The 57,671-nt window shown below is 51.7% G+C and carries 42 protein-coding genes (2 of these 42 running past the window's edge); 33 read left to right on the top strand and 9 right to left on the bottom strand.

The annotated features are described in order from the left end of the window. Together KDC22_RS08305 and KDC22_RS33750 are read left to right on the top strand one after the other, a co-directional pair. Positions 1-336 carry the 3' end of an FIST signal transduction protein gene (locus KDC22_RS08305; protein WP_211722695.1) on the top strand. Its footprint begins 672 nt before the window's first position, so 336 of the gene's 1,008 nt are visible here — the last part of the coding sequence; the start codon falls outside the window, past its left edge; the stop codon is at positions 334-336. 128 nt (positions 337-464) lie between these two features. Beyond that, positions 465-1,526 (top strand): methyl-accepting chemotaxis protein, encoded by a 1,062-nt coding sequence (locus KDC22_RS33750; protein ID WP_211722696.1) that lies wholly within the window; start codon positions 465-467, stop codon positions 1,524-1,526. A 1,039-nt stretch (positions 1,527-2,565) separates the two neighbouring features. On the opposite strand, the gene KDC22_RS08315 is transcribed toward KDC22_RS33750, so the two are convergent. Then, a complete protein-coding gene (locus KDC22_RS08315; RefSeq protein WP_211722697.1) occupies positions 2,566-3,468 on the bottom strand; it encodes a LysR family transcriptional regulator in 903 nt (300 codons plus the stop codon). Between the two features lie 170 nt (positions 3,469-3,638). Between KDC22_RS08315 and KDC22_RS08320 the strand changes: the two genes are divergently transcribed. The 4 genes from KDC22_RS08320 to KDC22_RS08335 are packed head-to-tail and all read left to right on the top strand — an operon-like array spanning position 3,639 to position 8,269. Beyond that, positions 3,639-4,763, top strand: coding sequence for an extracellular solute-binding protein (locus tag KDC22_RS08320; protein WP_246553394.1), 1,125 nt, complete (start codon positions 3,639-3,641; stop codon positions 4,761-4,763). A gap of 6 nt (positions 4,764-4,769) precedes the next feature. Continuing rightward, a complete protein-coding gene (locus KDC22_RS08325; RefSeq protein ID WP_211722698.1) occupies positions 4,770-6,455 on the top strand; it encodes an ABC transporter permease in 1,686 nt (561 codons plus the stop codon). Further along, positions 6,452-7,585, top strand: coding sequence for an ABC transporter ATP-binding protein (locus KDC22_RS08330; protein ID WP_211722699.1), 1,134 nt, complete (start codon positions 6,452-6,454; stop codon positions 7,583-7,585). Before KDC22_RS08325 ends, KDC22_RS08330 begins: the two co-directional genes overlap by 4 nt. A gap of 36 nt (positions 7,586-7,621) precedes the next feature. Further along, entirely contained in the window at positions 7,622-8,269 is a 648-nt protein-coding gene (locus KDC22_RS08335) for a metallophosphoesterase (protein ID WP_211722700.1), read from the top strand. A gap of 126 nt (positions 8,270-8,395) precedes the next feature. On the opposite strand, the gene KDC22_RS08340 is transcribed toward KDC22_RS08335, so the two are convergent. Together KDC22_RS08340 and KDC22_RS08345 are read right to left on the bottom strand one after the other, a co-directional pair. Continuing rightward, complete coding sequence (locus KDC22_RS08340) at positions 8,396-8,950, bottom strand: hypothetical protein (protein WP_211722701.1); 555 nt, start codon at positions 8,948-8,950, stop codon at positions 8,396-8,398. Between the two features lie 304 nt (positions 8,951-9,254). Then, positions 9,255-9,434 carry a hypothetical protein gene (locus KDC22_RS08345; RefSeq protein ID WP_173138194.1) on the bottom strand — a complete coding sequence of 60 codons (180 nt, stop codon included), beginning with the start codon at positions 9,432-9,434 and terminating at the stop codon, positions 9,255-9,257. A 230-nt stretch (positions 9,435-9,664) separates the two neighbouring features. Between KDC22_RS08345 and KDC22_RS08350 the strand changes: the two genes are divergently transcribed. Then, positions 9,665-11,050: an MATE family efflux transporter gene (locus KDC22_RS08350; protein ID WP_425517051.1), complete on the top strand. Its 1,386-nt coding sequence runs from the start codon at positions 9,665-9,667 to the stop codon at positions 11,048-11,050. A 651-nt stretch (positions 11,051-11,701) separates the two neighbouring features. Next, a complete protein-coding gene (locus KDC22_RS08355; protein WP_211722702.1) occupies positions 11,702-15,706 on the top strand; it encodes a glycoside hydrolase family 10 protein in 4,005 nt (1,334 codons plus the stop codon). Positions 15,707-15,892: 186 nt separating this feature from the next. Here the strand turns inward: KDC22_RS08355 and KDC22_RS08360 are convergent, their stop codons facing one another. Then, positions 15,893-16,870, bottom strand: coding sequence for a Gfo/Idh/MocA family protein (locus KDC22_RS08360; RefSeq protein ID WP_246553396.1), 978 nt, complete (start codon positions 16,868-16,870; stop codon positions 15,893-15,895). A 558-nt stretch (positions 16,871-17,428) separates the two neighbouring features. On the opposite strand from KDC22_RS08360, the gene KDC22_RS08365 reads away from it, so the two are divergent. After that, positions 17,429-19,876, top strand: a complete 2,448-nt coding sequence (locus KDC22_RS08365) for a hypothetical protein (RefSeq protein ID WP_211722704.1) — start codon at positions 17,429-17,431, stop codon at positions 19,874-19,876. 7 nt (positions 19,877-19,883) lie between these two features. Here the strand turns inward: KDC22_RS08365 and KDC22_RS08370 are convergent, their stop codons facing one another. Continuing rightward, positions 19,884-20,942: an ATP-grasp domain-containing protein gene (locus tag KDC22_RS08370; protein ID WP_211722705.1), complete on the bottom strand. Its 1,059-nt coding sequence runs from the start codon at positions 20,940-20,942 to the stop codon at positions 19,884-19,886. Between the two features lie 45 nt (positions 20,943-20,987). Further along, a complete protein-coding gene (locus KDC22_RS08375) occupies positions 20,988-21,926 on the bottom strand; it encodes a tyrosine-type recombinase/integrase (RefSeq protein WP_211722706.1) in 939 nt (312 codons plus the stop codon). Positions 21,927-22,401: 475 nt separating this feature from the next. Here KDC22_RS08375 and alaS point away from each other — a divergent pair, with 475 nt between their 5' ends. The 11 genes from alaS (at position 22,402) to KDC22_RS08430 (ending at position 36,522) form a co-directional block, all read left to right on the top strand. Next, positions 22,402-25,035 carry an alanine--tRNA ligase gene (gene alaS, locus KDC22_RS08380; RefSeq protein WP_211723949.1) on the top strand — a complete coding sequence of 878 codons (2,634 nt, stop codon included), beginning with the start codon at positions 22,402-22,404 and terminating at the stop codon, positions 25,033-25,035. Between the two features lie 335 nt (positions 25,036-25,370). Beyond that, a complete protein-coding gene (locus KDC22_RS08385) occupies positions 25,371-25,646 on the top strand; it encodes an IreB family regulatory phosphoprotein (protein WP_173138182.1) in 276 nt (91 codons plus the stop codon). Next, positions 25,646-26,062: a Holliday junction resolvase RuvX gene (gene ruvX / locus KDC22_RS08390; protein WP_173138237.1), complete on the top strand. Its 417-nt coding sequence runs from the start codon at positions 25,646-25,648 to the stop codon at positions 26,060-26,062. Before KDC22_RS08385 ends, ruvX begins: the two co-directional genes overlap by 1 nt. Positions 26,063-26,075: 13 nt before the next feature. After that, positions 26,076-26,384: a DUF1292 domain-containing protein gene (locus KDC22_RS08395; protein ID WP_036696606.1), complete on the top strand. Its 309-nt coding sequence runs from the start codon at positions 26,076-26,078 to the stop codon at positions 26,382-26,384. Continuing rightward, on the top strand, positions 26,377-26,685 hold the full coding sequence (locus KDC22_RS08400; RefSeq protein ID WP_211722707.1) for a DUF1292 domain-containing protein: 309 nt from the start codon (positions 26,377-26,379) through the stop codon (positions 26,683-26,685). The genes KDC22_RS08395 and KDC22_RS08400 overlap by 8 nt, the downstream gene beginning before the upstream one ends. A 182-nt stretch (positions 26,686-26,867) precedes the next feature. Beyond that, positions 26,868-27,893, top strand: coding sequence for an endolytic transglycosylase MltG (gene mltG / locus KDC22_RS08405; protein WP_246553398.1), 1,026 nt, complete (start codon positions 26,868-26,870; stop codon positions 27,891-27,893). Positions 27,894-27,940: 47 nt separating this feature from the next. Next, positions 27,941-28,873: a peptidase U32 family protein gene (locus KDC22_RS08410; RefSeq protein WP_211722709.1), complete on the top strand. Its 933-nt coding sequence runs from the start codon at positions 27,941-27,943 to the stop codon at positions 28,871-28,873. A 259-nt stretch (positions 28,874-29,132) separates the two neighbouring features. Further along, positions 29,133-30,455: a peptidase U32 family protein gene (locus tag KDC22_RS08415; RefSeq protein WP_211722710.1), complete on the top strand. Its 1,323-nt coding sequence runs from the start codon at positions 29,133-29,135 to the stop codon at positions 30,453-30,455. Positions 30,456-30,811: 356 nt separating this feature from the next. After that, positions 30,812-33,007: a methyl-accepting chemotaxis protein gene (locus KDC22_RS08420; protein ID WP_246553400.1), complete on the top strand. Its 2,196-nt coding sequence runs from the start codon at positions 30,812-30,814 to the stop codon at positions 33,005-33,007. Positions 33,008-33,483: 476 nt separating this feature from the next. After that, a complete protein-coding gene (locus KDC22_RS08425; protein ID WP_211722711.1) occupies positions 33,484-34,566 on the top strand; it encodes a LacI family DNA-binding transcriptional regulator in 1,083 nt (360 codons plus the stop codon). Between the two features lie 192 nt (positions 34,567-34,758). Further along, the gene (locus KDC22_RS08430) at positions 34,759-36,522 is read left to right on the top strand and encodes a peptidoglycan D,D-transpeptidase FtsI family protein (protein ID WP_246553402.1); all 1,764 of its coding nucleotides are present in this window, start codon (positions 34,759-34,761) and stop codon (positions 36,520-36,522) included. Here the strand turns inward: KDC22_RS08430 and KDC22_RS08435 are convergent. Further along, positions 36,471-37,694 (bottom strand): AI-2E family transporter, encoded by a 1,224-nt coding sequence (locus tag KDC22_RS08435; RefSeq protein ID WP_211722713.1) that lies wholly within the window; start codon positions 37,692-37,694, stop codon positions 36,471-36,473. The two genes, KDC22_RS08430 and KDC22_RS08435, sit on opposite strands and share 52 nt — an antisense overlap. Positions 37,695-37,941: 247 nt before the next feature. Here KDC22_RS08435 and KDC22_RS08440 point away from each other — a divergent pair, with 247 nt between their 5' ends. The 12 genes from KDC22_RS08440 (at position 37,942) to KDC22_RS08495 (ending at position 54,191) form a co-directional block, all read left to right on the top strand. Then, positions 37,942-39,327 carry a polysaccharide deacetylase family protein gene (locus tag KDC22_RS08440; RefSeq protein ID WP_211722714.1) on the top strand — a complete coding sequence of 462 codons (1,386 nt, stop codon included), beginning with the start codon at positions 37,942-37,944 and terminating at the stop codon, positions 39,325-39,327. Positions 39,328-39,537: 210 nt separating this feature from the next. Further along, complete coding sequence (locus KDC22_RS08445; protein WP_211723950.1) at positions 39,538-40,668, top strand: amidohydrolase/deacetylase family metallohydrolase; 1,131 nt, start codon at positions 39,538-39,540, stop codon at positions 40,666-40,668. Beyond that, positions 40,622-41,734, top strand: a complete 1,113-nt coding sequence (locus KDC22_RS08450) for a DgaE family pyridoxal phosphate-dependent ammonia lyase (protein WP_211722715.1) — start codon at positions 40,622-40,624, stop codon at positions 41,732-41,734. Before KDC22_RS08445 ends, KDC22_RS08450 begins: the two co-directional genes overlap by 47 nt. Continuing rightward, complete coding sequence (dagF, locus tag KDC22_RS08455) at positions 41,727-42,482, top strand: 2-dehydro-3-deoxy-phosphogluconate aldolase (RefSeq protein ID WP_211722716.1); 756 nt, start codon at positions 41,727-41,729, stop codon at positions 42,480-42,482. The genes KDC22_RS08450 and dagF overlap by 8 nt, the downstream gene beginning before the upstream one ends. After that, entirely contained in the window at positions 42,475-43,491 is a 1,017-nt protein-coding gene (locus KDC22_RS08460; protein ID WP_211722717.1) for a sugar kinase, read from the top strand. The genes dagF and KDC22_RS08460 overlap by 8 nt, the downstream gene beginning before the upstream one ends. 137 nt (positions 43,492-43,628) lie before the next feature. Then, positions 43,629-44,645: a glycoside hydrolase family 130 protein gene (locus KDC22_RS08465; RefSeq protein WP_211722718.1), complete on the top strand. Its 1,017-nt coding sequence runs from the start codon at positions 43,629-43,631 to the stop codon at positions 44,643-44,645. Positions 44,646-44,978: 333 nt separating this feature from the next. Further along, positions 44,979-46,283 (top strand): extracellular solute-binding protein, encoded by a 1,305-nt coding sequence (locus tag KDC22_RS08470; RefSeq protein WP_173138235.1) that lies wholly within the window; start codon positions 44,979-44,981, stop codon positions 46,281-46,283. A gap of 100 nt (positions 46,284-46,383) precedes the next feature. After that, positions 46,384-47,259, top strand: a complete 876-nt coding sequence (locus tag KDC22_RS08475; protein ID WP_173138158.1) for a carbohydrate ABC transporter permease — start codon at positions 46,384-46,386, stop codon at positions 47,257-47,259. Between the two features lie 30 nt (positions 47,260-47,289). After that, on the top strand, positions 47,290-48,120 hold the full coding sequence (locus KDC22_RS08480; RefSeq protein ID WP_173138156.1) for a carbohydrate ABC transporter permease: 831 nt from the start codon (positions 47,290-47,292) through the stop codon (positions 48,118-48,120). A 58-nt stretch (positions 48,121-48,178) separates the two neighbouring features. After that, entirely contained in the window at positions 48,179-49,987 is a 1,809-nt protein-coding gene (locus tag KDC22_RS08485; RefSeq protein ID WP_211722719.1) for a cache domain-containing sensor histidine kinase, read from the top strand. Then, positions 49,977-51,557 (top strand): response regulator transcription factor, encoded by a 1,581-nt coding sequence (locus KDC22_RS08490; RefSeq protein ID WP_173138152.1) that lies wholly within the window; start codon positions 49,977-49,979, stop codon positions 51,555-51,557. Before KDC22_RS08485 ends, KDC22_RS08490 begins: the two co-directional genes overlap by 11 nt. A gap of 306 nt (positions 51,558-51,863) precedes the next feature. Further along, a complete protein-coding gene (locus KDC22_RS08495) occupies positions 51,864-54,191 on the top strand; it encodes a glycoside hydrolase family 3 N-terminal domain-containing protein (RefSeq protein WP_211722720.1) in 2,328 nt (775 codons plus the stop codon). An 86-nt stretch (positions 54,192-54,277) separates the two neighbouring features. Here the strand turns inward: KDC22_RS08495 and ilvD are convergent, their stop codons facing one another. Next, on the bottom strand, positions 54,278-55,963 hold the full coding sequence (gene ilvD / locus KDC22_RS08500) for a dihydroxy-acid dehydratase (RefSeq protein ID WP_173138148.1): 1,686 nt from the start codon (positions 55,961-55,963) through the stop codon (positions 54,278-54,280). A gap of 275 nt (positions 55,964-56,238) precedes the next feature. Further along, positions 56,239-57,279: an acyltransferase family protein gene (locus KDC22_RS08505; protein ID WP_211722721.1), complete on the bottom strand. Its 1,041-nt coding sequence runs from the start codon at positions 57,277-57,279 to the stop codon at positions 56,239-56,241. 221 nt (positions 57,280-57,500) lie between these two features. Between KDC22_RS08505 and KDC22_RS08510 the strand changes: the two genes are divergently transcribed. Then, positions 57,501-57,671: the 5' end (the start) of an alpha/beta hydrolase gene (locus KDC22_RS08510; RefSeq protein WP_173138144.1), read on the top strand. Its footprint extends 579 nt past the window's final position; 171 of the gene's 750 nt are visible here — the first part of the coding sequence; its start codon is at positions 57,501-57,503; its stop codon lies beyond the right edge, outside the window.

Here is a 57,671-nt window from a genome sequence, read left to right on the forward strand (position 1 = left end):
GATCTGATCATAGCCTCTCCGATGGCGGTCCGTCCGGACGGTGCGGTCACCTTTTACAGCCAGGTTATGTCTAGTACTTATGTGGAGGTGCTGAGTTCAGCCGACCCGCTTGCCGTGCTGGAGGAGACGCTTGGCGGCAGTCCGTATAAGCCTTCCTTTGTGCTTAACATTAACTGTACGCTGCGGGATCAGCTGTTTACACGGGATGGTCTTTGGGGGGCTTTTGACATGGCGATGCTCGAATTCTGCGGCAATACTACAGGCTTCATCAGCTACGGAGAACAATATTATAACAGACATGCCAATCAGACGATGATTCTGCTGCTGGTTGAATAAGGGAGAGCTTACATATGATGCAGTGGATAAGTAAATTGCGCACTTCTTGGGGGAAAAACACCTCTGCCGGAGATATTCATAGTTACAGTAACGGTCAGAGCAATGAAAGCGGGTCAAGAGAGAGGGGCATGGCAGAGCGCGAGATCGCGGCTAAGGATATGGCTGCAGCTACGGGGACGGTTATGGCAAATGGAAAGATCACAGCAGGAGGAGCAGGCGCTTACGCATCTGTCCCTCAAGCTGGCATGGATGGCAGCAGGTCGCCTGCATCTGCTTCCGGCGCTGTGTCCTACGGGGAACATGCCTATGCCTTGGCAGAGCAGCTCCGCCATGAAACCGGAGAAATCCTGAAAGAAGAAGCCCGGATGGTTGAGGAGTTCGAAGCGTTGCGGGCAGGCGGCGGCGAGCTGATCGGTCAAATTGGCGGGACCCAGAAGCTGCTGGAGCATTTGAAGGACAACAGCGGACAGACCGAGAATCTGATTAATGAAATGTACGGCAGCCTGTCCTATTCCTCCAACAAAATCGAATTTGCCAAGGAAGCCAATATTCAGATCTCTGCGGAAATGCAGAAGGCTTCGGCGGTCTTCACTGAATTCGTAGCCTTGAATGAGGATCTGCGGCAGCATTTCCATAGCATTGAACAGCTGGCGAAGATCATCACGGATATCGCTGAGCAGACGAATCTGTTATCGCTGAACGCAGCGATTGAGGCGGCGCGGGCCGGAGAGCATGGACGCGGCTTCGCCGTCGTCTCCACTGAAATCCGCAAGCTGGCGGACAGCACCCGCAGCCATGTGAAGGAGATCATGGGCTCGCTCTCTGGAATGACCAGCGTGATGGAGCAGCTGCACAACAAGTCCGGGGACGGGATGCTCGCCATGAATGAGACCACTGCCAAGATCGGCGAGTCCACGGTCTATATGAATGAGATTGTTGTCGCTGAAGAGCAGGTATTCGAGCATCTGGAGAAAATCCAGGAGTCCCAGGAGAGCAGCATGGAGGATGTCGAGCAGATCAACGGCGATCTGCTGCGGATTCTGGAGAAGTCGGGCCAGGATACCGACCAGTTCCGCCTGCTGGTCCTCACCGTCCAAAAGAAAGCCGACCATTACCAGCAGCTGCTGAATCATCTGCATCAGATCGGGCTGCTGCAGCAGCTTGAGGAGGCAGAGAAGATCAGCGTGTAAGGAGAAGCGGCTAACTAGAATGCAATTAACGGCTCTTTAGCGGGCCATAAGCGGGCAGATGATAAGAGAGATAGCGGGCATAAGAAAGAGACAATGCGGGCGTAAGATATGAGACTGCATCCTTCAGCGGAGCTGGCGGGTGTGGTTTTTTTGTTGTGAGTAGTGATAATATCTCTGAATCTAACTAGTTAGTGCGCCTGAATTCACTGGACGCGCGGAAATGAGCGAATAAGGAGCAGTAGTGCACCTGAATTGACTGGACGCTGGGGAAATGAGGAAATGAAGAGCAGTAGTGCACCTGAATTCAGCGGCCACGGGCTAAGTGAGTAAATGAGGAGTAGTAGTGCACCTGAATTCAGCGGACACAGGCTAAATGAGCCAATGAGGAGCAATAGTGCACCTCAATTTAGCAGCCACGGGCTAAGTGAGTAAATGAAGAGTAGTAGTGCACCTGAATTCAGCGGACACAGGCTAAATGAGCAAATGAAGAGCACTAGTACACCTGAATTCAGCGGACACGGGCTAAATGAGCAAATGAAGAGCACTAGTGCACCTGAATTCAGCGGACACGGGCTAAGTGAGTAAATGAAGAGCAGTAGTGCACCTTAATATGCCGGATGCCTCCCTCCCGTGAGTGGTAGTCGGAGGGAGTCGGAGGTATAAATCCCTTTGAATCCGCCAGAAGTTGGCAGTAGGCGGGAATGAGAGGTATAAATCCCTCAGAATCAGCCAGAAGTGGGCGGTAGGCGGGAATGAGAGGTATAAATCCATTTGAATCCGCCAGAAGCGGACGGTAGGCAGGAATGAGAGGTGTAAATCCCTCAGGAATCAGCCAGAAGTGGGCGGTAGGCAGGTATGAGAGGTATAAACCCCCCAGAATCGGCCTGAAGTAGGTGGTAGGCAAAAATATTTGAATAAAAGAGTAGAGTAGCCACCCCTCCAACCTATCATAGCATCGCTGAACTATCCCTGCCCCCAATCCAAACCAATCCAATCTATCCCCACTTTCCAACTAATCCCCCATCCCCATTCCCATCCCCTAATCGCCCCTCCCGCCAGTGGTACGGATGAAGTCCACGAAGCTGCGGATGTGTGCGGCATAGATTGGCTCATCCCGGTAAGCCAGGCAGATATGCCTCCGGTTGGTATAGCCTGCTCCGGGCAGAGGGCGCCGGATTAACTCCCCGGCAGCGGTCTCTTTGAGCACACTGCGCAGCGGGAGTACACCGATGCCCGAATTGAATTTCAGCGTCTCCTTAATCGTCTCAATGGCTCCAAGCTCCATCACGGAATGGAACTGCAGTCCGATGTAGGCTGCCCATTCCTCAGCGAGCTGCCGCGAGGTAGAGCCTTGTTCATGCAGCAGGAAAATTTCATGCTCAAGCTGATCCACGCTGAGCGTTTCTGCGGATGCCAGAGGATGCCCCGGATTCAGGACAAGCTGCAGCTCGTCTTCGATGAGCGGCACGATCTGCAGTCCCTTTTCCGGCTCATTCGGCAGGGAGACGATTGCGGCATCAATTTCATGCTGCCGCAGAAGGTAGAGAATGGTCTCCGCTTTTTTTACGGTCAGCAGCAATGCAGTCTCCGGGTGCGCCTGCTTGTACTCCGCGAGGAACGGGGGCATGAAATAAGTGGCCGGGGTATAGCTGGCGCCCAGCTTCAATTTGTTGTGACCCTGCGCTGCCCTTGCCTGCATCCGGTCAGCGGCCTCTTCCATCAGTGAAACTACACGGCGTGCATAAGGCAGCAGCTCGTCTGCCGCTTCGGTACGGATCAGCTTGCGGGACTGCTTCCGGAACAACTGTGTTCCGAGACTCTCCTCAAGCTTCCGCAGATGAAAACTGACGGTAGGCTGCGTCAGCCCGAGCTGATCAGCTGCTTCCTGCAGAGTCCCCCTGCGCATGACCTCGACAAACACCTTTAACTGCTGCACATTCATAGCATTTCGCTCCCCTCTTTTTTGAATATAGAGTTTATCTATCAAACATTCAATACACATAGATATATTTAATAAAACTACCTACCGGGCTTAACGCTGCTCTTACACTATCTTGTTAAAGTTTGAAGTAACGCGAAGGCGAAAAACGATTCTCAAGGGGGATTCTTCAAGTGAAAAGAGAGTGGCGGAAGACAGCGGGTGTTGCAGCAGGGTTGTTATCATTATTGGCCGTGACGGCCTGCGGGGGACAGAATCAGAACGCAGCGGGTGCTGCCGCAAACGGAAACAACCAGGGTGCCGAAGCGACAGCAACAGCCTCATCTACAGCAGTACCAACAGATACAGCCACAAGTACAAATGCCGGCGGTGAGACCCTAACGGTGTATTTGAATGATTTTGACGCGGTAATCGGGGAGATGTTCGAGAAGAAAAGTGGAATCAAGCTCAATATCGTATCCGGGAACGGCGCGGAAATCATGTCCCGGATCGAAGCTGAGAAGGGGAATCCGCAATGGGATGTCGTATGGATCGATGCGATGCCATCCATCTACGGACTGGATGCCAAGGACCAGCTTATGACCGGCTGGACACCGGAGAATGTGGCCGGACTGAAGGACAATTATGAATCGCTGATCCCGGAAGACGGCTCCTACTATCCTACCGGAGCCCATGCCTCTGGAATTATCGTCTACAATAAGACAACCGTTAAAGGTGCAGATATCCCGGCTTCCTGGGAAGATCTGAAAAAAGCGGCTTACAAAGGAAAGCTGGGGATGGCTGATCCTGCAATCGCAGCACCGGCATACCCGTTTGTAGCGAGCTTTTTTGAGGATAAAGGAATGGATGGCGGCAAGGAATATTTCAACCATCTGATGGAGCAGGGGCTCCGTGTCTACCCGAAGAATCCTCAGGTGGTACAAGCCCTTACTTCCGGTGAAATTGATATTGCGGCGCTGCAGGAATCCAATGCCTACTCCATGCTGAGTGCCGGAGAACCGGTGGAGCTGGTATGGCCGGAGGAAGGCGCACCAGCCTCTGTCCGTGTTGCAGCCATTCAGAAGAATACAGACAAAGCCGATGCGGCCAAGCAGTTCGTGAGTTTCCTGCTTGAACCTGAGGTGCAGCAGGAGCTGATTGACAGCGGCGACGAAAGTTATTTTGAACCCTCCGCAGAAGGCGCAACTCCCAAGGCTGACCGGGCTAAGGGTGCCAAGCTGAACTTTACGGATGCCGCCTATGCAAGTGAGCATGAAGCCGAGATCAAGCAGTGGTTCGCTGATCAGGCGGTACAATAGACGGTCATGCTCAGAGTTCTGAATGTAAACCGGCTGGGCTGGATAGTCAGCATTCTGCTGGGTGTTCTAGTCCTGTGCCCGTTAGCGGCGGTAATCATTCAGGTGCTGCTGCCGGGAGTATTCTTTGGAGAGCTGAACTTCGGGGATTTGTCCCTGTTGCTGGATGTATTCAACCGTCCGCTATGGAGAAAATCCCTGGAGAATTCTCTCCTGCTGGGGCTGGGGACGACGCTGTTAGGAACCCTTCTGGGGACAGTGCTGGCGGTGATCCGTTCCCGCTGGAGGTTCGCAGGCGCCGCTGCCCTGGATGCGGCAGCCTGGATCTTGTTCATCATGCCCTCCTTCATCCTTGCCCAGGGCTGGATTATGTTCTCGGCAGGCAATGGTCTGGCGGCTTCGCTGCTGGGCTGGAAGTGGGTCAGCGGTGCGGTGTTTTCTCCCGGAGGACTGATCGTGGTGATGACCTTCAGCAAGTTTCCTCTGGCATATCTTACGGTAAGAGCGGCCATGGAATGGAAAATGGATATGCTGTCACAGGCAGCACGGTTATGCGGTGCCCGTCCATGGCGGGTCTGGCTGAGCATTGAGGCGCCGCTGCTTCTGCCTTCGATCTGCTCAGGAGCTCTGCTGGTCTTTATGGATACCATAGGTGATTTCGGATTGCCTTCGGCGATAGCCGTGGTGTACCGTTTCCCGACACTGCCTTATTCTATCTACTCGGCCATTTATACTTCACCGATCCGTTTTGACATGGCCGGGGTGCTGTCATTATATCTGGTGCTGCTGATTACACTGGCAATCGCTGTCCAGTTCTACATTCTGTGCAGGTCCCGTTACGATATTTTGTCAGGACGGGCCGAGCGCCTGATTCCCGGGTCTTCCGGCCAATATCACTGGCTTCTTAGCGGCGCGGTCATTCTGCTGCTCATTGTTGTCATTGGTATTCCGATTGGCTCGAGTCTAGTGATGTCTGTTCTGCAAGTGCAGTCAGACGGCCTGGTCCGCAGCAACCTGACGCTTCAGCATTATGCCGAGCTGTTCCGGCAAGGAGCAGATTTGTTCCCGGGAATCGGCAGATCCCTGGCGATTGCCGCCATTGCTTCGCTGGCCGGGCTTCTCATCGGTCTGGGCGCTGCGTTCGTCCTTTCGTATTCCCGGTTCAGGTTCAAAAAAGCCATCGAGACCGCGACACTAATCTCATTTGCAGTGCCGGGAGTGGTGCTGGGGATCGGGTATATCTTTGTCTGGAATCAAAAATGGCTCGAGGTGCTGGGACTGAGGCTCTACGGCACGCCAACGATTCTCGTATTGGCGGCTATTGCCGGAGCTATTCCGGTGATTACCCGGATGATTACCGGCTCGATGGCTAAAGTCCCCGAGCATCTGCTCGATGCCGCCCAGCTACAGGGAGCTTCGCTGGTCAGCCGGGTGAGAAGGATACTGATCCCGCTGATCCGCGGAGCACTGGTATCGGGTGCACTTGCTGCGTTCGGCTCCTGTGTGTTCGATCTGGCAGTCAATTCGATTCTGTTCCCGCCGAATTTCGTGACTCTGCCGATTGTAATAGATGATGCGTTCGAGGATATGCGGTTTGGCTACGCCTCTGCGGCAACGGTTACCGGAGGAGGCATTATTGTACTGATTCTGATCGTGATTGAAGCGGTCTTCAAGAGAAAAGGGGCTACAGCATGAGAGAGGCACAAGCACAGACGGTTCCGGTGACAGGCAAGCCGCTGCTTGAGGTTAGAAATCTGCAGAAAAGCTACGGCGATTATAAAGCATTAACCGGCCTCAGCCTCGAGCTTCAGGAAGGTGAAATCATCAGCGTGCTGGGCCCGTCCGGCTGCGGTAAATCGACGCTGCTGCAGCTTGTGGCTGGCTTAAGCCGTCCAGACGGTGGCGAGATTCTGCTGCACGGCCAGACCATTGCTACAGCGGCTAAGATGCTGCCGCCCGAAAAACGCGGCATCAACATGGTCTTCCAGGATTATGCGTTATGGCCGCATTTGAATGTGTTTGAGAATGTGGCGTATGGACTGAAGGAGAAACGGATGCCCGCCCAGCAGATGAAAGACAAGGTGGCCGGTGCTCTTGCCCTGCTGCAGCTTGAAGGCTTTGAGCGGCGTCTGCCGCCGCAGCTGTCCGGCGGGCAGCAGCAGCGGGTAGCGATTGCCAGGGCGCTCGTAACCGAACCGAGGCTGATGCTGCTCGATGAACCGCTCTCCAATCTGGATATGCGCCTGCGCGTCGAGATGCGGACGGAAATGTCAGTCCTCTTCCGCAGGCTGAGGATGAGTGTGTTCCATGTCACGCATGACCCGGAGGAAGCCTTTGCTATGGCGGACAGGCTTCTGCTGATGCGCAGCGGTGCGATCGACCAGTTCGATACGCCCTTTGCCTGTTATCATAAACCGGCAAGCCGACAAGCAGCCTCATTGCTCGGAGCCATCAACGTGCTTAAGGGACAATTTGCCGGCACAGCTGAAGAACCGGCTATCGCTTGTTCCGCCGGACGTGTCTCCGGAATCCTGTGTGAGCCGGGAGGGATACTTCAGGTGAACGGCCCCGCTGAGCTGCGTTTCCGTCCGGAAGCACTTGCACTCCTGAGGGAGAATTCAGATATAGCCGGTGAGAGGGACAGGAAGACGAATATTCTGGAGGCCAGGGTCGTCCATTGCACCTTTGAAGGGACGAGATGGCGGACGCTGGCAGAAACGGAAAGAGGCGAAAGACTGTATCTGTTCAGTGAAGACTATGTGGAGACAGACAAGGATATCCGTATGGAACTCCCCAGCCACGCCGCTTATTTGTACGGGCTGTGAGAGAAAAGCGATTTTACCGGAAAGGCCGTTGATAAAATGCCGCACACCCTACAGAAAGCTTACCGGCTGCTTGCAGTATCGGACATCCATGGACATGCCGCAGGACTGCAGCAGCTGCTCGATGCCGCCGCCTATAATCCCAGGACAGACCAGCTGATTCTGGTGGGGGATTACATAGATGAGGACCCGCAGAGCCGCTCAACGCTTGAGTTGATACGAAGCTTAACCCGGGAGGGAGCACTCGCCGTTCCGGGTAATATGGAGACGAAGCTGCTGAGCCAGCCTGAAGGACACTCGGCAGTGGAGTTAACCTTCCGTAACTGGCTGTGTCAGTTACCTCCGTATGTGGAGGCGGACGGATATCTGTTTGTACATGCCGGGTTCCGTCCCGGAGTGCCGCTGGAGCAGCAGACGCTGCTGGATATGACCGAGATCCGCCAGGATTTCTGGGAAGCTCCGCTGCCCGCCTTCGCCGGACAGGGCATTGTGTTCGGACACACCCCGACCTTCAAACTGGGAGCGGCGGCGGGGAAGATCTGGAGAAGCGGCGGAAAGATTGGCATTGACACAGGGGCTAAGCATGGCTGCCGGCTGACGCTGCTTGATGTCCATAATGGTATAGCGTACTCGTGTTCTACAGAGTCCAGACAACGGTATGGAGACTTCCGTGCCGATCTTCTGTGAAAATGTTTTAGATTGATCCATTAAATGAAACAGCGGCAGAACAAGACTAGATAAATAAAGTCTTAAACTGCCGCTGTTGTTGTTCAATTAACGTGTCCCGTTTGATGAATGAGAACCATGAGAACCCTACTTTAAATCACTAAAATAATCTACGTAATATCCTTCAGAATCCCAGTAATCATCGTATTCTTTATAAATATCAATAATTTTCTCTTTAGGTGTTCCGCAACGTTCAAGAAGCCAATTCCTTATAAAATGGATATCCTTATTTTCATCTTCCCAAATAAAATCTAGAACTCCTGACTCTCTTGATCCACTGTCCGGTACATAAACTGCATATTCTGATGAAAAATAACGGGCTAAATCGAAGGTGACTTTCTTTAAATAAAGTTGAAGCTCGTCCTCTAAGAGAAAGCTTCTCCATCTTATATAATGATGAAAATAACAAACCTTTTCCGAGAATGTTAAATTCATTCCGCAAGGTCCGCTGATTTCCACAGTGCCACCAATCTCCTCATGAACTGTAAAAAGTTTATCCTCATCCTTAGGGTTATGTGGGAGCAGGAAGTTAATGAATTCACCGACGTGCTTTAAAGATCTAGAATTTAGTGCATGACATAATATTTGAATTTCATCCCTATTTAAATTATGTCCTAAGAAAGCTGTGAAATCTGCCCCCATTTTCTTCCGCTCCCTTAAATCAATTTAAAAAAACTCTTGGCAATAAGGCACAGGTACTGCTCCTGACAACCTCAATTTAACACATATTGGAACTAAACTGCCTTCTACACTGCCCCTGGCAGTCCCTTAGCATCAATATTAAAGTTCACTGAGTCATCCAACTAAATAGTTGAGAAGGGAAGTTGTGTCACCCACAAAAATCTTGCCCAAGTAATCATAACCCGCAGGTAGAGGTCCTCTACCCTGCGGGTTATTTACGTAGAATACATCACAGGTATGTAGCACAGACCAACTGTGCGGAAGCTTAATCCTTATCAATCAGCTCCAGCTTTTCAAGGATTTTCAGGGTGGTAACGGCGGACAGCTGCACGGCTAATTGAATACTGGCCTGGCTGTTTCCAGCCTGCTCCAAGGCGGCTTTGTTCTCGGACATGACTTCTTCCGTAACCTGCCCGATCAGACTTTTGACGATTTCATTATTCATCAGAGACTCCTCCTCCCGCAATAAATAGTCACAAGCTATATTTCGGACAGATCCAGGATTTTACTTAGAGCGAAAGGGATGGCAATGGAGTACGTGTTTCTATTTTGTCATCGTCGTCTAAAAAGTAATACAGACTTAACACAGACTTGGAATGGAATCTGTAGTAAACTGGAAGGAATGTATGTATTGTATGCCTGCAAATATTCTACAGAAAAGAATGTGATATGTTTATGCAGCTTCAAGCCCGTCTGCCGGCCAAGAAATGGCTGGAGAAATATCTGTCCGGGGAAGGAATGGATTACCGGCAAATTATCGCCCTGTTTCTTCCGATTCTGATTGACCAGGCCTTCATTATCGGGCTGAATCTGGTCAACACTGCGATGATCAGCTCGTCGGGGATGGCGGCGGTTAGTGCAGTGAATATGGTAGATTCTCTGAATATTTTCTTGATTAACGTATTTGTTGCTATTGCGACGGGAGGAACGGTGGTAGTTGCCCAGTATAAAGGCAGCGGAAATGACCGGATGGTCTCCCAGGCCACGGCCGGTTCGGTCGCCTCCGTATCGCTGATCTCGGTGGGGATTGGTCTCTTGCTTATGTCCTTTCATACGCCAATATTGAATTTACTGTTCGGGAACGCCTCCGCCGATGTGCTGGACAACGCCCGGGTCTATATGATCGGCAGCAGTATTTCTTACTTAGGAATCGCCGTGGTTCAGGCCGTATGCGGTGCGCTGCGGGGCGTGGGGCGGACGCGGGCTTCGCTGTTGCTGTCGCTGATTATGAATCTGCTGTATGTACTCCTGAACATTGTCTTCATTAACCTGCTGCACATGGGTGTGCTGGGGATGACGCTGGCGGTCAACATCGCGCGGTATGCGGGCATGATCTTTGCCCTGGTGTACCTGTTCAAGATTGATACAGTGCTGCGTGTGCAGGTCCGCGACCTGTTCCATGTTCCGCTCTCCATGCTGCGCAGAATCATGTTCATCGGTGTGCCGTTCGCTGCGGAGCAGATGTTCTTCAACGGCGGCAAGCTGCTGACCCAGATATTCATCGTCAGTCTGGGCACCTATGCGATTGCCACCAATGCGATCGCCGGGTCGCTGGCGATGGTGTTTCAAATTCCGGCCAGTGCGTTGTCACTGACGATCGTAACGGTGGTCGGCCAGTGTATCGGGCGGGGGGATGTGGCAGATGCCCGAAAGTTTATCAAGTCCTTCCTCTGGATCGGTTCCGCCTCTTATGCTTTGGTGGCCTTGATCCTGATGCCGCTGTTCCATCCGCTGGTGTCGATCTTCTCCCCGCCGCCGGAGATTATTGATGATCTGTTCGTGGTGCTGCTGGTGAATGCGATCGCCCAGATTCCGCTGTGGGCCTTCAGCTTCATTCTGCCGTCTGCGCTGCGGGCAGCGGGCGATTCCCGCTTCACCTCAATAGCTTCGATGCTGACCATGTGGCTGTTCCGGGTCATATTCGGCTACATTCTGGGGATTGTGCTGGGTTACGGGGTTCTGGGCGTGTGGCTGGCGATGAACTGCGAGTGGGCCGTCCGCGGAGCTGTGTTCCTGTGGCGCTTCCGGGGGAAGAAGTGGTATGCGCATAAGCTGATCTGATAGCTGCTGGTGATAAGGCTGTCCTCTGTTGGCGGATCACCCATATATGAAATAGTCCTGTTTAAGAGAAAAGGATAACAGAACAGCATTTCTCGCGTTACTGAGAAGTGCTGTTTTGCGTTTTTTTGCATCTTCGTGCAGACTCCCTGCACGTGGTGTAATGAAGGCTGGCACGATACGATGCCGAGCTACGTCAGGCGGTCCAAGTGTTCTCAGGTAGGAGTGGCTTGTCCCGGCCAGCAATTGGATAAACGTATCTTAATTCGTCAACTTCCCAGCAATCTGCTGAAGCAAGTGGAAAAACAGCATCTAACACGGATGGTTTTCACTACTTTGGAGGAAATGGGATGATGTAAGTGCTGTTTGTCCAACTGCTGATTAAGTACGGGGCATTCGCTCACCAGCAAGTGTTGAAAATCCAACTATTTCCGTCCTCTGTAGCATCCGGCTTGTAGAGTAGGGGATAGGTGCTGCTTAAATTGTGACACTCCAGTGAAATGAACTATAAAAAGCACGGTACAACCTTTAGTTTCGGGTAAGACGCATTTTTGTCCTTGTGCTACGATTTGGGTGGTGAAAGGAAAGGCTTTCGATTGCCTTGGAAGCGCTTAACTTATTGAAACCTAAATTTCATACAGAGGAGTGCAATGCATGAAGAGAATGATCAAGCAAGTCTCTCTGGTACTGCTGGCAGCCCTTCTGCTTCTTCCGGCAGGCGGATATGTTCCGGCGGCTCAAGCGGCGGAGGCCACGACCACGGTCTATCACGAAACGTTTGCGGGTGGCATAGGCAAGGCAGTCCCATCCGGGGGCGCTAGCCTTAGTGCAGTCAAGGATGTTCCTTTCGACGGGAATACCGATGAAGCGGCGTTGTACGTAAGCAACCGGGTGAATAACTGGGATGCGGTTGATTTCAAGTTCACGGACATAGGTCTCAAGAACGGAAAAACGTACACCGTCACTGCGGTTGTCTACGTTGACGCAAATGTGGCGGTCCCAAGCGATGCTAATGCAGCCCTACAGACAGTGGACGATTACACCAACGATGCATCAGTACCTTATAAAGCAGGGCAATCTGTAACCCTGACTAAGAAATTTACGGTGGATACCAGTAAGAAGGATCATTCCCTGCGTATCAACTCCAACGAGGCCGGGGCCGCAGTACCCTTTTACCTTGGAGATATTCTGTTCACTGAGGAGGGCACACCAGGCGGCGGGGAAGATCCTGTAAGAGAACCGGCCTTGCCGTTCAGCACGGTTGATTTTGAAGACCAGACGGCGGGCGGATTCACCGGCAGGGCGGGAACCGAGCTGCTCACGGTGACCAATGAAGCGAATCATACGGCGGATGGTTCCTATGCGCTGAAGGTGGAAGGCAGAACGGCTACCTGGCACGGGCCTTCCCTGCGTGTCGAGAAATACGTGGATAAGGGCAGCGAATATAACATCTCCGCCTGGGTCAAGCTGATCGATCCGGCAAGCGCGCAGCTCCAGTTGTCCACGCAGGTGGGCAATGACAGTGGTGCGAGTTATGTGGCCCTGTCCCCCAAGACCATCAGCAACGCTGACGGCTGGGTCAAATTTGAGGGCAGCTACCGCTATAACAGTGTGGGCGGCGAATATCTGACCCTTTATATTGAGAGCTCCAATAACTCAGCAGCCTCCTTTTATATCGACGATATCACTTTTGAGCATACAGGCACCGGCCCGGTTGATATTCAAAGGGATCTGGTTCCTCTAAAAGCGGCTTATCAGAATGACTTCCTGATCGGCAACGCCTTATCCGCCGAGGATCTGGAAGGGGTCCGGCTGGATCTGCTGAAAATGCATCATAACGTGGCTACCGCAGGCAATGCCATGAAGCCGGATGCGCTGCAGCCGACTAAGGGTAATTTCACGTTTACAGCGGCAGATGCGATGGTGAACAAAGTGCTGGCTGAAGGGATGAAAATGCATGGGCATGTGCTGGTATGGTATCAGCAGTCGCCTGACTGGATGAACCTGAGCACGGATGCAGCAGGCAAAACCGTTCCTTTGGGGCGTGCCGAAGCACTCACCAATCTTAGAACGCATATCCGGGAGGTTATGGAGCATTTTGAGGGCAGGGTGATCTCCTGGGATGTAGTCAATGAAGCAATGAATGATAACCCGTCTAACCCGTCCAACTGGCAAGACGCTCTGCGTCAGTCTAACTGGTATAATGCCATCGGTGCGGACTATGTAGAGCAGGCTTTCCTGGCGGCCAGAGAGGTGCTGGACGATCATCCGGAGTGGGATATCAAGCTGTATTACAATGATTATAACGATGATAACCAGAACAAAGCCCAGGCTATCTACAGTATGGTCAAGGAAATCAACGACAGGTACGCGCTTGCGAACCCCGGGAAGCTGCTGGTTGATGGTGTGGGGATGCAGGCACATTACAACATCAACACAAATCCCGATAACGTCAAGCTGTCGCTGGAGAAATTCATCTCGCTTGGCGTAGAGGTCAGCATTACCGAGCTGGATATCCAAGCCGGAAGCGACAATAAGCAAACGGAGAAGGAATTGGTGGACCAAGGCTATCTGTATGCGAAATTGATGGATCTCTACAAGACATATGCCGCCAATATTGCTCGTGTTACCTTCTGGGGAATGGATGACCGTACGAGCTGGAGAGCTGTCTCCAGTCCGCTGCTGTTTGACCGGAATTTGCAGGCCAAACCGGCCTATTACGGCGTCATTGATCCGGCAAAATATATGGCTGAGCATGAACCGAACAGGGCAGAGGCTAATGTGTCTGAGGCTGTTTACGGCACACCGGTTATTGACGGAACTGCGGATGCAATCTGGTCCTCGGCGCCTGAGATGGCAGTGAACCGGTATCAATTGGCCTGGCAGGGTGCAAGCGGAACCGCACGTACGCTGTGGGATGACCAGAATTTGTATGTACTGATTAAGGTCAGCGACGCCCAGCTCGATAAGAGTAACCCGAATGTATGGGAGCAGGACTCTGTCGAGGTCTTCCTGGATGAGAATCTGGGCCGCACCACCTTCTATCAGGACGATGACGGACAGTTCCGGGTCAATTATGACAATGAAGCCTCCTTCAGTCCGGTAGCCATCGGTGCAGGCTTCGAGTCGGCCACCAAGGTAGCCGGAACAAGCTATACCCTTGAAATGAAGATTCCGTTCAAAAAAATCACCCCGGCCGGAGGCACTAAGGTCGGCTTCGACACTCAGATTAACGACGCCAAGAGCGGCGTCCGGCAAAGTGTTGCCGCCTGGAATGATACCACCGGGAACGGTTATCAGGACACCTCCGTCTACGGAGTGTTGACGCTTAAGGCCAAAGACGGCGCTGAACCGCCGACGAAGCCGACCCCAACGCCAACACCGACACCGGCAGCAACGCCGGAACCGGAAGCCACACCATCGCCGACACCGGAACCTGTGTACGGCGGTACGAACTACAGCAGTAGCACACCGGCGCCGAAGCCTGTGAATCTGGAGAGTAAGGATGGCGTAATTACGCTCAGACCAGAGGTGAAGACCGAGGGCGGAGAGGCGAAGGCCATTGTTACAAGCGAACTGTGGCAGCAGGCCTTGAAGCAAGCCGTCCCGGCTGCGGACGGCCGCAAACAGATCGTCATTGATCTGCCTAAGCAGACAGGTGCGGTCTCCTATGAAGCTCAGCTGCCGCTGTCAAGCATGAAGGGGCAGGAGAAGTATCTGCTTGTTATCAAGAATGGTGTTGCCACGCTGTCAATCCCAAGTGAGCAGTTGGCTGGTATTACAGCGAGCACGGATTCCATCTCTATTCGTATACAAGAAGTCCCGGCATCGGGCCTGGACGCAGCAGTTACTAAGCAGACCGGCACCCGTCCGGTAATGGAGCTGAGTCTATGGGCCGCGGGGCAGCGGATAGCCTGGAGCAATCCGGGTACGCCGATTACCGTAACCATTCCGTATCAGCCTTCAGTGGAAGAGCAGGGGAACTTGGATTCGTTAGTCATCCGCTCTCTGACGGGCAATGCCTCCCTGACTGCTGTTGTGAACAGCCGTTATGACGCGGCTAAAGGAGGATTTGTATTCCAGACCTTCGGGTCCGGCACGTTTGTGGCAGCCTATGCTCCGCTATCGTTCACGGATCTGGGGAACCTGTCATGGGCGAAGCAAGCTGTCGCTGCCATGGATGCGCGCGATATCATTCCGGGCGGCAACAGCTTCCTGCCTGCGGCTCCTATGAACAGAGCAGACTTTACCGCCTCGCTGGTGAAGGTGCTGGAGCTTAAGGCTGCTGCTGAAGCAGTTGCAGGCTTCAGCGATGTCCAGAGCAACGCGGTATACAGCAAGGAGCTTGCCGCCGCGAAGCAGCTCGGTATCGTCACAGGCTATGCGGACAATACCTTCAAGCCAGCGGGCGTCATTACCCGCCAGGAGATGATGGTGATTGCAGCGCGTGCCCTGAAGGCGGCTGGAATCACGGGTGAAGGCAACGGAGCAATTGCATCTTACAGCGATGCCGGTCAAATCTCCGCCTATGCCAAGGACAGCGTGTCCGCCCTGCTGAAATACGGCGTAGTGAACGGTAAGAACAACAAGCTTGCTCCGGGGGACACCCTCTCCCGCGCGGAAGCAGTAGTGATCTTGTACCGGATCTGGAAGCTGTAAAGGATACTCGCCAGTCTTAATTGATAGAATGAATGGATAAGATACAGACGCAGTTAAACAACCAGCCGCCGGGAATCTGCCCGGCGGCTGGTTGTTTGGGTTGCGGTTTATTTTCAAGGGGAGCTATTAGATTGCGGGATAAGCATTGGTAATAGAAACCGGAGCTGTTCTTAAGTATGCCGCCTGTCAGCGTCCATTGTAATTCCGTACCAGTTCATCCATCACACGGCTGGTACGGATAGCGGTATCGCCAGTGCTGAGAGCGGTGCCGTATCCCAGAAGCTCATCTACAATGGACTGGATCAGCGGCTGCTGGATATGGGGCGGATGGGCAATGAATTCAGGCTGCTCCCCGTCTTCGGTCCGGAGAATAACCGGCTGCTCCGCAAAGGTGGAGAAGGTGATACTGCCGCGGCTGCCGACGATTTCAGTAAGGTCTTCGTTAGAAAAAGCATTAAAGCACCAGATGCCCGTCCCATGGACACCTGTCTCAAAGCGGTATCTTCCTGAGACGGTATCCTCAGGTGTGTAAGGACTTCCAAAGTTGGACGCATGTCCATTGACATCCTGAATCGGGCCAAGCAGGAAATCAAGCAGATCGAGTGTATGACTGCCCACATCGAGCAATAAACCGCCGCCGGAAATTGCCGGGTCCACCCGCCAGTTCTCCTCACTTACTGCCGTAAGCGGCTTAGTCATATGCAGAGTACGAACGAACCTGGGTTCGCCGATCGCTCCCGTATCCAGCCACTCCTTAACCTTGCGGAAGCGCGGAAGGCCTCTCCGGTAATAAGCAACGTAGAGTGGGACCCCTGCCTGCCCGCAGGCAGCAATCATGGCTTCGCATTCTGCTGTATTGAGAGCCATCGGCTTCTCGACATAGACAGGTTTTCCGGCTTGGGCAGCCGCTAAAGTGTACTCCATATGAGTAGACGGCGGTGTGGCGATATATACGGCATTCACTCCGGGATCATTCAGGAGATCGGTTGCCTTGCTATACCACCCAGGCACTCCATGCCGCCGTGCATAATCCTCTGCCAGTGCTCCGTTTCGTCTCATGACAGCCGTAAGCTGTGAACCCTCAGCCTTTTGCAGAGCCGGACCACTCTTGACCTCAGTTACATCCCCGCAGCCGATAATGCCCCAGTTAATGATTTTGCTCAATTCCGTATCCTCCTCCGGGTCTGCTTCTACCATTCTCCCTGACACTATCAACTTCCCGCCAAAATCATGCACAAATTACAACATTCCCCCTCATTATACCAACCGCAATCCTGTTATGTTGCATAAAAAACAGCATTTTTCCGCCCCCAGTCCGCTTAGGTGGATGTAATCCCGCAGTTACTGCAACAATGTCTGATGGACGCTGGTTATCTAAGATTCCGAGTTGCAGATGATGCAACATTAGAACAACCCAAAATGAATGTGAGGGTAAGATTCACGACAATGCGAGATCGGCTATCATTCCAGGCTGTAATGGCTACTAGCTGAAGCTCTAACGTTTGCAGACTTGCTCTTGCTGTCGAAGTAAGAATAGTGCGGAATCGAAAACGAATGGCTAATTATGTCGTTAGTGAAAGATCTGTGAAAGATATGGTAGAAAAAAGGATTATTTTGAAAAAAGTCGAATATGTCGATTATCATGTTGAAACAAAAATAATGCGGTGTATTTCTAAAGAAATATATCCTAATAACTCAGAATTATTTGGAGGTTTAATTTAAGTGCCATTATCCAGAAAGCAATTAGAGTTTAAACAGAAAATTGTTGAAGGGATAGAAAATTCCAAAACAAGTATTGTTCATCTCCATGGTCCATTGGGTGGTGGGAAAACTGAGATAATAAAAAGTTGCTTAAAAGAATTACGCACTAATTATGAGAATTGGGCTGCTTTCTACATTGAAGGGAAGTTAGGACTTAATGACCCTTACTCAACAATTACGTTATCGGAAGATGTCAATCATCCTTATCTTGAACATAACAATTTTGGTTTTAATTTTGGATTTAAAATATTTGAATTTATAAATTTAGGGTTAACAAATTCTTTCAAAAAGAAAGAAGTTTTTGACTCGAAAATCAATTTTTTCGCCAAAAAAATAGCGCATTTGGCTGAAGAAAATATATTGATAATTGCTGATAGCTATCACTTTTGGGACAAATCATCTCAATCATTTCTCGAAGCTTTAAGACATTCCAAAAAAACGCTAAAAGACAAAAAGGTAAAGATAATTATAATTACCGACGACGAGGAAAAACAAAGCAGTTACTTGAATTCAAAAATGTTATTTACTGAAGGCCTGAATATTTATTTAGAACTGCCTAAAATAGATGAAATTGGAGAAATGCTTAAAGTATTGGGATACAAGTTATCTTTATCTAGACATGACCTTGAAAATATCATGTCTCTAAGTGGTGCGAACATCGACTTTATTAAAATTGTTGTAGAAGGGCTCTACTTAAATAAATTAACAAATGTTGTAACTGATCAAGCAAACTTGGACTTGAAAGTATTACTGGAGTGTAGATTGGACCTATTAGGTGATAAGAAGTTGGATTATTCTGATATATTAAAAGCTTCATCCATTATCACTGGAGACTTTAGTACAAAGGAAATTAGTTTTTTATGTAAGGAAAAAACTAATATAGACGAAATATTAAACAATTGTTGTGAAAACCTACTCTTAAAAAAAGGTAATCAGTACGTTTTTTCAAACAGTTTTATTCAGGACTTTTTTTATATGAAGCTACACGGAACACATTCAAGATTCCATTTGCAATACTACAATTTTTTAAAAGAAAACAAGCCAGAGGACTACTTAACACGTGCCATTCATTTATCATTAGGTGATATTGAAGGCATCCATACTCAAGAAATAGTTGGACTTTTCATATTAGCCTATTGCCGGAATATTTTTGTAGCATCCCAACCCGGGGATTGCGATTATATTGAAAAAGCGCTTAGAAAAACAATTAAGAATAGTGATAACTATAATATGAAAGTCTATCTAAGAACCTTTAATAATATGATAGATGCTTGTAAGTCCTACTTGGAGGAAGATTATTCTTATGCTTATGAAAAACTAAAATCTATTTCTGATACTGGTTCTCTATTACTCAAGTCAGAAGTTGCCCGAATGGAACTTCTTGTATCACTTATGCTTGATATGAACACTGATCGTATCAAATCCCACGTTCAAAAACTGGATTTTTTACTTAGGGAACTTGAGGTGAATGAAAAAGAAGAATGGGCAATTTGTTCTTTTGTCTTATTTTCAACGTATTCAAATAAATTAGGGGATTTCGATAAAACTGAACAACTAGCGTTAAAGTTACTAACTTTTATAACAAATAATCAGCATAATAAATTCTTTGAATATTTAGGTAAAGTAGTACAGAGAAAAGCCTTCTTATATAAATCTCCTGTAATGTCTGAAGTGGCAATAGAAGATGCTGTTATTTATTTTGAGCAGTCATCAGACTATCTTCAATATTATTTTTCTCTCTGCAATCTTGCTGGAATATTAATGGTCTTGAGTAAATTTGATAAGGCTTTATCCCATTTAGATGGGTGTCTGCATTTAATAAGTGATCACAAATACATCAACTTTCCATCCAAAGAAAAGATTTATAATAATCTTTATTTAACTAGGTTTTTATCACACTTGAGAAGAGAAGATTTTGAAATAAGTCACCCTATTGTAGATGAAACGATTGTTAATTTAAAAAGTCAAATATCAATGAAGCCAAGTGAAAAGGACGCTATAATGCTGCTTAATCTTGCTAATATTTTTCTAATGAAGAAAGATTTTCATAATTGCAATAAAGTAGTAGATGATTTAAGAAAATATATTCTTATAGCAAATGAAGATCGTTTTTATGAATATTATATTAAAAATATATATTTAGTTATTGAAATACTAAATAAAAACTGGGAAACTTCAAAGCAGTATTTAGCCGATTTCAAACAGTGTGTCCCTGAATATCATAGAAAAATACAAAAACAACTTACGAACCGAGTTCTCGCTTTAGATAATCTCATTAGTAGGAAATTAGATCTTGACCCAGTTGCTCTTGATCGATGGGTTTATGAACAATCGTCCCCTATGGAAGCGGCATGTAGTTTTTATTGTAGGTTGTTTTTGTTTTCCGATTTACAATTCTCGTCACTTTAGTAAGTAGCTACACATTTGTTGCTAAAGCAATAATTGAACTATATATATGCTGAGTTTCAAAGCCCAATCTATCAAATACAAAAGAAAATGAACTGTGTTTAGTGGTATAAGGAGAGGCAGCAATATCCATCAAGTAGGGAATACCATTGTTATTAATCCGAAAATCGATTCTCCCATAATTTCTGAGTCCAACAAGACAAGAAATGATTTTTGCGGATTCTTTTGTCTTTTCTATTATGGATTGTGGCAACTCTTCACTTAAAGCGAAAAAATTATAAGAATTATTGTAAGAATGATCAAAAGTTATAATCGCTTCATTTAATAATCTTTTATCATTTATTGACACCCCAACTGGCTCGAAAGCAAAAGGTTTATTTGAAATTAATAGTGGAACTTCACATTCATATCCTTCAATAAATTCTTGAACCAAGAAGCTTTTGTTACTTGAATAGGATAAATCGTGAAGTTCAATAGCTTTTTTTGAGTTGAATTCAATTATAGATTCAGAGCTTAAACCGATACTTGCAGACTCATATAGTGGTTTAATGATAACTTTCTTTCCATCAGGCGGTCTTTTATCTAGCCATCCCATGGGTGACAATACCCAACTATCTGGAACAAAAATATTGTGACTTTCTAAAAATTTAGTATATGTATACTTAGCTCTGCTAAGAGAAATAACAAATGCATCTGCTCCGGTATATGGAATATGTAACAGGTCGCAAAAAGAAGGGATTAACGATTTTTTTCCAACGTAATCACCATTTCTAGCGAGATTATAAACTAATCTTTTGTTTTTGTAGTATGCCTCTCTAAGCACAGTCATAATAAATTCAGGCTCATTAAAAAAAGTTTCGACAAAGAAGCCAGTTCCTTTAATACCTTCGAATACCTCATCGTATTCTTCATCCGAAAAAAATTCATTACTTAAAGAATAATTGACTGGCTGACCATTTATTTCTCTAGTTTGTGAACGGGTATTGGTAATTAGTGCTATATTATACTTTTCACTTATTTGTTTTGCATGTAACCTCAACTCATGGATTAGGGATATTAAATCATTCATAATTAAAAACCTCCAAATAATTCTGAGTTATTAGGAGGTTTTTAACTATAATTTCAGATTATTTCTTGCATTGAATCGGTTAAGAACTTCTTTCTTTCGTTCTACAGAAACTTCTGTATAAATTTGGGTAGTACTGACATTGGTATGCCCAAGAATTTCTTGGACGGAGCGGAGATCGGCTCCATTGTTTAGTAAATGTGTTGCAAAGCTATGTCGTAAGTAGTGGGGAGTGGACTTCTTACTGATGTTTGCAAGATCTCTGTACTTAGCATAGATATCCTCTATAGAATAAATGGAAAGACGATCTCCATATTTATTGATAAAAAGCGCATCTGAGTTTGGGTTTAACTCTTCCCGAATACTGAGCCATGCATTAATCTTTTTGACTACCTCAATACTAGATATATATAGAAGCCGTTCTTTACGTCCTTTCCCAAAAATCAGAATAGTGTTCTCCTCCAAATCAAAATCCTCTAGATCAATGGAAACGAGTTCCCCTATTCGTATTCCAATCACATATAACAACTCGATAATTGCATTATTCCGTGTACAAATTATTCTCCTGAAGGAGGAGTGTAATTGTTTCATATGTTCTTGAGGGGAGTTTAGAAGGCGCTCAATTTCGTTTACAGATAGTGTCTTTGGAATGCGTTTTGCTGTTTTGAAATGCCTCCCGAAGCTTGCTATAGGTGAAACTGATATTTTTTCTGTCTGAACAAGATAGTTGAAAAAGGCTTTGATACTGATATATTTTCGTTTGATTGTTGAATCACTCAATATGTTTTTTGAGTTCAATTCTTCTAAATATGTAATCAAATTTTCTTTTGTAATCAAGTCTAGAGACTGAAGAATGTACCAAGCGTATAATCCATTCAAGTCAGATAAATAAGCTTTAATTGATTTTAACGATAAATTACGTTCTACACTTAAAAAAAATTCATACTCCTTGAGATGTTGTGTAAAATCAGCGATGGTTAGTTTCATATTGCCTCCTAATTTCTGTGTTTTCTTGAAGTAATAAATTACAAATTGATTATTAATCAGCTTACTTCATTTTGACTTAAATGGCTTGGTGTTTTTATGCTTGAGAATTTCCCTACCCAAGATTGACAGAAAACCACCCGCTGGCTATACTTGAAATGTTAAAAAGCAAATCGGACAAAGCGTTGATGAAAACAAGTACGCCGGAGAATGGCTCCATCAGAGAACAGGTTCCTTTGCGGATGGCCCGCATCGGGTGTGAGAACCTGGAAGTCAGGCCGGCAGAAAGCTACTTTCGGAGTGCGGGGACAACCCCGCCGGGGGCGCCCGTTAACAGCCGCACAAGGCGATCGTCTGCAGTTGTCCGTTTTTTTACGGATCAGGACGATAACCAGGGTGGTACCGCGATAATCATCGTCCCTGAATCTAATTCAGGGGCGTTTTTTGCATTTAAATGAAGAGACGGGAGCTGTACATGATGAAAGCAAGTGAAATCCGTTCCAAATGGCTGCAGTTTTTTGAGAGTAAAGGTCACCGCATTGAGCCGAGTGCATCCCTCGTGCCGCACAATGACCCATCGCTGCTGTGGATTAACGCAGGCATGGCGCCGCTGAAGGCGTACTTCGACGGCCGGGAGATTCCTGAGAATCCCCGCCTGGCCAATTCGCAGAAATGTATCCGCACCAATGATATTGAGAACGTGGGCAAGACGCGCCGTCACCACACTTTTTTTGAGATGCTGGGTAACTTCTCCATCGGAGATTACTTCAAGGAAGAGGCCATTACCTGGGCTTGGGAGTTCCTGACCGGCAAGGAATGGATCGGCTTCGACGGCGAACGGATCTCCGTTACCGTATATGCCGAGGACGAAGAAGCGTTCAAGCTGTGGAACGAGAAAGTCGGTCTGCCCGCAGAACGCATCATCAAGCTTGGCGACGAGAACTTCTGGGACATCGGCGAAGGCCCGTGCGGACCTTGCTCGGAAATCTTCTATGACCGCGGCGAAGCCTACGGAAGTGATATGAGTGATCCTGAAATGTACCCGGGCGGTGAGAATGAACGCTGGCTGGAGGTATGGAACCTCGTATTCTCACAGTTCAACCATAATAAGGACGGCAGTTATACGCCGCTTCCGAATAAGAATATTGATACCGGCGCAGGTCTGGAGCGCTTCGCCTCCATTCTGCAGGATGTAGACTCCAACTTCGATACCGATCTGTTCCAGCCGATCATCCAGAAGACGGCTAAGCTGGCAGGTGTGAACTACAAGGACCAGGTAGAACAGGATATCGCGTTAAAAGTCATTGCCGACCATGTACGTACCGTTACGTTCGCAGTGGGTGACGGCGTGCTTCCTTCCAATGAAGGACGCGGCTACATTATCCGCCGTCTGCTCCGCCGTGCCGTGCGTTATGGGAAGACGCTGGGGCTGGACCGTCCGTTCCTGCATGAGCTGACCGAGACTGTCGGCGAGATTATGGGCGTGTACTATCCTTCTGTGGTGGAGAACCGTGAATATATTGCCAAGATCATCCGGCTCGAAGAGGAACGCTTCCACGAGACCCTGTCCGATGGTCTGGCTATCCTGGGCGAGATCAGCGCCAGAGCCAAAGCTGACGGCCTCAGCACCATTGCCGGCGCCGATGCGTTCAAGCTCTATGACACTTACGGTTTCCCGTTTGACCTGACCGAAGATTTTGCCTCTGAGCAAGGGCTTGCCGTAGACCGCGAGGGCTTCGATGCTGCTATGCAGGAGCAGCGTGACCGTGCCAGAGCAGCCCGTCAAGACAGTGCCAGCATGAAAATTCAAGGCGGCGCACTCGCCGATCTGACGGTTAAAAGTGAATTTGTTGGATATAATGACACGGTAGCAGAGTCCAAAGTACTGGCGATTGTCATTGACGGCGCACTTGTTGATGTCGTCAGTGAAGGCGCGCAGTGCCAGGTGATTCTTGAAATGACTCCGTTCTATGCAGAAAGCGGCGGTCAAGTCAGCGACACCGGAGTTCTGACCGGCGGGTCGGTGACAGCCAAGGTGAACGGCCTCTTCAAAGCACCGCACGGCCAGCATGTTCACCTCGTTACGGTTGAAGCAGGCGATCTGAAGGTGGGCGATACCGTCCGTGCCGAAGTGAACCGGGCAGAGCGTGAGGATATCGTGAAGAACCACACCGCAACCCACTTGCTGCACAAAGCACTGAAGGAAGTGCTGGGCAGCCATGTCAACCAGGCAGGCTCTTTAGTAGAAGGCTCACGCCTGCGGTTTGACTTCTCGCATTTTGGAGCTATCACTCCAGAGGAACTCAGCGATATCGAGCAGCGTGTGAACGCCCAGATCTGGCGGAGTCTTCCTGTAGTTATTGAGAATAAGCCGATTGATGAAGCCAAAGCCATGGGAGCTATGGCGCTCTTCGGAGAGAAATACGGCAATGTGGTCCGGGTCGTTCAGGTCGGAGATTACAGCCTGGAGCTGTGCGGCGGATGCCATGTAGCCAATACCTCGCAGATCGGAATCTTCAAGCTGCTCAGCGAGAGCGGCATCGGTTCCGGTGTGCGCCGGATTGAAGCGGTGACCGGACGTTATGCGTATCAGTTCACGGAGAGCCAGCTGGACCTGCTGAAACAGTCGGCAGCGCTGCTGAAATCTTCGCTGACCGATGTGCCTAAGCGCATCGAAGCCCTGCATGCCCAGGTACGCGAGCTGGGCCGTGAGAACGAATCCCTGCAGTCTAAGCTGAGCGCAACCTTTGCGGCTGAGCTGACCAGCAGTGTGATCACTGTAGGCGGAGGCACACAGCTTCTGGCTGTCTCCGTGCAGGCCGGCAATATTGATGCGCTGCGCTCAACCGCAGACGAGCTGAAGTCCAAGCTTCCGGATGCCGTACTGGTACTCGGTGCCGTGATGGATGACAAGGTTAACTTTGTGGTTGCTGTACCGCAGGACCTCGTCAAGAAGGGTTTCCACGCCGGCAAGCTGGTCAAAGAGATTGCAGCGGTCTGCGGCGGCGGCGGCGGCGGACGTCCGGATATGGCCCAGGCCGGCGGCAAGGATGCCTCCAAGCTGGACGAAGCCCTGAAGAAGGCTGCCGAGCTGGTAGCTGCACTGGCTTAAGCGTCATTCAGTGATTGAATTGTTGTAAGAAACTGTGAAGATTTATTAACGGTGAGATACGGCGGTACTGAGGGCTTTATATCAGTGCCGCTGCTTTATTCACAAAATGTATATTTTTGAGGGTTATTCATTATTGACCTGGGGCTTGCAATAGCTTAAAACCCAAAAAAACATCTGTTTTTGTAGACAAAATGCCAAAAAAAGCGCTTTTACAGGGCAGGATTTCCTCGTTAGGGCATGAATATGTTATGATGAAGGCAGCAAGTAAGCTGTACAGCAGCAACTTTGCGAAGCCGCCCGGGTAGGGTGATTTTGCAGAAGGAAGGTGTCACCAAATGGACTCCATGGACAAAACGGTCAAATTCAATGTGAAGGGCGACGAAAAGGAAGCCTCCCCCCAGGAAATACTGCTCGCCGTATACGACGCGCTGGTGGAGAAAGAATACCATCCGATCAACCAGATCGTAGGGTATCTTCTGTCTGGAGATCCGGCTTACATTCCGCGCCACAACAATGCGAGAAGTTTGGTCCGGAGAAAAGAGCGTGATGAGCTGATCGAAGAACTGGTCCGTTTCTATCTGGCCAATCACCGGGTGGACCCGCCGAAATGATGAAGAAGCTGGGACTGGACTACGGCGACCGCAGAATCGGTGTCGCCACAAGCGATATTTTCGGATGGACAGCACAGTCTCTGGAGACCATTGAGCGGCGCGGAAACGGCAACGAATATGACCGTATCCGTGAACTGATCAAGGAGCATGAAATCGGTGAGATTGTCGTTGGGCTGCCGAAGAATATGAACGGCTCAGTAGGACCCCGTGGTGAAATTTGCATTGAATTCGCTGCCAAGCTGCGGGAGCAATTTGATTTGCCCGTACACCTTTGGGATGAGCGTCTGACGACGGTATCTGCTGAGCGGGTGCTTATTGATGGGGACGTCAGCCGGAAGAAACGCAAGGGGCTTGTGGACAAAATGGCCGCAGCGCTGATTTTGCAAAATTTTTTGGATGCTAACAGTAAAAGGTGAGGGGTGTGCGGATATGACAAACGAACAGATCGGCCAAGAAGAGGAACCGGAAATTATCTATATTCCCGATGAGGAAGGTAATGAAGAGGAATTCGAGGTCATCATGAAGTTTGAAGTCGACGGATCGGATGCCAAGTATATGATGGTGGTTCCACTCGATTCCGAGGATGAGGAGACAGATGAGGTCTACGCGTTCCGTTACGAGGAAGACGGCGACGATCTGCAGCTCTTCATGATTGAGAATGACGAGGAATGGGCCATCGTAGAAGAGACCTTCAATACTTTGGTTGACGAGCTGGATGGAGGAGCAGAGAATGACTGATTTTTCCGCTGATCAAGCGGTATGGACTTCTAAGCTCAAGGAAGTATACGGAGAAACAGTAGAACTGGAAGATGAGCAGGGCAAGTCTTCCGTTTACGATATTATTGCAGAATTTGCTGTCGGTGACCGTGCTTATGCGGTTCTGGGCGGTTCGGGAAGAGCTGCGGAGCAGGAAATTCTGCGGATCGTAGTTTCTCCGGACGGACTTCCCGAGCTGGAGAGCATCATGGACGACGATGAGTGGGAGAATGTTTCCGAGCTGTACGATGAGCTTACCTTCCCGGCGGAAGACAGCGAATAAGCATCTGCGGCAACTTAATCTAGAGCGGGTACGGAAGAGGGCGGAATTTTTCCGCGCTCTTTTTGTTTAAGGATAAGGGATTCTTGTTTATGCTGAAAAAATAAGTTGAATTTTGGACAATACAAATTTATACTTTATAGTCGGAAAGTGAGGCGTAATATTTGAAAGCCGTGATCCGCACTGTGCTTATCTTAATCCTGGTCCTGGCAGCTGCCGCAGGAGGAGGAGCATGGTATATTTGGAATGGAATGCAGCCGGTAGAGCCCGCAGGGCCGCCTGTAACGGTTACGATAGAGAAGGGTATGGGCAGCTCGCAAATTGCTGACCTGCTCGAGCAAGAGGGAATTATCAAGAACAGCCTGTTTTTCAAAGGGTATCTGAAATGGGTTCAGGAGGGCTCCAGCTTCAAGGCTGGAACGTATAATGTAAGTCCCGGCGACTCTTACGACACCCTGATCAGCCGGATGAATGCCGGAGACGTAGTGAAGGAAGAGATGGTTACATTCACGATTCCTGAAGGGTATACAGTAACCCAAGTGGCAGAGAAGCTGGCTGCTGCTTGGAACCAGAAGCCGGAGGTTTTCCTGAAATTGATGGATTCCGGGGAGGGCCTGGAGGCGGTAAGCCTGCTGGAGATCCCGTCCAACCCGCAGCTGCGCCATCGTCTGGAGGGATATCTGTTCCCGGAAACCTATGAGCTGGTTAAGGACAGCACTCCGCAAGAAGTGATTGAAGCCATGCTGGATCAGCTGGTGAAGAAGCTGGATACGATTCCTGAATGGAAGTCGAAGCTGGCGAACCGCGGACTCTCCCTCCATGAACTGCTTACCGTAGCTTCACTGGTGGAGCGTGAGGTTGTGGTGGATAAGGAACGCCCGCTGGTTGCCGGTATTATCTATAACAGACTGGACAAAGGGCAGAAGCTGGAGATAGATGCTACGGTTCAATATTTGCTGGACAAGCAGAAAGAGCGGCTGTATGAGAAGGATCTGAAGGTGGACAGCCCTTATAATACGTATAAGCAGGCAGGACTCCCGCCTGGACCGATCAGCAGCCCCGGCCTTGCCTCCATTGAAGCAGCGATGACTCCGGAGGTATCGGATTATTTCTTCTATGTCACTAAGAAAGATGGGTCACAGGGGTATTTATTTGCCAGGACCTACAAGGAACATTTAGCCAATATTCAAAAAAGCAAACAAAATCCCTAAGAACCCGCTACAATAGTAGGGATGCGCTACACACAGGAGGTAACACAATGAATAACACACCGGAGCTGCTGGTTACAGCGGCTTCTCTGGAAGAAGCGGCTGCCCTGCTAACGGCAGGAGCGAATGCGCTGCTGATCGGTGATGACCGCTTCGGCATGCGGCTTGCCGGGCATTTCACGCTGGAGGATACGGCGGCAGTGGTCAAGCTCGCACATGCCCGGGGCGCCAAGGTATACGTAAGTATAAACGGACTGATTCCCAATACGATGCTGGAGGAGCTTCCGGCTTATGTGAAGGCCATTAGCGAGCTGGGTGTGGATGGGGTAGAGTTCGGTGATCCCGCCGTTCTTGCGGCAGTGAAGGCGGAAGCGCCGGGAATGAAGCTGCACTGGAATGCGGAAATGACGTCCACCAACTATGCTACAGCCAATTATTGGGGCAGCAAGGGAGCTTCGCGGGTCGTGCTGGCACGTGAGCTCAATATGGATGAAATGACGGAGATGGTGCCTCATTTGGAAGTGGAAGCCCAGGTGCAGGTGCATGGCATGACCAATATCTATCATTCCAAGCGTAAGCTGGTAGCCAGTTATATGTCCCATCAGGGCCGTCCGAGTGATGGCGGAAGCCTGGGCAAGGAGCGCGGGCTGTTCCTGATTGAAGCAGAGCGTCCGAATGAGAAGTTCCCGATCTATGAAGATGAGAACGGAACGCATATTATGAGTTCAGATGATATTTGTATTCTGGAGGATCTCCATTTCCTGCTCAAGGCCGGTGTGCATAGCCTGAAGATTGAGGGACTGCTGAAGCCTGCGGCCTACAACGTGGCTGTCGTTAAGGCTTATCGTCATGCTATTGACTTATACGCCGCTGATCCGGCGGAATATGCTTATGATGAAGCTTGGCTGGAGGAGGTCCGGGCGTTGCAGGACCCTGAGCGTGAACTGTCGTTCGGCTTCTTCTATAAAGAACAGGTATATTAATATAAAAGGGTTTGTCTCAGCTCTTTAAAATGGGTTGTTAACTTTACCATCGAGATGGGTAGCAGCGGAGGGGAATTTGGAACTGCAGGAGCGATAGCGTCCGCCTTTAGGTTTGAATTTCAACCGCTGACAGCGGATTATAATTGGGAAATTCAAACCTAACAGCTGCCGAAAGTCCAAATTCACCGCAGCAGCGTGGACCACCCGATGTCAGCCTTAAGAACTTGCAGAAGATGAGACACAGAAAGGAGAACAGGAAATGGGAACCATGACCAAGCCTCAATTCAAAGGCAAACGTTACCGTCTGGACAAACCGGAGCTCCTGGCTCCGGCAGGGAATCTGGAGAAATTGAAATTCGCCGTACACTATGGTGCGGATGCAGTATATATTGGAGGCCAGAAATACGGCCTGCGCTCGGGGGCAGATAACTTTACCTTCGAGGAAATGCGCGAGGGCGTTGAATTTGCGAAGAAATATGGCGCCAAAGTATTCGTTGCGACCAACATTTATGCTCACAATGAAGATATCGCGGGGATTGAAGAATACCTGCGTAATTTATATGAGGCCGGGATTGCAGCTATTATTGTGGCCGATCCGGTAATTGTGGACACCGCCCTCCGCCTGGTACCGGGCCTTGAGGTGCATCTAAGTACCCAGCAATCCACGCTCAACTGGCAGGCGGTGTCTTTCTGGAAGCAGGAAGGACTGCCCCGGGTAGTATTGGGCCGGGAGACTAGCCTGGAGGAGATTGCCGAGATCAAGCAGCATGTGGATATTGAGATTGAGAGCTTCATCCACGGGGCCATGTGCTCCTCTTACTCCGGACGTTGTGTTTTGTCCAATCACTTCACAGACCGTGACTCCAACCGCGGGGGCTGCTGCCAATCCTGCCGCTGGAAATATGATCTGTTTGAAGATGCCCGTCCGGAAGGGGACTGGGTATCCGAAGAGGATCAGGCGGAAGCTCCGCAGGCCCTGGAGCCTGGAGTAACGCAGTTGCCGCTGCATCAGCCTGAGGATAATCCGTTTACCATGGGGTCGAAGGATTTATGTATGCTGGAGAGTATCCCTGACCTGATCGAGGCCGGAATAGACAGCTTCAAGATTGAGGGCCGGATGAAGTCGATTCACTACGTGGCTACTGTAGTGAACGCCTACCGCAAAGCCATTGATGCTTATATGGCAGACCCGGAAGGGTATGTGCTGAAGCCGGAGTGGCTGGAGGAGCTGCAGAAGGCGGCTAACCGTCCGCTGAATACAGGATTCTTCTACGACACACCGGACCATGAGGACCACATTTATGAGCCGGAGGAGAAAGCTGCTCCTTACGACTTTGCCGGTCTGGTGCTGGAATATGATGCTGATACGGGGATGGCGCTCGTTCAGCAGCGCAATAACTTCAAGCCGGGACAGGAAGTCGAATTCTTCGGACCGGACGATACCTTCTTCAAGCAGACCGTAGGCGAGCTGTGGGATGAGGCGGGCAATCCGCTGGAGGTTGCCCGCCATCCGCTGCAGCGGGTGCGGATGAAGGTCGATCAGCCGGTTGCTTATTTTGATATGATGCGCAAGAGAAAATAGCAGCTTCTTATACGTGGAGTGTCCGTTACTAAATGGGCACTCCTTTTTTGAAAGATAATAAATTATAGGCTTCGCTAATAAATCTTCCTTATCTTTCTCGCTGAAACGGATGCCATCCTTTTGAAGGATGGCATCCGTTTCTACTTGTATGCCAAATTACTTATGCAGTTCGGTAAAAATATATGAATATTGAAGTGATTTGTAAAAAATGCTAAGAAAAATGAGACTTTGTGCCGATATAAAGGGCAGGTAACGCTTACATACGTCTTCCAATCTAATGGATAGGTAGGGTGATGGTAATGGGGGCTCCGAATCCGGAGAACGAGTTAAACAAACCAAAGGAGAGAAGGATAAAAGTGGCAAAGAACAGTAAAAAGCCAAAGAGTACACAAAAGGCTAAGGCCGGTCAAACAGAAACGTCACAGACAACAGGCAAAACGGCAGAACAGGGAACGTTGAAGAATGTATTGAACGGCTCGTTGCGTCAGGTCAAGAGAGTAAACCCGACGAAGTCCGTGGGGGTGAAGCTGTTCCTGATCTTCTTATCCTCCATTGTGGTGGTGGTGCTATTCCTGGGACTTCTGTCGTACAACAAGGCCAAGAATACGATTAAGGATAGTGTGTCCGAAGCGAACCGGCAGACCATTATTCAGACCTCGGAGAAGCTGGATATTACCTTGAAGCAGTATGAGAGCCTGGCACTTCAGCTGTATTTCGATACACAGATGCAGGCGAATCTGACAGAGCTGTCTTCTGCGAAGAGCAGTTATGATAAGTTTGTGGCTACGGATGCCATCAGCAAGAAGTTGTCCAGCCAGACGACAACGGATTCCAATATCGTGGCCATTTCACTAATTCCAGACGATCCTGAGATGACGATTATCTCCAGCGGAAGCGCCAGCTTCGACGGGGACGGTCTGAGAACCCAGGAATGGTTCAAGACAGTTGTCGCTAATTCAAGCTCTTACGAGCCTTATTATACGGCAGAAGCCAAATCAGCACAGAACTACTGGTTCCCTACGGCGGTTCAAGGCAGTGGCGGCAAGAATCTGGCAATGGTCAGAACGCTCAAGAATCTGGGTTCCAATGCCTCTTATGTTGTCATGCTGGAGCTGAAGAGCAGCCTTCTCGAAGAAGCCTTCAAGAGCGTGAAGCTCGGGGACAATTCACGGATTCAGCTGGTTTCACCGGATGGAACCGTAGTAGCCTCCTCCAAACCGGAAGAGGACGGGCAGGTGTCAGAGCTTCCCTTCATTATGGAGAGCAAGCAGAACAGCAAGAGCCAGGAAGCCGAGGATGCGAACGGCGATGATGTGCTTGCTGTATACAACCCGATGCAGAAGGCAGACTGGAAACTGGCCGGCGTAGTTCCTACCGGAGAACTGGTCAAGTCCGCTACGCCGATTCTCGTTACAACCTTCATCGCTGCGGGTGCTGCAGCCCTGCTCGCTATTCTGGTTGGATTCTGGATGGTACAGATGATTGCCAAGCCGCTCGCACGGCTCAAGGACCTTATGGTGGAAGGAGCCAAGGGGGATCTGAGTGTCCGTACCGAGTATGTCTCGAAGGATGAGATCGGCGATCTGTCCGCTTCGTTCAACCTGATGATGGGGCGGATTACGGAGCTGGTTGCCCAGACTACGGATACTGCCCGGGAAGTACTTGAGACTGCAGGCGAGCTTGGGGACGCATCCCGCAAGACGGCCATATCTGCCAAAGAGATTGCGGCGGCTACGGAAGAGATTGCCGGGGGGGCCGGCAGTCTGGCTCAGGAGGCGGAGCGCGGCAATGAGCTGACTGATCTGATTGCTACGCAGATGCAGAGTGTAATTGCAGCCAATGCCGAGATGGATCAGGCAGCACGCGGAGTCGGGGAAGCCAGCGGACAAGGGGCCGTTCAGCTCGAGGAGCTGCTGCAGCAGACCGGACGTACCGGTGAGATGACCTCTGCACTGGTGGATAGGGTCAATAACCTGAAGGAAACCGTGTATTCCGTGATCAAGGTGCTGGATGTTATGAAGAATATTACGCAGCAGACTAATATCCTGTCTCTCAATGCCACGATTGAAGCCGCAAGAGCAGGCGAAGCCGGCCGCGGCTTCATGGTAGTAGCCGGGGAAGTCCGCCAGCTTGCGGACCAGTCGAAGCAGTCCATTGCACTGGTCGCCGGAATTACAGACAAGATTGTGGCTGAGATGGACGAGACGGTAGCTGTACTGTCGGAAGTAGCCCCGCTGTTCAAAGAGCAGATGGTTTCCGTGAAGAGCACCAGTGAGATCTTCGTGTCCGTGAAGGGGCAAATGGAAGACTTCATCACCAGTCTGGAATCTGTGACAGGCGCAATCGACAGTCTGAACCATTCGCAGGGCGTGCTGTCGGATGCCATGGGTAACGTAAGTGCGGTAGCCCAGCAGTCGTCGGCAACCTCCGAAGAGGTGGCTTCGCTTAGCAGTGAGCAGCAGAATGTTAGTGATCACCTTGTAGCCTTGTCAGGCAAGCTGCAGGGTGCCTCGACACAACTGGAGAGCAAGCTGTCATTGTTCAAGATCTAGAGTGAGATTAGATTTACTGTTGTGAATGCTCCGTATACTAGAGACCGCTTCTTCACCCTCGGTGAAGAGCGGTCTTTTTATGCAGCCGAAACGGTATCATTTGTTGAAAAGTAGGACAAAGCCATTTCTGCTTATTGTACTAACGTTCACTGACCCGTATACTTATTTTGTTATATAAGAAGCACTAATGAAAATAACAAAAAGCAAAAGAAGCGGAGGGGAAATTTGGAACTGTAGGAGCGGTAGCGACCGCCTTTGTCACCGGATTTCCACCGCGAAGAGCGGAATAAATCAAGAAATCTGGGGACAACAGCGGCCGGAAGTCCAAATGTTCACCGCAGTGACGATGAAGCTTCAAGTTCAAATCTTAAGTGCGTCTTATATAGCTAATTGTTATGGATTCAAGAAAAGTTAGCTACAATGAAGATAAGGATTTCACTGAAATTGTTAATTGGAGCTGGAGGTCTTACTATAATATGGCTAAAAAAGTCACTATGCAAAAAATTGCCGACCATCTCGGCGTATCTAAATTTGTTGTGTCCAAGTCCCTTTCGGGTAAAGGCGGTGTTAACGAAACCACCCGGGAGAGGGTGATTCAGGCAGCCTCGCAGCTGGGCTATTTCACGCAGAAGAACGCATACGTCCAGAGTATCAAGCACCCTCAGCAGTCTGCAGACCGTGACCGGAATAGACAATCTGTCCTGGTGCTGATGCCCAATATCCGCGCACAGACCCAGGACTCTCTATACTGGGGGAAGATTGTAGACGGTATCGCGCTGGCTCTCGATCAGGAAGGGCTCGGCATGGTCATTATATCCGAGCATCGTACCGATAATTTCGTAAATATCCTCAATCCTGCCGGCCTGCTTGGATTAATTGGGGTAGGGCAGATCTCAACCTCGCTGCTGCTGGAAGTGCACCGGACCGGTCTGCCTATGATGCTGATTGACCATGAAGACCCGCTGATTCCCAGCGATACGGTATTTGCCAATAATACAGATTCCATGGTCCGGCTCACCAATCATCTGATGGGCATTGGACATACAGAGATGCATTTTATTGGGAATAACCTGTATTCCCGCAGCTTCCGTGACCGCTGGATCGGCTTCCGTAGTGCGCTTGAAGAGAAGGCCATGAAGACACCTGCCGGCGATGACGAGATGCTTCAGCTGGAGGGCCTGGATGACGGTACATTCGATGAGAGCTTCAGGCAATGGATGCGGGGGCGTATCCGGGACAATGCTCTGCCTACCGCCCTGGTCTGTGCCAATGATTCCACTGCGTTAATCGTCTGTGAGGTGCTGAGGGCGGAAGGTCTTAACATTCCGCAGGATATTTCAGTAACGGGCTTCGATAACATTGAGGATGCTACCAGAGGCAACCCTCCGCTGACTACGGTGCATGTCCCCAAAGAAGCGATGGGCCGGGCGGCAGTAGAGAAGCTGCTGAACCGGATTCATAACCCTTCCGCACCTCTGGAAAAAATCCTGATTGCAGCGGATATTGTCCATAGGGATTCGGTGGCGGAGCCGCTCCTATCAACAAAGTCACAGCGGTGAAATAACATTTATCCAAATTAAGTGTGTGATCTTATATTTCAGGACCGCTTTTCCTACAGGGAAAGGCGGTTTTTTTGCCGCTTGGGGTGGGTATAATAGTAGCCATGGTTCTGCAGCACACTAGATGGAGGTATTGCCTTGCACAAGCTGGTTCATAAACGTATATTCTGGGGATGCCTAATCCTGTGTATCATGCTTGCCGGCCTGATAATCAGGCTGGCCTGGGTACAGCTGCTGATGAAGGACAGCCAAGTAAGCGGGACCCGGTACACGATGGCCCAGATGGCCGAAATTCAAAGTGAGCGGGAGACCGTGCTGGACAGCGGTAGAGGGCGGCTGTACGCCAAGAACGGGGAAGCGCTCGCGGGAGAGACCATATGGATGGCTGCGCTGTTCCCGCAGGAGGAGCAATTTCACCTGCATAACGATGCCGGAAGCCACAAGGAAGACAAGCAGCTGCACCGGCTGGCGGAGATTCTTGGCGTCAGCTACAGCCAGCTTCAATCCAGACGCACAGGGCTTAAGGAGCCGCTTCTCTGGCCCTCGGGGCAAGGGGTTGATCCGCTGGCATTGACATTGCCGCAGGCGAGAGAGGTGGAGAAACTGAAGATTGAGGGAGTCAGGGCGCTGCCTTTTGCCCGCAGATATAACGGGTCTGATACAGGCCGTCAGTGGCTTGGTTATCTGTCTGAAGCTTCGGGTGACGCGCTCCGGCAATCGCCCACAGGCCTGAGAATTCCCAGAACAGGCACAGACGGGCTGGAGAAAACGCTGGAACCGCTGCTGCAAGGTGTGGGGCACACGGAGGCAGTAGCCCAGGTCGATGCTCGCGGCAATAGGATTCCGGGCAGTCCGGTCAAAGTTAAGGCACCGGGCAACCCCTATTACCCGCTGTCTTTATATACCACGATTGACTTGAAGCTTCAGGAAGGAATCGAGGAGCTGGCTGCAAAAGCGGGTGTGAAGGAAGGGGCCATTGTTGTATTGGACAGCCAGAGCGGAGATATTGCGGCGATGGTCTCTTTGCCATTCTATAATCCGCAGCAGATCTCCCCGCAAGGGGGAGAATGGAACAATCATGCGCTGCAGGCGGCAGCCCCGGGCTCCATCTTCAAGATTGTAACAGCCGCGGCCGCGCTTGAAGCCGGGGTGACTACCCCGGACGAACCCTTCTTCTGCACAGGCCAGTATGGCAAATATGGTCTGTCCTGCCTGCACGGCAAAGGACACGGCGCCCTCACCATGGAGCAAGGGTTCGCCGTGTCCTGTAATACTGTATTTGCTACGCTGGCCGAGCGGCTGAGCGGGGTGAAGCTCCAGGCTGCTGCCCTGGCCCTGGGGCTGGGCCGGGACATCGGGTGGCAGGCGGAGAATACGCTGGGCCTCCCGCTGCTCCGGCCGCTCGCCGGGGAGCAGCCGGGGACTATCTTCACCACGCTGCTGCCTGATGACGGCGGGGCCAGAGTCCAGACAGCCATCGGCCAGCGCGATGTGAGGATCACGCCGCTGCAGGCGGCGAATCTGGTGGTCACGCTGCTGCATGGCGGCGAAGTCAGAGCGCCGCGTATTCTGCAGCGGGTCGCTTTTGCCAACGGGCAGACGCTTCAGAAGCTTCCCGGGCATCTGGCGCCTGCGCCGGAGGGCCGAATCTCAGCCGACACTGCCCGTGTGCTGCTGGGAATGATGCGCCGCGTGGTGACAGAGGGAACAGGCCGGATGCTTGCGCATTCGGCCTGGCCGGTTGCCGGCAAATCGGGCACTGCCCAGACGCTGGTCAAAGGGAAGGCCCGCAATAATCAATGGTTCATCGGCTACGGTCCGGTAGACCATCCGAGATATGCGGTGTCCGTTGCCGTAGAGAATGTGGCACCGGGCAGTCCGCAGGCCGCGACGCGGCTGTTCGGTCAGGTATTTGAGCTGCTGTCCGAGCTGGAATCGGGGCGGGCAGGTGCCTGATGGTCTGGTCCGGTAGGATCTGTGGCAACATCCCCGCTAACCGGGCCGCCCGCTGTAGAAGTCCCGGACGCCGCGAACGGAGACACGACGAACTCCTCCTGCGGCAGATAGATCCACTGCTGAAGATATCCCTGCTGGATCAGCTCTTTAAGCAGGATGAGCAGAATCGGCGACAGAATAAGTCCGGCTATGCCGAATAAGGAGGAAGACAGAATGACGAAGGAGAGCATCAGGAAGGCGGAGGAGACACCGATCGAATTCCCTGTGATTTTGGGCTCCAGCAGCTGTCTTACGACCATCACCACGACCAGCAGAACAATCAGTCCGATGGCGAGCGAAGAGTTGCCGACAATGAACAGATAGATGATCCAAGGAATCAGAACCGCAGGTACCCCGAGCAGCGGCAGCAGGTCTACGAGTGCGCAGACCAGCGCCAGAGTAAGCACATTTCCTGTCCGCAGAATCAGCAGACCGGCAAGAATGATCACGAAGGTGATGCTGATCAGAATCATCTGGGCTTTGATATAAGAACCGATGGCCTTGAACACATTGCCCTGCAAAAAAGCAAAGGCTGTCTTAAATGTCTTCGGCAGCTTGTCATGGGCGATACGGCGCCAGTCCTTGATCTCCATACTGAGGAAGAAGGCCAGAATGATCGCAATGCCGAAATTAGCCATAAAGGAAGAGAAGGAGCCAAGCACTCCGACCATATATTTAAAGAAGGCCACCATCCACTGGGAGAGAATATTCGTGGCATCCCTGAAATAGCCGTTCAGCTTGTCTGTGAGATTGGCCGGGAGCGCATCCACTTTGTGCTGAAGATAGGTTGTTGTCTCTGTGAAATGCTGCTGGACCACGTATGTATATTTGGGCAGGTTATTCTGGAGGTGGATCGCCTGGGTTGTAATCAGCAGTCCGGCACCAAACAGTGCGCCCAGAAGAATGACCAGGAAGAGAAATACGGAGATCGCGGAGGCAAAAGGCTTGGCTAACCCCTTACGGTTGAGGAAGCGGGCCAGCGGCTCAATCAGCAGAAATACAAAAAAGGACAGGAATACCGGCGCAGCCAGCTGATACAATTTGCTGAAGCCAAGCATCACTAAATATAGCGTGAGAAAAACCAGCCCGATGTCGAAAAAGGTACGCCAATATTTTTTGTACAGCGGCAGCATAGATTTAAACGACTCCTTTTTTAGATCAATTATTTTTAGAGATTTCTTTCATTTCATTGTACACGATTTTAATAAAAAGCGTCTATTTCTTTGACAGCTGTGTTAAAATAGGAGGTAACGTTTTTTTCTTGAAAGTTAAGAGTTCATACAGACGCTTCTACTTACACTCCTACTTGGCCGTATCACATCTATCTGTTTACAGACGTAGGGCGAGCCAAAGTCAACTCTGGAAAAGCGGTGATTTTACATGCAGACTTTGCTGCTCTGGCTATTTTACATCTCTACCTTTTATGCTTTTATTCCTGGAATGATCAGCCGCTTATTTGGTTACCGTGTCTTCCGCAAGGGAATTGGACGCACGGATTACGGACTGACCTTCGATGACGGGCCGGACCCGCATTATACACCGTTACTGCTTGATCTGCTTAAGCGTTACGGGGCGAAGGCGACATTCTTCGTCGTTGGCTCCCACGCGGAGCAGCATCCCGAGATTATTAAGCGAATGCATGATGAAGGGCATTTGATTGGCATTCATAATTATGTGCACAAGACGAATTGGCTGATGCGTCCCGCTACAGTAAGGAAGCAGATTGACCGGACGGGCGACATCATCTTCGGTATTACCGGCGAGCGCAGTACGTATTACCGGCCGCCCTGGGGGATCGTGAACCTGTTTGACATCTCCAAGCGCCGGCAGGTGCAGATTGTGCTGTGGTCGGCCATGTTCGGTGACTGGAAAGAAAAGCTTGGAGCGGAACGGCTCACCGAGAAGCTGATTGCGAAGCTGGGCCCGGGTGAAGTCCTGCTGCTGCATGACTGCGGCACAACGATCGGTGCCGATCCGCATGCGCCGGAGCATATGCTTATTGCACTGGAGCGGATGCTGGAGGAAGCGGACAGACGGGGACTGCGCAGCGTCCGGATTGATGAGATGATTAAGGCGGTGCAGCGCTCCCCCATCACGCGGTTGTCGTTCGGCAAACGGCTGGTCGTCGGATTATGGCTGGCCTGGGAGAAGGCCTTCCAGCTGCTGTTCCGGATTAAGACGATCACTCCGGCAGATCCGTTCCTGCATTACCGCCTGCGTAAGTACCAGGGCAATCCTGTTCAGATGGATAACGGCGAGTCCTTAAGCAAAGGCGACAAGGTCATCGAGCTGCATATCGACAACAGGCAATTGTTCGAGCTGGGCATTCATTCCCGTTCCTCGGCCCAGCTTGCCATCCGCATGATCCGCCGGATGGAGAAGGATCTGCCGGTGCTTGCGGAGCGTATTGCCGGTGATCTAGAGCTGGCCGAGGCCAAGGCGCTCTACGGTGTGAGCTTGCTGAACCGCGGGCCGGAGAAGTTCGGATTCATGGTGCTGGATCTGCCAAGCGGCCTGTTCGCAAGCTCCACCAAATTCTATCTCAGTATTCTGCTCAGCGTCATTCATCCGTCAGGCGGAGCGAGACTTAAAGTCCGCAGTGAGCTGCTGGTACCCAAAATGATGCTGATGCCCGTGTCGCAGCTGCTTGACCAGATGAATCAGCAGCGGCCGCAGAAGCCGGTGAAGCAGCGGGAACGTGTCCGGGAAGAGGAGCACTCCCTTGAAGCTGAGCTTGAACTGCCCGGAGCAACGGTGGTTCATTGAAGCAGTTGCGTAATTAAATGAAATAGCCATAATAAGCTAAGCTTCCATAACCTTTGGGTTATGGAAGCTTTTTTGTTTGTTAGCTTAGAATGATCTGAATTCTCACGATATAATCGCAATTTTATGGGATATTTCTTTCGGCGGGGCCGGGCTATGATTAATTCATACACTGGGCGGTATAAACAGCCGGACCGAAAGGTGATGAGGATGATGGCAGGGCGGTTGCTGCTCCGCCGGGTAAGGCGGATGAACGGTGAAGAAGTGGATTTGGTGGTGGAGAAGGGAAGGATTGCGGAGATTCTGCCCGCAGGTACCGCAGAGGCGGGCGGCTGCCGGGTATGGGAGACCCCGGGAGCCTATGTCTCCAGCGGCTGGATTGATATGCATGTTCATGCTTTTCCCGCTTTTGACCCGTACGGGGATGAGATAGATGAGATAGGCGTGAAGCAAGGGGTGACCACTATTGTGGATGCCGGAAGCTGCGGGGCTGACCGGATTGCTGAGCTTGCAGAATCGGGGCGGAGAGCGGCTACCCGGCTGCTGGCTTTCCTCAATATTTCACATATCGGGCTGCAGCGGATTGATGAGCTGGCCGATATGGAATGGATTAACCGGGCAAGGCTGCTGCTGGCGGTCTCGAAGCACCCGGGATTTATCGTAGGACTGAAGGCGAGGATCAGCCGGAGTGTGGTGAAGGAGAACGGACTTGAGCCGCTGCATGCAGCGGTTCAGCTCTCGGAAGAGACGGGCCTGCCGCTGATGGTACATATCGGCTCGGGCCCTCCGGATATCCGTGAGGTGATTCCGCTTTTGCGCCGGCGGGATATCATCACCCATTATTTGAACGGCAAAAGCAATAACCTGTTTGACGGCGCGGGCCAGCCGCTTGAGGTCTTGAAGGAAGCGGTCTTACGCGGAGTCCATCTGGATGTCGGCCACGGAACAGCCAGCTTTTCCTTTGAAGTGGCGGAAGCCGCAAGGCGCAGCGGTGTCCACCCGGATACGATCAGCAGCGACATCTACCGGGGCAACCGGCTGCGCGGTCCGGTCTTCAGTCTGGCCTATGTGCTGACTAAATTTCTTGCGCTCGGCTATTCTCTTGAGGAAACCGTGGCACGGGTAACGACACAGGCTGCAGACTGGCTTGGCAGACCTGAGCTGGGTGAAATACGCACCGGAGGCGAGGCTAATCTGACGTTATTCCGAGTGAAGGACGAACTGGCGGAATTGGTGGATTCAGAAGGGACGCGGCGGGTAGGCCGGCAAATTATTGAAGCGATGGGAGTGTTCGTTGATGGCAGATTCATTGAATGCGAAATACGGCCTGAAGCGGGTGATTAATGCCAGCGGCCGCATGAGTATCCTAGGGGTATCCGCCCCTACGGATACGGTGATGGATGCGATGAAGCAGGGAGGGCAGCGGTATGTGGAGATTGCCGAACTGGTAGATAAGGCTGGAGACTATGCGGCACGGCATATCGGTTCGGAGGCTGCGGTGATTGTCAATTCAGCTTCCAGCGGAATTGCACTTGCGGTAGCGGCGGTAGTAACACGCGGCGAACTGCGTGCAAGCCTTCGCCTGCATCAGGACAAGCTGTACCGGAATGAGATTATTATGCTGAAGGGGCATAACGTGCAATATGGTGCGCCTGTTGAAACTATGATCTACCTCGGCGGCGGGGCAGTGCTGGAAGCCGGTTATGCCAATGAAGGCCGGGCAGAGCATCTCAGGGATGCTGTGTCGGACCGGACGGCTGCCATTCTGTATGTGAAATCCCATCATGCAGTGCAGAAGAATATGATTTCTGTCGAAGAGGCCTGGGAGGTCGCCCGGGCGGCAGGGCTTCCGCTGATTGTGGATGCCGCAGCGGAAGAGGATCTGCAGAAGTATGTGCAGGTGTCCGATCTGGTTATTTATAGCGGCTCCAAAGCCATTGAAGGACCGACCTCCGGCATTGTCGCGGGCAAGCGGACCTATATCGAATGGCTGAAGGTGCAGCTCCACGGCATCGGACGGAGTATGAAGGTCGGCAAGGAAACGACGTTCGGGCTGCTGCAGGCACTGGATGAGTATGCGGTTAAACAGGACAACAGCAGCCAAGAACAAGCAGCCTTGCAGACGTTGCTGACTCTGAACGAGCTTCCCGGCATACAGGTGTCTGTTGTCCAGGACGAAGCTGGACGGGCGATTTTCCGGGGAAGAGTCCAGGTGGACCCGGCTTTGGCCGGAATTTCTGCACAGGAGCTGTCCGAAGGGCTGCAGCAGGGCGATATCGCGATTTATACCCGTGACTATGGCGTCCGGCAAGGTTATTTCGATATTGATCCGCGTCCGCTCACGGGCGATGACATTCACATCATTGCGGCGAGAATTCGCCAATGGACTGGAGGAGAAGCAGATGTCTAAGATTGCAGAACGGTTCTACAAGGGACGGGTCGCTTTGAATGTGCTGGCCCGGGATATCGGGAACGCCAAAGAGGTGTTCGAGGCGTCCGAGGGGCATGTACTGGTTGGCGTACTCTCGAAGGATTATGCGACTGTTCAGGAAGCGGTAACCGCAATGGAAGCCTATGACCGGGAAATTGACGGCGCAGTCTCCATCGGACTGGGAGCCGGGGATAACCGTCAGGCTGCGGTGGTGGCGGAAATCGCCAGGTACTATAGCGGAAGCCATATCAACCAGGTGTTCCCTGCCGTAGGCATCACCCGCGCAAGTCTGGGCGGGAAGGACAGCTGGATCAACAGTCTGGTCTCTCCGGCAGGGCAGCCCGGCTATGTTAATATCTCCACTGGACCGGTTAGCGCTGCTCAGACGGAGCAGGCAGTTATTCCTGTGAAGGCGGCGATCGCCCTGGTCCGGGATATGGGCGGCAATGCACTGAAGTATTTCCCCATGCAGGGGCTGAGCAGGGAAGCAGAGCTGCGCGCGGTGGCTGAGGCCTGTGCCGAGGAAGGCTTTGCACTGGAGCCGACAGGCGGCATTGACCTGTCCAACTTTGAGGCTATATTGTCCATTGCGCTTAGTGCTGGCGTCCCGCAGGTCATTCCCCATGTCTATACTTCCATTATTGACCAGGATACCGGACTTACGCGGCCTGACAATGTGCAGAAGCTATACCGGATGATGACCCGGCTGGCGGATAGCTATGTCTAAACAGATCGCCGCCTTCGGCGAAGTGATGATGCGGTTGCAGGTACCCGGATATGAGCTGCTGTCACAAGCCAGTACTCTGAACTATTCATTCTCCGGGAGTGGTGTGAACGTATTGTCCGCTCTGACCCGGTACGGGCATCAGGGCAGTCTGGTAACGAGACTGCCCGAGGGTCCGCTGGGCGATGCCGCAATCGCGAGCCTGCGCAAGCTGGGCATTCATTCCGGTTATATTGAGCGCGGCGGGCAATATATCGGCATGTATTTTCTGGAGAACGGGTTCGGGGCAAGGCCCGGCAGAGTGACTTATACGGACCGGGCCGGAAGCAGCTTCAATACAGCTCCGCAGAATACGTATTCCTTCGCCGGGCTTGCCGGCAAAGCGGATGCTGTCCATTTCTGCGGCATTACGCTGGCGATGAATGACGGTGTCAGAACGGCGATGAAAAGCTACGCCGAAGCGGTCAAGCTCAAGGGAGGCCTCGTGGTTTTTGACTGCAATTACCGCCCGTCCCTCTGGAGGGAAGGCGGCTATGAGCTGGCGAGGCCGCATTATGATGAGATGCTTCATCTGGCCGACATTGTGCTCATGAACGAGCAGGATGCCATGTTCATCCTGGGTATGGATGCGGTAAGCGGCGAACGGGAGGGACAGCTTCGTGAGCTTATTCCTGAAGTGGCTGCCCGTTACAGTCTCTGTACGGTTGCCGGAACACACCGGACCATTCATGAGGACAACCGCCACTCCCTGCGCGGATATATCTTCAAGGCAGGCAGCTTCTCATTCTCGGATCATCTGACATTTACAGTCCTGGACAGGGTCGGAGCGGGAGATGCTTATGCCAGCGGGATTATTCACGGCGAGCTGGAGGGCTTTGATCCGCAGCATACGGTTTCGTTCGCTGCTGCTGCCGGAGTGCTGGCACACACCGTAGCGGGAGACTCGCCGATGTCCTCCGAGCAGGATGTCTTTCGGATGCTGATGAATCCCGGCGGCGATGTTCAGCGCTGAGGCTTCTCCCTTAACCGGGATATCAGCGCTATTATTCGGATGATTTCTATACTATGCGGGATATTTTGACGCCCGGGAGCGGGCTATAATGGGGATAATTCAATACAAGTACAGGTTAACCCTGAGGAGGCAGAGCAATGAGAATCAACAGACATCCGGAGAATCCAATCGTGGTGCCGGGCAAATATGACTGGCGGCTGGCGACGGTATTTAATCCGGCAGTGATCAAGGATAACGGGAAATTCTATATGATTGAACGGACCGCAGGCTCGCTGACGCCGTGCAAAAATGTCCTGGGTCTGCTGGAGAGCGAGGACGGTGTCCATTTCACCCATGTGAAGGACGAGCCGGTGGTTACACCCGATATGCTCGGCTTTCCTTACGGCAGTGTACAGGACCCGAGAATAGTGAAAATTGGGGACCTGTTCTACATGAGCTTTGCGCTCCGCCCCTGTGCAATGAATTATTATCCGACCGGAACCGGCATTCCAGAGCGCTCCATACCTGAATATCCCGATGGCTGGGGCGAGGAGGAAGGGCACTGGCTGACACGCTCGATTCTGATGTCCTCCCGCAATCTGACGGATTGGGAGTATGTAAGCACTACAACTCCGCTTGAGATTAACGACCGCAATAATATGCTGTTCCCGGAGACAATAGGCGGCAAATACGCGCTGCTGCGCAGACCGGAGGAGTACATCGGTGAAGCTTACGGAACGGAGCAGGCGGCAATCTGGATCTCGTATTCGGAGGATCTGAAGGAATGGGAAGAACCGAGTCTGCTGGCCAAAGCGGAAAACGCGTGGGAAAGTAAAAAAATCGGGGCGTCCACTCCGCCGATCCGTACCGCTCACGGCTGGCTGCTGCTGTATCACGGTGTGGACAGCGATACGGTGTACCGTCTCGGCGCCATGCTGCTCGATCTGGAGGACCCGTCCAAGGTGATCGCCAGAACGAAGGACTTTATCATGGAGCCGGAGACGTATTATGAGAAATTCGGCTACCAGATTCCCAATGTTATTTTTCCGACCGGCTGTGTGCTCGATGACGGCATTCTGCATATCTACTACGGCGTAACCGATACAGCCATTGCGCTGGCAACGGTTCCGCTCTCCGATATGCTGGAGCATTTGCTGGGGCAGACGGTATTGTAGAAGGATGTTCGCTAACCGCTTGGATATTTTCAAGCGGTTCCTATCCGCTTAATATTGGAAGCGTTTACCCAGAAAAATTCCCGTAAAAGAGGAATTTATATAACGTATAGTGTAATATAATATGACTCACTTTCATGATTTTCAGTGTATTTTTCATATTTCTTGCAAATTCGCTGTAGAATATCGGATATAATCTAACATTTGTGGGATATAGACCGCAGCCCATAGCTTTTATAATTAACGTAACAGCTCAGGTAGTCCTGCAAGAGGGAATCTGAGGTGCGGGAATAGCAGATACTAATAATAGTAGAAAGAGGGTTGATTAGGGTGACAATGAAACAGACCAAAAAAGTAGCTTTGCTTGGGATGGCGGGCGCGCTGGCTTTGTTCACAGCAGCATGCGGCAACAGCAACAACGCGGGTAATACGGGCGGGAGCGGGAATAGCGAAGAGACCATCACCCTGAATATGATGCATCCCTGGACCTCGCCGAATGTGGACAATGAGGTATACAAGGCGCGGATCGCCAAATTTGAGGCGGAGCATCCGAATATTGTAATCAAGCAGGACGGAGTGCCTTCCGCACAATATAAAACCAAGCTGCGGACGCTGGCAGCCGCCAACAATCTGGCGGACATTAATGTCGTATGGCCCGGAGCCGATCTGGAGCCGCTGGTGGAGGGCAGCCTGGTAGAGCCGATTGATAGTCTGATGGATAACTGGAAGTCGATTCTGCCGGAGAGTGCCCTGGCCGGGTTCAATATTGGCGGCAAGCAGTATGCCATTCCGACCAAACAAACCTTCGTAGACATCATTTATTACAACAAAGAGATGTTCGCCCAAGTAGGCTATACAGAGTTTCCTGATACGTACGATAAGTTCATCGACGCAGTTACCAAGCTAAAAGCGGCGGGGATTACACCAATCTCGCTGGGCAACAAGGAGCAATGGCCGCTGCAGTCCTCCTATCTGTCCATTCTCGGGGACCGCTTTACCGGCAGTGACTTCCTCACCAAGGTGGTAAATAAGGAAGCGAAATTCACAGATCCGGAGTTCGTCAAAGCGATTGCGGTTATTGATGAGCTGACTAAGCTGAAGGCCTTCAATACCGATGCCAACAACATGGATTCCGTACAAGGCCAGGATTATTTCATCCAGGGCAAAGCAGCGATGCATATCTCTTCCTCAACAGTAGATGCGAGAATCCGGATCAATAATGACGAAGGCGACAAGTTCGGCATTGCCCTGTTCCCGGGTGTGGAAGGCGGCAAAGGTGATCCGGTGAAGAGCGCGGGTGTGGTGCAGTACGGCATCGCCATTAAGAGCGGGCTGAATGAGAAAACCAAAGCGGCTGCTGAGGAATTCATGAAGTATTTTGTCAGTGAGGACCTGTACAAGGAGCTGATCCGCAACGGGGTAGTAGTTCCGGCCACCGTGGAAATTCCCGGGGATGCCAGCCCGTATCTGAAAGAAATGCTTGAGCTGACCGGCAAAGGCACAGCCCCTGTATTCGACAGCATCATTCCGACACAAGTGGTTGACGTTGTACAGAACGGCATACAGGCGCTCACGATAGGCCGCGGCACACCGGAAGAGGTCGCCAAGGACGCACAGGCAGCTTTTGACCAAATGAACTAGGATGAACAGGGAGAAACGGGGACCGCCGCTTGCAGCATTAGGCGAAGCCGTTTCTCCATTTCATAAGCAGAAGAGGATTCAACTGGAAGGGGGATGCCCTGTGCATACGCTTAAGCAAAATAAACTGGCGATCTTTATCGGATTATTCCCGGCGCTGGTCATCTATCTTGGAATTGCGATCATACCGATCGGCATTTCGCTCTACTACTCGGTGATGGACTGGAACGGGATTGGCAAGATGTCTTTTGTCGGCTTGGACAACTACTCCCGTATTCTTACGGATGATACGTTCTGGCTGTCTGTGCAGAATAATATTGTCATTATGCTGACGGGGCTGGTTGGTCAACTTCCGCTGGGCCTCATCATGGCGATGCTGCTGAACAAAGGGCTGAAGGGCTCAGGCTTTTTCCGTACCGTAGGGTTCATGCCTGTTGTTATCTCGTCCGTTATGGTTTCCTTAATCTGGGGCATGATTTATAACACGGAATACGGGATGCTGAACAGCATGCTGGCCTTCTTCGGACTGGAGAGCTGGCAGCAGAACTGGCTGGGGGACATGAAGTGGTCCATGCTGTCCATCAGTGTGGCGTACATTTGGCAGAACTGTGGGCTGTACATGGTTATTTTCCTTGCTGCTCTGCAGAATATCCCGGATGAAGTTAATGAAGCCGCCGAGCTGGATGGTGCAACAGGCTTCCGCCGCACACTGCATATCACGATTCCTATGCTCCGCAGTACTATTATGGTAGCGGTCGTATACAGCATCAGTAACTCTTTCCGGGTATTTGATTTGATTCAGGTGCTGACCGGCGGCGGTCCGGCACATCAGACAGAAGTCATGACACTCTATATGTACAATAGCGCATTTATGAATTTGCGTTACGGCTATGGCAGCGCGGTATCGATTCTGATTCTGGTGTTCAGTCTGGTCGTGATTTCCATCGTTAACCGGATCGGACGGGAGAAGGACGCCTGATGAAGATGTACAGAAAGGAGGAGAGAAGCTATGAATAAAAAAACACCGTTATTCAAAGTCATGGCCTACACATTTTTGAGTCTGTTCGCTATTATGAATATAATTCCGATATTCTGGATGATCGTGAATTCGTTTAAGGAAGAGCAGGAATATGCGGCGAACCCGTTCTCCTTCCCGACCACGCTGCATTTCTCCAACTACACCAAGGCCTGGGAAATCGCAAATATGAACATTTACTTCTTGAACAGTCTGCTGATTACGTTCGTATCGCTGATTGTGACCGTGCTGCTGGGCTCGCTTGCCGCCTATTTCCTTGCCCGGTTCACCTTCAAGCTCCGCGGCTTCACGTATGCGCTGTTTCTGCTGGGGATGCTGGTGCCGATTCATGCCACATTGATCCCTATCTTCCTGATTATGCAGAAACTGAGTCTGATAGATACGTATTTCTCACTGATTCTGCCATATACGGCCTTTCACCTGTCACTTACGGTGTTCATTCTGGAGGGCTTTATGCGGGGCTTTCCCAAGGATCTGGAGGAGTCGGGGATTATGGACGGAGCGGGTGTATTCCGCATTTTCTGGTCCATTATTCTGCCTATCACCCGCCCGGCTATGGCTACCGTCGTGATACTCAACTTTATTTACAACTGGAATGAATATTTATTCGCGCTAGTACTGATCACCTCCAATTCGCTTAAGACGCTTCCGCTGGGGCTCGCGAACTTCGTCGGCGTGGAGACGGCGAGCTATACGCTGCAGATGTCGGCGCTGACGATTGCACTTGTGCCCATATTGATCTTCTATCTGCTGCTGCAGAAGCAGCTGGTTACCGGAATGACCGCCGGAGCTGTCAAAGGCTAAATGCAGGTCCGCAGTGAGGAGTGAAGCAGCGGCGGTGGAGGAAAAAAGGAGTCTGAGGATGAAAACACGCTGGAGAAAGGCCGGTAATTTCGGCTTGAAACGCAAGGCTATGGTGATATTTCTGCTATTTGTCTTTCTGCCGACCATCGGGGTCGGGGTCATCGTTCAATATAAGTATAACAAGGTGCTCCGCGAGCAGTTCATCAGTGCTACCCGCCGCAACCTTGATAATGTGACCAGCCAGCTTGGCGAGCAGACCAAAATGGTGGAGGATATCGCCGACTACTTCATTCTCAGTCCCGACATGCGGAACTTTCTCCGCAGCTATCCGCCGCTTGAGGCTGAACAAAGGTCTGTATATAAACGTAATATTGAGGATTTCCTGACCTTCCAGTTAATGTCGAGAAGTTATATCCGTTCCATTGAGATCTCCGGGTACAACGGTAATGCTATCGAGATGGGTGAGCCGTTCAGCGGGGATGAAGGCAAGTGGGAGCGTGAGGCGGTAGCCCGCAAAGGCGGGATTCTCTGGACGGAGGGCTATCCGCTGAACAGCTCCTGGAATGGGCAGGTCCGGGTGCTCTCCATGATCCGTGTCCTGAATTCCTTCAGTGAGATTACGAAGCCGCTCGGCATGCTGACCATCCGGCTTGATGAGGCGGAGATCGCCGCTCAGCTTGAAAAAGGTGTGCTGGCAGCAGGTTATGGCAGCGTGTTCGTAATGGGCGGAGCGGGTGATCTGATCCTGGAATCGGTCAACCGTCTGCCGGACGGCTATGTGCCGGACCAGAGCCTGATGCAAAGGCTCACGGCTGGCAGCAGCAAGCTGGCTACCGCTGAAATCGGGGGCAAACGGTACCTGACTATGTATAACCAAATTGACAATTCCGACTGGAAAGTGGTCGTTCTCATCTCCGAAGGGAAGATGGCGGAGGAATTCCGCAGCGTCAAGATCGTGATGTCCATTATCCTGATTGCTATTCTGGTGCTGGCGCTCACTGCGCTCCTTGGATTCCACTATACGATTATCCGTCCGATTCTGCGGCTGAAGATTGAGACGGGGCGTGTGGCCGGCGGTGACTTCAGCGCGAGGGTGCCCGTCAGCTCTCAGGATGAGATTGCTGAACTGGGCAGTAAGTTTAATGAGATGGTCATGACCATCCAGCAGCTGATTGATCATAAATACAAGCTGGAGCTCCGCGAAAGGGAAGCGGAGCTAAGGCTGATGCAGAATCAGATGGACCCTCATTTTCTGTACAATACCCTGGATATGATCCGCTGGACGGCCCGTCTGGAGCAGGCGGAGCAATCCAGTCAGCTGATCGAAATGCTGTCCAGATTCTTTCGCGCCAGCGTCAATAACGGAAGCTATCAGACGACGTTGGGCAAGGAAATGGAATTTGTACAGGCTTATTTGTATTTACAGCAGTACCGGTTGGGGGATAAGCTGTCCTATTCGCTGCACCTGGAGCCGGGTATTGAAGAGGCAGTCACTCTGAAGGCGACCCTCCAGCCGCTGGTGGAGAACTCGGTCAAGCACGCTATGGACAGGAGCAAGGCTGTTCATACGATTGAAGTGAAGGCTTATACGGCTGAAGATGAAATACGAATTGATGTGACCGACAATGGAACAGGCATGACTCCGGACCGGGTGCGGGAGATCGCAGCTACCCTGGATCGCAGGCCTTCCATGCGCGTCAGCGGCCATGAAGGGGCGCTGCGCAATATTCATGAACGGCTGTCTATTTTTTTCGGACAGGATTACGGGCTGCGGATTATCCATACATCGGGTGAAGGTACACGTATCCGTGTCACACTCCCGCTGCGGCAGGCCGGAAGCGAGGGGGGAGAAGATCATGGGCAATAACGGACGAACAGACACCAAAGGGCTTAAAATGCTGATTGTTGATGATGAACCGGTCATTTGCAAAGGACTTCGCCTGACCATCGACTGGGCTGCGCTGGGAATAGAGGTCATCGGCGAAGCTTACGACGGTGAGGAAGCGCTGCAGATTATGGGGGAGCATGAGGTGGATTTCGTACTCTCGGACATCCGGATGGATGGCATGGATGGTCTCCAGCTTGCTGAGCAGGTGGGACGGCGTTATCCCGGGGTCCGCATGATAATTATCAGCGGCTATGAAGATTTCGATTATGCACGCCAGGCGATCCGGCTCGGGGTGAACGACTATTTGTTGAAGCCGGTTAATATAGACGAGCTTACCGGGGTAGTGGGCAAGCTGGCAGAAGATATCCGGCAGCAGAAGCAGGAGGGCGGCAGAGATGAAGTGAAGCTCTGGCTGACCAACATGGCCCGGCAAGGGATGGCGTACCGCAAGGCTGCCCCCTCTTCACTTCAGGGAGCACAGTTCAGAATTCTTGCCACGCAGCTGAGCTGCTTCCACGGGCGTTATTCGGAGCTTGGGCAAGAGGAGTATGAGCAGCTTCAGGAGCAGTGGATAGGCTGCCTTCAGGGGCAGCTGGCATTACCCGGCCTGAAGCTTGTCTCTATCTTCGCTCATGAGAATCTGCTGATTACATTGGCGGCGGCAGACCACCGGCTGGAGCCGCAGGAATGGCGTGAATGGCTGGACGGCTTCGTTCCCGGGCTTATCCCCGGGGCGGAGCTGCACTGCGGAGCATCGCAGACTTATGACGATGCCGCAGAGACGTCGGACCGATGTGCGGAAGCCGCGGGGCTGCTGCGCTATGCTGTACTGGATAACTCTGCTGTGCTTGAGGAAGATATTGTCCGGCAGTGGAGCGGTACAAGAGAGCCTGCGGCATTGGATATTGCCGGTACGGTGCAGAATCTGGTAGCGGCTCTATTCAAGCAGGATGCCGGCGAGACCGGGGAGCTGGTATCGGAGATGCTGAGATTTTTCAAGCGTGAATCGTATTTGCTGCATGAGATTGTGACTGTGTATGAGGAGCTGTTCGCTCTGCTGCGCCAGCGGCTGCGCAAGAGCGGAATTACCGGTATGGATTATGGCCGCCAGTCACCGGACCTCTACCTGTTCAATTCTTACGATGCTCTCCAGGAGCTGATCCAGAAGGACATGGGCGACCTGCTGGAGCTGATTGAACAGAATGGCACAGACCGCTCCTACTGGATCGTTGAGAAGGCCAAGCGTTACATTGAAGCGCAATACCGTACGGATCTGAAGGCATCCGAGGTCGCGGCCTGGCTGAAGATTACGCCCAGTTATTTCAGCTATATTTTCAAGCAGAGCACAGGAAAGGGGTTCACGGAATACATGAACGAGCTGCGGATCGAGCAGGCTAAGGCACTGCTTGCGGCTACACATGATAAGATATTCGAAATTGCCGACAAGGTGGGCTACAAGGAATACAAATATTTCGTGACGGTGTTCAAGTCCTATACGGGCATGACCCCCAAGGAATACCGGGGCTTGCGGGCGAGCAAGGACTTGTAAGGTTAGGCGGGACAAGGCAGTTAGATAAGAAGCACTAGAGAAATAAACAAAAAGCAAAAGAAGCGGAGGGGAAATTTGGAACTGTAGGAGCGGTAGCGACCGCCTGAAAGCTTTCCGCAGGAAAGCTCGCTTCGGAAGCATCAGCAGTCACCGGATTTCCACCGCGAAGAGCGGAATAAATCAAGAAATCTGGGGACAACAGCGGCCGGAAGTCCAAATGTTCACCGCAGTGACGATGAAGCTTCAAGTTCAAATCTTAAGTGCGTGTTAAATAGATGACTTTGGGCAAGCGGGGGGAGCAAGACGATGGAAATATATAAGCAACCTTCCTGCAGTGTGGAGGAACGGGTTCAGGATCTTCTGTCCCGCATGACACTGCGTGAAAAGACGGGCCAATTGAACCAGCGGATGTATGGCTGGGATGCCTATGCCTGGGAGAACGGGGAGCTTGTGCTTACCGAGGCCTTCCGCCGGGAAGTGGCTGCAGGCGCAGGCATGGGGGCATTGTATGGATTATTCCGCAGTGACCCGTGGTCCGGCGTGGATTACAGCAACGGAATTACAGCCGCCGCCAGCGCGGCTGCTGCGAACAAGGTGCAGCGCTACGTGCTGGAGCATACCCGGCTGGGCATTCCTGTGCTGCTTAGTGAGGAATGCCCGCATGGGCATCAGGCACTGGACGGAACACTGCTGCCCGTGAATCTGGCTGCCGGAGCAACCTGGAATCCGCAGCTGATGGAACAGGCTTACAGCCGGGTAGCGCTGGAGCTGCGGAGCCGGGGGGCTCACCTCGGGCTGCTGTCCGCCCTGGATATTCTGCAAGATCCGCGCTGGGGCCGTTCCGAGGAATGCTACAGCGAGGACCCGTTCCTGGCGGCTGCCTTCACGGCAGCGGCTGTGCGCGGAATGCAGGGAACAAGGCCGGAAGAGCTGGATTCACCTGACAAGGTTGCAGTGATTCTCAAGCATCTGTGCGCTCAGGGAGCCGCGCAGGGCGGGAGGAATGCCGGGCCGGCCGCAATCGGTGAACGTGAGCTGCGCGAGATTCATCTGCCGGCCGCGCAGGCAGGTGCAGCGGCAGGTGCGGCCGGATTCATGGCAGCCTACAATGAAATCGACGGCATTCCCTGCCATGCGAATGAGGCGCTGCTGAGCGGTATTCTACGCGGGGAATGGGATTTCGGCGGGATCGTTATGGCTGACGGTCAGGCGGTTGACCGTCTGATAGCGCTGACCGGCAGTTATGAAGGCGCAGCAGCGCTGGCCTTATCCGCCGGCGTTGACCTCAGCCTGTGGGACAAAGCGTTCAGCACGCTTGAGGAGGCAGTGAACCGGGGCCTTGTCCGCGAGGCTGATATTGACCGTGCAGTATCCCGTGTGCTGGCGCTGAAATTCCGGCTCGGCTTGTTTGAACGCCCCTATACGGATGAGCAGCTGGCGCTTTCTGTAGTTGGTCATGCAGATACCCGCAGGCTAAACCTGCAGGTGGCACGGGAATCGGCCGTTCTGCTGAAGAACGAAGATGCTTTGCTTCCGCTCTCCGGCAAGCTCCGGCGGATTGCGGTTATCGGTCCGAATGCGGATCGGCTGTACAATCAGCTCGGCGATTATACCAGCATCCAGCGGGAGGGAAGCGGTACGACCGTACTCCAGGGCATCCGGCAATGTGCCCCCGCCGGTGTTGAGGTTGTACATGCTCTGGGCTGCGGCATCCGCGAATCTTCCACAGCCGGTCTGAGCGAAGCGGTGGAGCTGGCACAGCGTGCGGATGTTGCTGTATTGGTGCTGGGAGGCAGCAGTGCACGGCAGTTCGGCGGCGACTTCGAGGCCAACGGTGCCGCAATTATCAGTGAAGGCAGTCCATCCGAAATGGACTGTGGAGAAGGCGTGGATCTGGCTGACCTGCGGCTCGGCGGCATCCAGCTGCAGCTTGCAGAAGCAGTGGCTGCCACCGGTACACCGGTGGTCGCAGTTGTGATCCAAGGCCGTCCGCATGCACTGGACGAACTGGAGCCGCTAGCCGGTGCGCTTCTCTGCGCGGCATATCCCGGGTCGGAAGGCGGACAGGCCATCGCTGAAATGGTGTTCGGCCTCGTGAATCCCAGCGGCAAGCTGCCGGTGTCTCTTCCGCGTTCCTCCGGGCAGCTGCCGGTATATTACAACCAGAAGGACCCGGGCCGTCCCCGGGTATATGTGGATATGCCGTCTGCCCCGCTGTATGCCTTCGGACACGGGCTCAGCTACACCAGTTTTGAATACGGCAGTGTCTCTTTATCCGCTGACTCCATCTCAACAGCTGATCTGGGTACCGGCAGCCGGGTAGCTGTCAGTATCAAGGTGAAGAATACCGGCGCTATCTCAGGTATGGAGACCGTTCAGCTGTACATCCGTGCCCGGGAGTCGGGGATCACCCGCCGGATTGCAGAACTGAAGGGCTTCAGCAAAATCTCTCTGCAGCCGGGAGAAGAGCAGACCGTAACCTTCCATCTGGGCGTGGAAGAGCTGGGGATATGGAATACTTCAATGAAGTTTGCGCCTGTCCCCTGCCGGGTTACGGTGATGGCTGGAGGGAGCCTTGCCGGCGCCCGGACAGTGGAGCTTGAGATTACGGACGGACTTGGTACCGGAGTATAATCAACGAACAAAAAAAGAGCAGCGGTTCTCCAGTCAACGGAGAATCGCTGCTCTATTGTGTTATATCCGGTCGCTGCGGCTAACTATTAGATCTTCAGCACGCCGCCTTTGCTTGCATTGGTAACCAGCTTGGAGTAACGGGCGAGGTACCCGGTCTTCACCTTCGGTTCGAATTCCTTCCAGCCGCTGCGGCGGACAGCCAGCACTTCTTCTTCAACCAGCAGCTCGATCTTGCGGTTGATCAGATCCAGCTCGATGATGTCGCCATCCTCGACAAAAGCAATCGGTCCGCCCTCAGCCGCTTCCGGCGAGATGTGGCCGATGCTGATGCCGCGGGACGCACCGGAGAACCGGCCGTCAGTGATCAGGCCGACCTTGGCGCCAAGACCCATACCGACGATCTGCGAAGTCGGAGCCAGCATTTCCGGCATACCCGGTCCACCCTTCGGACCTTCATACCGGATCACAACGACATGGCCTTCTTTGACCTTGCCGTTCGCGATTCCTTCCAGCGCCTGCTCCTGGGAGTCGAAGCAGATGGCAGGTCCTTTGTGGTAGCCGCCAACGGAAGCGTCTACGGCACCAACCTTGATGATGGAACCTTCAGGAGCCAGATTGCCGTAGAGTACAGCCAATCCGCCTACTGGGGAATAAGGGTTGTCTATTGTATGAATAACTGACGTATCCTGAATCTCATGACCGGTGACATTCTCGGCCAGAGTCTTGCCGGTTACGGTCATGCAGTCGCCGAAGATGGCGCCCGGCTTCTTCAGCAGCTCGTTCAGCACGGCGCTGACGCCGCCTGCCCGGTCCACATCCTCGATGAAGATATCGGAGGCTGGAGCCAGCTTGGCCAAGTAAGGCACGCGGTTGGCTACTTCATTGATGCGCTCCAGCGGATAGTCGATTTCAGCTTCTTGAGCCAGGGCCAGGGTATGCAGCACCGTGTTGGTGGAGCCGCCCATAGCCATATCCAGTGCAAAGGCATTATCCAGCGATTCATGGGTTACGATATCACGCGGTTTCAGATCCAGCTTGATCAGCTCCATGAGCTGGGTAGCTGATTTGCGGACGAAATCTCTGCGTTCTTCTGCTACAGCCAGAATGGTGCCGTTGCCCGGAAGTGCCAGGCCCATAGCTTCGGCCAGACAGTTCATGGAGTTGGCAGTGAACATACCGGAGCATGATCCGCAGGTTGGACAGCCGAATTGTTCCAGTTCAAGCAATTCAGCGTCATTGATCTTGCCGACCTGATGGGCACCTACGCCTTCAAACACGGAAGTCAGGGAGAGCTTCTTGCCTTTGCTGTCTACGCCGGCCTTCATCGGCCCGCCGCTGACGAAGATGGTCGGGATGTTGACGCGCAGTGCGCCCATCATCATGCCCGGGGTGATTTTATCACAGTTAGGGATACATACCATTCCATCGAACCAGTGAGCGGAGACCATCGTTTCCACAGAATCAGCAATAATCTCGCGGCTTGGGAGTGAATAGCGCATTCCGATATGTCCCATGGCAATACCGTCATCTACGCCGATGGTATTGAATTCGAACGGAACCCCGCCGGCTTCACGGATCGCTTCCTTCACGATTTTGCCGAATTCCTGAAGATGCACATGACCCGGTACAATGTCGAGATAGGAATTGCAGACCGCGATGAACGGCTTGCCGAAATCCTCTTCCTTAACACCTGCGGCCCGCAGAAGGCTGCGGTGCGGAGCGCGGTCAAAGCCTTTTTTGATCATGTCTGAGCGCATTTTTTTGTTTGCCATGATGACATTTCCCCTTAAAAGTATTGGTGAAGCAAATATAGTGCCGCATTAACGCAATGCAATCCGGGAATTCACGTGTCTGCGGTGATTGGTTAAGAACGTTAATAGAGAGTCTATCACAAAAAGTCTCTTTTTTCTACCGGACAATGTGAAGTTTGTCGCAGTCCCGGGGCGGCGGATTCATGGAAACGGCTTCATTGTTGTGCAAACAGAAAGAAGCCCCTCCCGGACGGGAAAGGCTTCAATATAGATAGATTTGGAACAATATTCCTAATCTAGAGCGAACGTCTGAGCGCTGCGCGCTGCAGCGAGATTATCCAGTCCACAGACGGCTCGACGAGCGGATTCAGCAGGCGTCTGAGCGCAGGCTGGGCCAGCAGCACCGTACAGCCGACTGCACCGGCAAGCAGCAGGGCAACTCCGGCAGGACTAGTGATATAGTCGTACAGGCCGGAAACGGCAGCCGCCCGGACGATGAATCCGTGAAGCAGGAACGCGTAGAGCGTACGGCGTCCCAAGTCCGTCATACGGCTTAACCTGTAAGGGACCAGGCCGAGAAACGCCAGGGAAGCGGCAAATTGCAGACCGTACACAGCGAGCCGGAACAACCCCGCATACCAATCATGGGCGCCAAGCTGCATGTAGGTCATACTGCCGTACAGCCAGCCTAGCGGGAGATCACGGCCGAACAGGCCGATTAGAGCGAGCAGCAGGAGTGAGGCGGCAGCGGCAGTGATTTTGACATATTGCTGATACAGCTTGACGAAAGCTCCGAAGGAGAAATGGGTTCCGATGACGAAAAAGGGCAGATACACAAAGGTGCGGCTGATGCTGAACCAGATCCCGTCCAGTTGCAGATAACCTACGGCCACCCCTGCGGTAACGGCGAAGGCCAGTTGGGCGCTGCGGCTCCAGCGGCTCATGCCCAGCATCAGCAGACGCCAGAAGGCATGGCTGGCCAGGAACCACAGCAGCAGATAAGGAGCGAAGAAGGAATGCTGTATGTTATTTACATGGAACAGGGAAGCGTCGAGTGCGGAATAGAGGCTCTGAAAAATGATGTACTGGAGGGCAATTTGCAGCAGCATCTTGCGGCCGGCCGCTCCATTTAAGCTTGTGCGGGCAAAGTACCCGGTCACAAGCACGAAGAGAGGCATATGGAAGCTGAAGATCCACTGGTAAAGGGTGTGGAGTCCGCTCATTTCCTGAATCAGGGGTTCCATCGCATTGGCCACGAAGACAGTTACAATAAGCATGAAGCGCAGGTTAAGAAAAAAGGTCTCTCCGCGCAGATCAAGCGAGCTTTCCCGGGTCATGACGTAACCTCCAAGTGAGATTCGGTTTACGTGTTGCGCAGTGTTTAAATACTTTAATTTTAAAATACATGATTTCCGGTAAATAAATTGTGAAATATATCACAATAGTAAGCGCTATCATTGGGAATAGATGCGCCCATATGTGGCGAACTCTTGAAGGTTGTTTGATTTCATTGATTACTTTATAATTTTCAGTATGCAATAACCGGGAGTGAAGTTGAATGAACAAGAATATTACCAGACGCCGTGTGCTTATAGGGATCGTGCTGATTCTGCTGGTGGCAGGGGTGTTTATATGGAGGTATCTGACCCCGTATAAGCCGGAAGAACGGGCCGAAACAGCCCTTATCTCTGCCGGAGGAGTATCTGTGGAGCAGAATGACAATTGGATC

Source organism: Paenibacillus tritici (genome assembly GCF_018207515.1).
GTDB classification, from domain to species: domain Bacteria; phylum Bacillota; class Bacilli; order Paenibacillales; family Paenibacillaceae; genus Paenibacillus_AQ; species Paenibacillus_AQ tritici.

Bases quoted from the DNA above. Each gene is read 5' to 3' on its own strand.
- KDC22_RS33750 (WP_211722696.1), top strand. From the start codon at position 465: ATGGCAGAGCGCGAGATCGCGGCTAAGGATATGGCTGCAGCTACGGGG.
- KDC22_RS08315 (WP_211722697.1), bottom strand. From the start codon at position 3,468: ATGAATGTGCAGCAGTTAAAGGTGTTTGTCGAGGTCATGCGCAGGGGG.
- KDC22_RS08325 (WP_211722698.1), top strand. From the start codon at position 4,770: ATGCTCAGAGTTCTGAATGTAAACCGGCTGGGCTGGATAGTCAGCATT.
- KDC22_RS08330 (WP_211722699.1), top strand. From the start codon at position 6,452: ATGAGAGAGGCACAAGCACAGACGGTTCCGGTGACAGGCAAGCCGCTG.
- KDC22_RS08335 (WP_211722700.1), top strand. From the start codon at position 7,622: ATGCCGCACACCCTACAGAAAGCTTACCGGCTGCTTGCAGTATCGGAC.
- KDC22_RS08340 (WP_211722701.1), bottom strand. From the start codon at position 8,950: ATGGGGGCAGATTTCACAGCTTTCTTAGGACATAATTTAAATAGGGAT.
- KDC22_RS08345 (WP_173138194.1), bottom strand. From the start codon at position 9,434: ATGAATAATGAAATCGTCAAAAGTCTGATCGGGCAGGTTACGGAAGAA.
- KDC22_RS08350 (WP_425517051.1), top strand. From the start codon at position 9,665: ATGCAGCTTCAAGCCCGTCTGCCGGCCAAGAAATGGCTGGAGAAATAT.
- KDC22_RS08355 (WP_211722702.1), top strand. From the start codon at position 11,702: ATGAAGAGAATGATCAAGCAAGTCTCTCTGGTACTGCTGGCAGCCCTT.
- KDC22_RS08370 (WP_211722705.1), bottom strand. From the start codon at position 20,942: ATGAATGATTTAATATCCCTAATCCATGAGTTGAGGTTACATGCAAAA.
- KDC22_RS08375 (WP_211722706.1), bottom strand. From the start codon at position 21,926: ATGAAACTAACCATCGCTGATTTTACACAACATCTCAAGGAGTATGAA.
- alaS (WP_211723949.1), top strand. From the start codon at position 22,402: ATGAAAGCAAGTGAAATCCGTTCCAAATGGCTGCAGTTTTTTGAGAGT.
- KDC22_RS08385 (WP_173138182.1), top strand. From the start codon at position 25,371: ATGGACTCCATGGACAAAACGGTCAAATTCAATGTGAAGGGCGACGAA.
- ruvX (WP_173138237.1), top strand. From the start codon at position 25,646: ATGAAGAAGCTGGGACTGGACTACGGCGACCGCAGAATCGGTGTCGCC.
- KDC22_RS08395 (WP_036696606.1), top strand. From the start codon at position 26,076: ATGACAAACGAACAGATCGGCCAAGAAGAGGAACCGGAAATTATCTAT.
- KDC22_RS08400 (WP_211722707.1), top strand. From the start codon at position 26,377: ATGACTGATTTTTCCGCTGATCAAGCGGTATGGACTTCTAAGCTCAAG.
- KDC22_RS08410 (WP_211722709.1), top strand. From the start codon at position 27,941: ATGAATAACACACCGGAGCTGCTGGTTACAGCGGCTTCTCTGGAAGAA.
- KDC22_RS08415 (WP_211722710.1), top strand. From the start codon at position 29,133: ATGGGAACCATGACCAAGCCTCAATTCAAAGGCAAACGTTACCGTCTG.
- KDC22_RS08425 (WP_211722711.1), top strand. From the start codon at position 33,484: ATGGCTAAAAAAGTCACTATGCAAAAAATTGCCGACCATCTCGGCGTA.
- KDC22_RS08430 (WP_246553402.1), top strand. From the start codon at position 34,759: ATGCTTGCCGGCCTGATAATCAGGCTGGCCTGGGTACAGCTGCTGATG.
- KDC22_RS08435 (WP_211722713.1), bottom strand. From the start codon at position 37,694: ATGCTGCCGCTGTACAAAAAATATTGGCGTACCTTTTTCGACATCGGG.
- KDC22_RS08440 (WP_211722714.1), top strand. From the start codon at position 37,942: ATGCAGACTTTGCTGCTCTGGCTATTTTACATCTCTACCTTTTATGCT.
- KDC22_RS08445 (WP_211723950.1), top strand. From the start codon at position 39,538: ATGGCAGGGCGGTTGCTGCTCCGCCGGGTAAGGCGGATGAACGGTGAA.
- KDC22_RS08450 (WP_211722715.1), top strand. From the start codon at position 40,622: ATGGCAGATTCATTGAATGCGAAATACGGCCTGAAGCGGGTGATTAAT.
- dagF (WP_211722716.1), top strand. From the start codon at position 41,727: ATGTCTAAGATTGCAGAACGGTTCTACAAGGGACGGGTCGCTTTGAAT.
- KDC22_RS08460 (WP_211722717.1), top strand. From the start codon at position 42,475: ATGTCTAAACAGATCGCCGCCTTCGGCGAAGTGATGATGCGGTTGCAG.
- KDC22_RS08465 (WP_211722718.1), top strand. From the start codon at position 43,629: ATGAGAATCAACAGACATCCGGAGAATCCAATCGTGGTGCCGGGCAAA.
- KDC22_RS08470 (WP_173138235.1), top strand. From the start codon at position 44,979: ATGAAACAGACCAAAAAAGTAGCTTTGCTTGGGATGGCGGGCGCGCTG.
- KDC22_RS08480 (WP_173138156.1), top strand. From the start codon at position 47,290: ATGAATAAAAAAACACCGTTATTCAAAGTCATGGCCTACACATTTTTG.
- KDC22_RS08485 (WP_211722719.1), top strand. From the start codon at position 48,179: ATGAAAACACGCTGGAGAAAGGCCGGTAATTTCGGCTTGAAACGCAAG.
- KDC22_RS08490 (WP_173138152.1), top strand. From the start codon at position 49,977: ATGGGCAATAACGGACGAACAGACACCAAAGGGCTTAAAATGCTGATT.
- KDC22_RS08495 (WP_211722720.1), top strand. From the start codon at position 51,864: ATGGAAATATATAAGCAACCTTCCTGCAGTGTGGAGGAACGGGTTCAG.
- ilvD (WP_173138148.1), bottom strand. From the start codon at position 55,963: ATGGCAAACAAAAAAATGCGCTCAGACATGATCAAAAAAGGCTTTGAC.
- KDC22_RS08505 (WP_211722721.1), bottom strand. From the start codon at position 57,279: ATGACCCGGGAAAGCTCGCTTGATCTGCGCGGAGAGACCTTTTTTCTT.